Genomic DNA, 54,534 nt, shown 5'->3' with positions numbered 1-54,534 from the left:
CTTCATGCCGGTCTACATGCTGCACGAGGCCGGGCTGACCAAGGGCGAGGACTACCAGGCAATCTTCGCCGGCGGCCACGAAGGCAGCTTCGCGGCCCTCAAGCAGGGCCAGGTGGACGCCGCCTGCACCGCCATCATGCTCACCGAACTCGGAGCACCGATGTTCCCCTTCGCCGACGGCGAGTGGCGCGGCATCGGGCAGAGCCCCGCCATGGATGTCATGGGAAGCGTCCTGGCCCGGCAGTCGCTCGACGGGGAGACGCGGGCGCTCCTGAAGGAAGCACTGCCCAAGGTTTTCTCGGAGCCGAATGCGGAGGCCCTCGGTGCCCTCGGCAAGGGCTTCATCGGCCTCGAGGAGATCATGGACCCCCAGCCGGAGATCTATAAGTCCTTCGCCGACATCGCCTCGGTGGCCGACGTGAAGCTTGAGGACCTGGGCTGATGACCGCCCCAGTTTCCACTGATGCCGTGCCGACCACGGGCCAGTTGCGGCAGGCGCTTCCGCTGGTCTCCGTGCGGAACCTGGAGGTCGCCTACACCGGCGAGCCAGTGCTGGCCGGTGTGGACCTGGACGTCCGGCCGGGCGAGATGGTGGCCCTTCTTGGCGCCTCAGGCTCGGGCAAGTCGACCCTGATGAGGAGCCTCACAGGCTTCGCACCCATCACCGCGGGCACCGCCCGTGTAGCGGGCTACGACGTCACCAACCTCAGGCGGGGAGACCTCCGGAAGCTGCGCTCCGACGTCGGGCAGGTCTTCCAGCAGTTCAACCTCATCCCCCGCCTCAGCGTGCTCACCAACGTCCTCACGGGCGCCCTGCATGAGGCCGGCCCGATCAACCTCACCGGCGGCTTCGGCAGCCGGCACCGCCGCCAGGCCATGGAGTACCTGGACCGGGTGGGCATCGCGCACAAGGCCAAAGACCCTGCCCGTTCCCTCAGCGGGGGCCAGCAGCAGCGCGTCGCCATCGCCCGGGCACTGATGCAGCAGCCCCGCGTCATCTTCGCCGATGAGCCGGTTGCTTCCCTGGACCCGAAACTCGCCGGCTCGGTGCTCGAGCTGCTCCGGGAAATCGCCCGGGAGGACGGCATCCCCGTCCTGGTGAGCCTGCACGTCCTGCCGCTCGCGCTCCGGCACTGCGACCGCATCGTTGGGCTGCGGCACGGCCGGGTCCTCGTCTCCGCACCTGCCGCCCAGCTCGATGCCCAACAGCTCTCCGTGCTCTATGACGAGGAAGGACAGCCCGGTGACCACCACTGAACACACCCCGGCCACAGGATCCGCCGGGACGGCAGCGCCAGGCACGCCGGGGCAGCTAGACCCAGCCGAGCGGCTCCGCCTGGAACGGGCCTTCTCGGTTCCCCGGGCCCGGTTCCTCGCCGGCATCCCGGTTGCGCTCATCCTGCTGGCCTGGTCCTTCCAGGGAGCAGAGTTCAACTTTGCCAAGCTCGGGGAAGGAACAGCGAACATGGGCGAATTCCTCGCCCGGCTCTTCCCGCCTGACTTCTCGAAATTCGGCACCATCGTGGCGCTGCTGGTTGAAACGCTGCAGATGGCCATCGTTGGAACCGTGCTCGGCGCGGTCCTGTCCCTGCTGGTCGCGTTCACGGCCGCATCCAACATCGCCCCGCGCTGGCTCTACTACCCGGCGCGCTGGCTCATGAACATCATCCGTTCGGTGCCGGACCTGGTCTTCGCCCTCATGTTCGTTTCGGCTGTGGGGCTGGGCCCGTTCGCGGGCATCCTTGCCATGACCCTCGGATCCCTTGGATCAATCGGGAAGATCTTCGCCGAAGCCATGGAATCCGTTGACCGCGGTCCCGTCACCGCCATGGAAGCGGTCGGGGCCTCCAAACGGCAGGTCATCCAGTACGGCATTGTCCCGCAGGCCGCGCCGCTGCTTGTTTCGTACACGCTGCTCCTCTTCGAGGGCAACGTGCGCGGCGCAACCATCCTGGGCCTGGTGGGCGCGGGCGGTATCGGCCTGGAACTCACCACCGCCATGCGCATGTACGACTACGGCCACCTCAGCGCCATCATCATCTGCATCATCGTGCTGGTCACGGTGATCGACCAGGGCAGCGCCCTCATCAGAAGGAGAATCACATGACAGCAACAATTACCGATATCGAGCTCAGCGCTCCGGTCAACCTCCGGGACCTCGGCGGCATCCCGGTCGAAGGGGGCCTCCTGCGAAACGGCCTCGCCCTGCGCGCCGATGACCTCTCCGTCATCACGGACGAGGACGCCCGGATCCTGGTTGAGGGCGGGCTGGCGGCGGTCATCGACCTGCGCACCAAGGACGAGGCAGCCCTCACGGGCCGCGGGCCGCTGGCCGGCTACCCGGTTGCGTACCACCACCTCCCCCTCATGGAAAGCATCAGCGCCGGAATGCCCGACGGCGACGCACCGGTCATCGAGCACGTGGCCATGGGCATGATGTACGCACGCATGGTGGAGGCTGCTGCACCCCAGCTCGCCAGTGCCCTGGGCATCATTGCGCTCGCCCCCGGGACCACGGCCTTCCACTGCGCAGCGGGCAGGGACCGGACCGGCGTCCTTGCCGCAATGCTGCTGCTGGCGCTCGGCGCAACGGATGACGACATCGTGGCCGACTACGCCCGGACGCACGGCAACATGGCGGCGGTCATGCAGCGCATGAAACCCACCATGGGCGCGCTGATGGCCCGCCTCGGCTTCGACCTGGACGCCATGGCCGTGACCTTCCCGGATGAGCCGATGGACATCTCCATGCACACCATGCTCGCCCGGCTGCGGGAACGCCACGGCGATGCACTGGCACCGCTGCGCGCCGCCGGGCTGGGTGCGGACACCATCGCCCGCCTGCGCCACCGTGCCCTGGCATGACCACTCTTGCCCCTGAGACGGCAGCCCCGGCGCGCACCCCGCGCCGGGGCCCCGGCCGTCCCCGGAACGAGGACATCGACGCGCAGGTCCTCGCCGCCGTCCTGGAACTCATCGACGACAAGGAAGAAGTCACCGCCGCCCGCATCGTGTCCCGCAGCGGGGTGAGCCGCGCGGCACTGTACCGGCGGTGGCCGTCACTGACCACCTTGGTGGCGGCAGCACTCGACGTCGGCCGCTACGTTCCGCCGCCCATTCCCACGGACGGGAACCTTCGGGATGCCATTATGGAGGCGATCCTGGGAACCCCGCTGGAGGGCGACAACGCAGGTTACCCCGAGGAAAGGTTCCGCCAAAGGATCCGGCTGGCCATGGCCGACCGCACCCTGCAAAAGGCCTACTGGGCTTCGCATGTCTCACGCCGCCGGGCGCCCATCGTGGACGCCCTCCGCGCCGGCATCGAACGTGGTGGCTTCCGTGCCGGCCTGGACCCGGAAGCCTGTTTCGACCTCATCGCCGGTGTCTTCTACTACCAGTTGGTGGTGCGCGGCGAGCGGATGGACGAGCCCCAGACGATGGAACGCTGCCGGGCCGCCGTCGACGTAGCCTGGCGGGGCATGGCCGCCGAGCAATAACGCGCCCGTAACGCAGCACTTCCTAGCATCGGGACGTCAGGATCAACGGAGCGTGCGCAAGGGCAGGAACAACCATGGAATCGGCCGCTGAAGAACTCGTCCACCGCCTCGGGAACACCTTCGCCTGCGCCACCGAGGGACGCGGGCACGCGACCCCCGGCGGGCGTCCGCCCAGCGAAATAGTGGTTGATGCAACGGAGGGCTTCGTTCCCTTGTGGCATCCGGGCACCATCCTGAAGTGGCGGTTCCAGGAGCGGTCCTTCGCACTCGCCCCCAACGCGGAACAAAGCAAGAGCGTGGTCAGAGAACTGATGGGCGAATGCCTGCTCCGCTGGGGCACCGCCGCTCCGATCCGGTTCACCCGGGACGACGATCTGTGGGACTTCGAGATCGTGCTGCGGAACGCCCCGGACTGCACGCCCGCAGGCTGCGTCCTGGCCAGTGCGTTCTTTCCCGACGGCGGCCGGCACCAGCTGACCATCTACCCCACCATGTTCCAGCAGTCCCGCGAGGAACAGGTTGAGACGATGATCCACGAGTTCGGCCACGTCTTCGGCCTGCGGCACTTCTTCGCCAATATCCGGGAAACCGCCTGGCCCTCGGAGGTCTTTGGAACGCACGAACCGTTCACCATCATGAACTACGGGGCCAACAGCAAGCTCACTGACGCGGACCTGGGTGATCTGAAGGAGCTGTACCGGCTGGCGTGGAGCGGCCATCTGGCCAGCATCAACGGCACGCCGATCCGCCTGGTTCACCCCTACAGCTTCACGGGGTCAGTTTGATTGGCCATTGCCAGGGAGACGGGCGCCTAGGGTTTTTTCCACCATTTCCGGGACCAGTCCCGCTCCATGGCCCAGAGCGCCAAGAGCAGCGCATCCACGGTCATGAGTCCGGCGATAAGGTACGCCCAACCGGCCATCCAACCCACTGCAATCTCCTGACTGTCTCCCCCAGCCACTCGATTGCTCCTAAGTGTGACACCTAAACCGCTGCGGCGGAACGCCCCAAATCCACAGACCTGAAAAGTGCCTCCAGCCTGTTGTGCGCCTCGGTCTCCAGCTTCAGCCGGCGCGTCAGCTTCTCCACCTGGTCGGACATCGCGGCGCCCACCGGCAGCCTGTCGCCGGGCCAGCTCGAGACTTCCCGCGACTCCGCAAGGGCTGCCGCGAGCGCCTTCGCCGCGGCTCGAACTTTCCGCGAGTGGACGTAGACACGGAGCAGCGCCCTGGCTTTATCGAGGCCCGTCCGGACCAGTCCCGGCGGGACCTCCACGTCAGCTGCCGGCCCGGGCGCGGCAACGGCAGGCACAGCAACAGCAGGCCCGGCGGGCGCCGGCGCCCGGTAGGTGATCTTCATTTTCCCCATGGCTGCTCCCGCCTTCCCGCAAGCCGTCCAGCTTCCGGTGGGCCGCCGTCGACCGTTCTCCTGCCCGGAAGATCTGTCACTTCGAGTGTCCCGAACCATGCTCAACATCCGGGCAAGCGGATCCCAAGATTGCCGCAAGATCCTCCAAGGGCTCCAGTAAAGGCCGCAAACGGCATGCGGGCGGGGTGCGGCAAGCCTGAAAAGCACTGTGAAGTCCTACGACATGCCCCGTCGCGGTTAATACGGTAGAAGTAGAGCTATGGTCTCAACCTCCGAAATCCGTCGCGCCGTTGTCATCGAGGACGACCCGGACATCCGGGGGCTGCTGGTCCGGGTGCTGCAGAAGCAGGGGTTTGAGGTATCGCAGGCAGCCGCAGGGCTGCCGGGCGTTGCGGAAGTCCGCCGCGTCCAGCCGGACCTGGTCACGCTGGACCTGAACCTTCCGGACCTGGACGGCCTGGAAGTCTGCAAGCTGCTGCGCGAGTTTTCGGACGCGTTCATTGTCATGCTCACCGCCCGGGCGGACGAACTGGACAAGCTGACCGGGCTGGACAACGGGGCCGACGAATACATCAGCAAACCCTTCAGCCCGCGCGAGCTGCAGTCCCGCATCAACGCCCTGTTCCGCCGCAGGCCCTCGGCCGCCGCGGACTCGGCCGCCCGCAGCGAACTGGAACGGGCCACAGAGGTCCAGCAGAGCCTCCTGCCCAAGGAGGACATCCGGGTGGAGGGGTACGACGTGGCCGGCGTCTTCCGCCCCTCACGCAGCGTGGGCGGCGACTTCTACGACTGGTACCAGACCGCCGACGGGCTGCACCTCACCTTCGCCGACGCCATGGGCAAGGGCATGGGCGCTGCCCTGATCGCCGCAACGGTCCGTGCCGTCATGCGCTCCACCGGCCACCGGCCGGACCTGGACGGCGCCTTCGCCTCCGCCAGCAAGGCCATCGCCACGGACCTGGACTCCTCCAACTCTTTCGTCACCCTGTTCCATGCGCGGCTGGAGGCGGCCTCGGGGAAGGTCAGCTATGTCGACGCCGGCCACGGGCTGGCGCTGCACGTCCAGCCGGGCGGGACTGCTGAGCGGCTGCCCTCCGGCGGCCCGCCCGTGGGCGCCTGGACGGGAACGGACTGGCCACAGTCGGCCTTTGAGCTGGCCCCCGGCGATTCCCTGGTGGTGGTCAGCGACGGTGTCCTGGACGTTTTCGAGTCAGTGGAGGACTTCACCGACGCCGTCCGGACCGCCACGCTGGGCCATGGCTCCGCCCATGCCGCCAGCAGCGCCATTATGGCCCTGGCCCCCGCGGAGACGGCGGAGGATGACGTGACGGTGGTCGTGGTCCGCCGGCTGCCTGAGAAAGCCACGGCATGACCCGCTTCCTGACCCGCCTGGTAGTGGTGCTCACCGTCATCACCGGCGTCAACTACATCACCTGGCGCTGGCTGGCATCGCTGAACTGGGACGCCTGGTGGATCGCCCTGCCGCTGGTCATCGCCGAAACCTACAGCCTGATCGACGTCATGCTCTTCGGCATGACCGTCTGGCGGCTGAAGATCCGCAAGGGCGCGCCGCCGCCCCCGCCGGATGCCACCGTGGACGTCTTCATCACCACCTACAACGAAGACCTGGACATGGTGATGACCACCGCCCTGGCGGCGCAGAAAATCCGGCACCCGCACAGCACCTGGATCCTGGACGACGGCGCCCGCCCCGAACTCAAGGCACTCGCCGAACAACATGGGCTGGGCTACGTGACGCGCAGCGAGGACTGGACCTCGGACCTTCCCCGCCACGCGAAGGCCGGCAACCTGAACAACGCCCTGATGCAGACCCACGGCGAGTTCCTCCTGATCCTGGACACGGACCAGATCCCCGAACCGGACATCCTAGAAAAGACGCTCGGCTACTTCAACAACCGCCGCGTGGCCCTGGTCCAGACACCGCAGTACTTCAGCAACGTTCCCGCCGATGACCCGCTCGGCAGCCAGGCGCCCCTGTTTTACGGCCCCATCCAGCAGGGCAAGGACGGCTGGAATGCCGCCTTCTTCTGCGGCTCCAACGCCATCCTGCGCCGCGAGGCGCTGATGCAGCTGGGCCTGGTGGGCTACGTCAAGGAAACCGAAAAGAGCATCCGCCGCGCGCTGGCAGCATCCCAGACCGCGATCAAGAAGGCGCGGAAATCCGCCGACATGGAATCACCGCTGGTGGCCGAGGTGCTGGACGAGGTGGAGGCGGCCACCCGGGAAGCGCAGAAGGAACTCGACGCCGGGAAGTCGCTCAGCGAGATCACCTACCGTGTCCGCCGCCGCGTCGATGCCGCCGTGCAGACCCTGGTCCTTGCCGACGTCGAGGCCCTGCAGTCCGACCTCGAAGAGATCGCCGCCATGGAACTCGCCCATGTGGGCGAGGCCGGGGTCCCGGTAGTGGCCGACGACGCCGTCCAGCGCATGTCCCGCCGCGACTGGTCCCCGCTGGGCGCCCTCGAATCCGTGCAGGCGGTCCTGGACGCACTGTCCGTGGAACGCAATGACGAGGCCCAGCCCGTCATGCCCCTGGCCACCATCTCCGTCACCGAGGACATGGCCACCGCCATGCGCATGCACGCCATGGGCTGGGAGAGCGTCTACCACCACGAAGTCCTTGCCTACGGGCTGGCGCCGGAGGACCTGAAGACCATGCTCACGCAGCGGCTGCGCTGGGCCCAGGGCACCATCCAGGTGCTGCTGCGCGAGAACCCGCTGGTGCAGAAGGGCCTGAAGCTCGGCCAGCGGCTGATGTACTTCGCCACCATGTGGACCTACCTCAGCGGCTATGCGGCCGTCATCTACTTCGCCGCACCGATCATCTACCTGCTGCTGGGCATCCTCCCGGTCACCAGCCTGAGCTGGGATTTCTTCATCCGGTTCATCCCCTTCATGGTGGTCAACCAGATCCTGTTCGCCGTGGCCGGCCGGGGCATCCCCACCTGGCGCGGGCAGCAGTACAGCCTGGCCCTGTTCCCCACCTGGATCAAGGCGTGCTCGACGGCGGCCCGGAACGTCTGGTTCGGCCGTCCCCTCGGGTTTGCCGTCACCCCCAAGGCCCGCCAGAGCGGCGGACCCAGCTGGAGCCTGATCCAGCCCCAGATCGTGGTGTCGGCGCTGCTGGCCGTGGCCGCCGTCGTCGGGATCATCCGGCTGGCCACCGGACTGGCGGAACCGCTGGGCACCCTGGTGAACGTCGCCTGGGTCATTTTCGACCTGGTGGTCATGAGCATCCTGGTCCGCGCCGTGCTCTACAAGGGGTATGAACCGGCCGCAGAACCCGCAGTTACAGAGAAGGAGTCCTGATGGAATTCAGTTACGAAGTGCGAGATTCGTACGCGGAGGTCAAGGCGGACGGGCGGCTCAACATGGTGTCCGCCCCCAAGCTGCGCGAGTTCGTGACGGATGTGATTGCCGGCGGGTCCAACCGGATCGTGGTCAATCTGGAAAAGACCGCCTTTATGGACTCCTCGGGCCTCGGTGCGCTGATCGGGTGCCTGAAGGCGGCCCGGCAGGCAGGCGGCGACCTCCGGATCGCTGCCGTCCAGCCGCAGGTGAAGATGGTCCTGCAGCTGACCAGCATGGACAAGGTCCTCACCGCGTACCCGTCGGCCGACGAGGCGTTCAGCAATGACTGACGTCCTCGCCTCCCGCAGCTTCCGGGGACCTGCTGCGGAGGACGCCGTCGAATCCGTCCACAACGACCTGGACAGCTTGTGGCTGGACGTCCCCTTCGTCCAGGACATGGACCAGATGACGTTCACGACGGCGGTCATCGAGTCCGTCTCCAACATCATCCAGCATGCCGAGCCGGCCGGGGACGAACCGGTGGAGCTGGGCGTGGACATCACGGTCCAGCCCGCGCTGCTCCAGGCCCGCGTCAGCGCCTTCCACGCCCAGCCGCCGTTCGGCCCGATGGAACCGGCAGTCCCCGGCGAAGATTCGGAGTCCGGCCGGGGCCTGGCCCTGATCGAGGCGCTGGTCACCACTGTCACCTTCGAGCGGCAGGAAAGCACGAACACCTGGGTGCTGTCCCGGACGTCCTCCCAAGGGTAATTCCCGTCCGGTGGTTGAGCCTGTCGAAACCGGTGCTCAACCACCGGAAAACGAGTCCTGGCCTAGGGTTCAGCGGGGAACAGCACCGAGACGGTGGTGCCGCCGCCGGGAGTCTCGCTGATGGACAGTTCGCCGCCGTGCGCCTGCGCGATGCGGCGGCACGTGGCCAGGCCCAGTCCCGTGCCGGGGCCGTCCCCCGGACGGTTTAGCCGGACCAGCGGCTCCACCGCCCGCTGCCGGTCGGCAGGCTGGATGCCCTTGCCGTTGTCCGCCACGTGGATGGTCATACCCAGGGGGCAGGGTTCGGCGGTGACGGTGACCTCAAGCTGCCGCCGCGGGTCCGGGTAGTTCAGCGAGTTGGCCAGCAGGTTCTGCACCAGCGTGCGCAGCTGCCCCCGGTCCGCGAAGAGTTCCGCGTCTTCGCACAAAATCCCGCTGCCCAGCCCCAGGTCCACACCAACGTCCTGCGCGGCTTCTGCCGTGACGGCGAGCAGGGAGACCCGCTCGGGCTTCAGGGCTCCGTCGGCACGGGAGTAGTCCAGAACGTCGTCGAGCGTGGCGAGCATGCGCTCGCCGCCGTTCCTGATGAGCGACAGGTACTCCCCAAACCGGTTCCCCGGCGGGATCTGCGGATCGTCCTCGGCGAGCTCCACGTAGCCCAGGATGGTGGTCAGCGGGGACCGCAGGTCGTGGCTGACCCGGCCGGCAAACTCGGCCAGCATGGCGTTGCTGCGCTGCAGTTCCGCCAGTGCAGCATCGAGCTGGAGCGTGCGGTGCTGCAGCTCCAGCAGCTCCACCACCTGCCGGGCAAGGACCTCCAGCAGGCCGATCTGCTCCGGGGTGGGAAGCTCCGCCTGGTCCGAGAACACGCAAAGCGAGCCAAGCACCAGCCCGCCGCCAGTCACCAGCGGCACTGACGCGTAGAAGCGGACGTGGGCGATCTCCCCCGTGACGAAGGGGTTGGCGGAAAACCGCGGATCATGGGAGGCGTCCCGCACAACGGTGGTGCCGGGATTAAGGAAGACGGTGGCGCACATGGAGTCCTCGCGCGAGCAGATCCCCGGGTCGATGCCCGAGGCCGCAATCTGCAGCTGCTGGTCCGCGGTGATGATGTTGACCACGCTGTACGGCACTCCGCAGAGCGAGGCAGCCACGCGGACCAGGCTGTCCAGCGTGCCCTGGGCCCGTTCATCCGCCAGTGCCGGTATTTCCCCCGGCGCCGCGGGCAGGAGCCCGTATTCCTTCAGGCCAAGCTCGCGCCCGGCGTCCCGATCGGTCAGCATTTGCATAGCCGCACCGTCCATATTCTTTTCTTCCCCAGCATTTCAGCCCGGGCCCCAGCGGCCCTTCCGTGATGATACCGGTCATGCACAGGCGGTGTTGTAGTCTCTTGACACCGGGCAGCAGCTGCCCTTGAATATTACGTATGCTGAAATAACAGTTCCATGATGCGGAAGCTTGTCGTGCACCCTGCCGGCAGGTCCGGGAAGTCCGGTCTCCGCATAGCCGTCACCATGGATGCCAGCATTCGTACCGAGGACCAGCCAGCATGAAGCTTGCCGAATTCAACACCGCGGACCCCGCCGCGGCCGCGGACACCCTCCGGCCCTGCATCGATGTCAGCAGGTGGGTTGACGCCGTCGCCGCCGCCCGCCCCTTCTCCACCAAGGAGGACCTCCTGGCCTTCGCGGCGGAGGCTGCCAACCCCTTCACTCCCGCCGAGGTGGAGGCGGCCATGGCCCACCACCCCAGGATCGGGGAACGTCCGACGGCGGCCACCGCCGAAGCGTCCATGTCCCGTTCCGAGCAGTCGGGCGTCGACCCGGCGGACGCGGCAGCCGCCGAGGCCCTGGCGAAGGGCAACCGGGACTACGAGGAAAAGTTCGGCCGGGTCTTCCTGATCCGCGCCGCCGGCCGCACCGCCCCGGAAATCCTGCAGTCCCTCAATGAACGCCTCGCCAACTCCCCCCGCCCAGGAAGACACCATCGTGGCGCAGCAGCTGCGCGAAATAGCCGTCCTGCGGCTGGAAGGACTGATCACCGAATGAGCGTCTCCCACGTCACCACCCACATCCTGGACACCGGCGCCGGACGCCCGGCGGCGGGGGTCGCCGTCGTGCTGTTGAAGAACGACGGCGGCACCTGGCTGGAGCTGGCGAAGTCCATCACCGATGCGGACGGCAGGGCCAAGGACCTGGGTCCCGAGCAGCTGGAACCGGGCCACTACAAGCTCAACTTCGCCACCGGCAGCTACTACGCCGGACTGCAGACGGCCACCTTCTTCCCGGAAGTGGACCTCGTGTTTGAAGTGGCAGGCCCCGAGCACTACCACGTACCGCTGCTGCTGAGCCCGTTCGCGTACTCCACCTACCGCGGCAGCTAATCCCGCCGACAGGAGTTGTTGTCCAGATACGGCGGGCTCCCGGCACCGGAAGTCGCCATATCTGGACAAAAACTCCCAACCTGGGGCGGTATGCGGCTTCCGGAATATCCGTCCGGCCGCCGTTCCCGACATAGGATCGGCAGTATGGGCCCTGAAAACGAACTTGAATCCGACGCCGAGGCCGAGGGCGGCCAGCAGGGCGGTGTCCAGTCGGTGGAACGCGCTCTGACCGTCCTGGAGATCCTTGCCCGCGAGGGCCATGCCGGCGTGAGCGAGATCGCCGAGGAGATGGGTATCCATAAGTCCACGGTCTCGCGGCTGATGGGTTCCCTGGTGAGCCGTGACATGGTGCACCAGAACAGCGACCGCGGCAAATACCAGCTGGGGTTCGGCATCCTGCGCCTGGCCAGCTCCATCCCCGGCCGGCTGAGCCTGGTCCGAGAGGCGAGGCCGGTGCTGGAAAGCCTGGCCCTGGAATACAAGGAAACCGTCAACCTGGCAGTCCTGCGCTCCAACTATGCCGTGAACGTGGACCAGGCGATGGGCCCCTCCACGCTCGCCACCTACGACTGGGTGGGCAGCCTGACGCCGCTGCACGCCACGTCCAGCGGGAAGATCCTGCTGGCCGCCCTGAGCGCCGACGAGCGGGACCGCATCCTGAAGGAGACGGGCCTGACCGCCCGCACCTCCCGCACGGTCACCAGCCGGAAGGAGCTGGACAAGCAGCTTCATGAGGCCGCCGCCAACGGATATGCGGTGGTACGCGAGGAGTTTGAGATCGGCCTGAACGCGGTGGCGGTTCCCGTCTTCAACCACCAGGGCGTGGTGATTGGGGCCATCAGCATCTCCGGGCCGGCTTTCCGGTTCGATCCCGAGAAGACCCCGGGCCTGCTGGAGTCGCTCAAACAGGCTGGCCTGAAGGTCAGCACCAACATGGGATACACCCGGCACTGAACGAAATGCCCCTGGACCGGAGTCCAGGGGCATTTTCTTTTTGTCCGGCCGCGCGCGTGGATCTGGACATCCCGGCAGGCAACAAAGCAGGAAACCCTTGACATTGGGCGTGGCCTGCATCACGGTGTTGCATATAGCGATGCGTGTTGCTCAAGACGAATTGAAGCACCACGCACTGCTCGTAACGCCGCCCTGCCAGCCCACGCCCCAGGAGAACCACAGACCATGAGCGCATCACCGCGCGTCGTCATCATCGGAGCCGGCATTGTCGGCACCAACCTTGCCGACGAACTCGCCAGCCGCGGCTGGACCAACATCACCGTCGTCGAGCAGGGGCCGCTGGAACTGGCCGGCGGGTCCACGTCGCATGCGCCAGGCCTGGTGTTCCAGACCAACCCGTCCAAGACCATGACGGAGTTCGCTACTTACACTGTGGACAAGCTGCTCTCCCTGACCGCGGACGGCGTCTCCTGCTTCAACCAGGTGGGCGGGCTCGAACTGGCCACCACCGAGGCCCGGCTCGAGGACCTCAAGCGCAAGCTCGGCTACGCCACCTCCTGGGGCGTGGACGGCAGGCTGGTCGACGCGGACGAGTGCGAAAAGCTCTGGCCGCTGCTCAACAACGGACCCCTCGCCGACGGCCGCGGTATCCTGGGCGGCCTGTTCGTCCCCTCGGACGGCCTCGCCTCCGCCGCCCGCGCCGTCCAGCTCCTGATCGGCAAGGCCCGGGCGGCGGGCGTCACCTTCCGCGGCTCCACGCCCGTGACGGGCATCGAGCAGGCCGGCGGCAAGGTCACCGGCGTCCAGACGCCCGACGGCGTGATCCCGGCAGACATCGTGGTGTCCTGCGCCGGGTTCTGGGGCCGCGAGCTCGGCAAAATGGTGGGCCTCCAGGTCCCGCTGCTGCCGCTGGCCCACCAGTACGTCAAGACCACCCCGGTGAAGGCGCTGCGCGGCGCCAACGAACTGCCCAACGGGGCCAGCAAGCCCATCCTGCGCTACCAGGACCGCGACCTGTACTTCCGCGAGCACGGCGACCGGATCGGCGTCGGCAGCTACGCCCACAAGCCCATGCCGGTGGACATGGCGCGCCTTCCGCGCGTCGGCGCGGACGAGATGTCGGACCACAACATGCCCTCCCGCCTGGACTTCACCCTGGAGGACTTTGCCCCGGCCTGGGAGGACTGCCAGGACCTGCTGCCGGCCCTGCACACCGCCCAGATCCACGACGGGTTCAACGGCATCTTCTCCTTCACCCCGGACGGCGGCCCGCTGATGGGCGAGGCCCCGGACCTGGACGGGTTCTTCGTTGCCGAGGCCGTGTGGGTCACCCATTCCGCCGGCGTGGCAAAGGCCATGGCCGAACTGCTGGTGGAGGGACAGTCCCGCACCGACCTGCACGGCTGCGAACTGACCCGCTTCGAGAAGGTGCAGACCTCCGATGCGTACGTCAGTGACACCTCGCAGCAGAACTTCGTGGAGATCTACGACGTCCTGCACCCGCTCCAGCCGCGGGAATCCCCGCGAGATGTCCGGGTGAGCCCGTTCAACGTGCGGCAGAAGGAACTTGGCGCGTTCTTCCTCGAATCGGCAGCCTGGGAACGTCCGCACTGGTTCGAGGCCAACCGCGGCCTCCTGGAGCACCTGCCTGCCGAGTGGCAGGTCCCGGAGCGGGATGAGTGGGCCGGCATGTTTCACTCCCCCATTTCCGCCGCCGAGGCGTGGAAGACGCGGACCGCCGTCGCGCTGTACGACATGACGCCGCTCAAGCGGCTGTCCGTCACCGGGCCGGGTGCGCTGGACCTCCTGCAGCGGCTCAGCACGGGCAACATCGCCAAGAAGCCCGGCGCCGTCACCTACTGCCTGCTGCTGGCGGACGACGGCGGCATCCGCAGCGACGTCACGGTGGCCCGGCTTGGGGAGCAGGACTTCCAGCTGGGCGTGAACAGCAACGTGGACTTCGACTACCTGCGCGTGGAGGCACGGCAGCAGTCGGCGGCCGATCCCGCCCGCTGGGTGCACGTCACGGACATCACCGGCAGCACCTGCTGCATCGGCCTGTGGGGCCCGCTGGCGCGCGAGGTGATGGGCAAAGTCAGCACCGACGACCTGAGCAATGACGGCCTGCGCTACTTCCGCACCAAGGAAATCAATGTGGGCGGCATTCCCGTCACGGCCATGCGCCTGTCCTACGTGGGCGAACTCGGCTGGGAGCTGTACACCACGGCCGAGTACGGGCTGAAGCTCTGGGACCTGCTCTTCGAAGCGGGCCGGGAGCACGGCATCATCGCCGCGGGCCGCGGCGCCTTCAACAGCATGCGGCTGGAAAAGGGCTACCGGCTCTGGGGCACGGACATGACCACGGAGCACCACCCCTACCAGTCCGGCCTCGGTTTCTCGGTGGCGAAGGACAAGACCGGGTTCGTGGGCGCTGATGCCCTCGCGGCCCGCAAGGAGCAGCCGGCCGCCAAGACGCTGCGCTGCCTGACGGTCGACGACGGCACGTCGGTGGTGCTGGGCAAGGAACCTGTCTACGTGAACGGCGAGGCCGCCGGCTACGTCACCAGCGCCGCGTACGGCTTCTCCATCGGCAGGCCGATCGCCTACGCCTGGCTGCCGACCGCCGTCGGGGTGGGCGACGCCGTCGAGATCGAATACTTCGGCCGGCGCGTGGCTGCCACCGTGACGGCCGAGCCGCTGTTCGACCCCGGCATGGAGCGCCTCCGCGGCTGACCCCACCAACTGAAAGTGCCCCGCCTCCTGTCCGGAGGCGGGGCACTTTTTGCGCTGGTACCGTTAGGCGCCGGCCGTCTGGAAGGCCGGTTCTTCGGCCGCTGCGGCGTCGCCGGTGTGGGGTTCGAAGCGGACGAACATGGCTTTGAAGCCGGGGGTGTTGGATTCGCGGGCGACGTTTTCCTTGTGGACCAGGGCGTTGGCTTCGGGGAAGTATGCGGCGGCGCAGCCCTTGGCTGTGGGGTAAGCCACGAGCCGGAATTTGTCCGCACGGCGGTCGACGCCGCCGAAGGTGCTGACGACGTCCACCAAATCGCGGTCGTTGAAGCCGAGTTCGGTGAGGTCCTCGGGGTGGATCAGGATGACGCGGCGGCCGTCGGAGATGCCGCGGTAGCGGTCGTCCAGGCCGTAGTAGGTGGTGTTGTACTGGTCGTGGCTGCGGATGGTCTGCAGGACCAGGTGGCCCTTGGGCGGGGTGAGGTATTCCAGCGGGCTGACGGTGAACCGGCCGCGGCCGATGTCAGTGGCGAAGGACCGGGTGTCGCGGGGCGGGTTGGGCAGCACGAACCCGTTCTTGGTCCTTACCCGGGCGTTGAAATCCTCGAAACCGGGCAGGACGCGGGCTATGTGGTCCCGGATGACGTCGTAGTCCTCGGCCATCGCTTTCCAGTCCACGGGGTGGTCCGGGCCGAACGTGGCTTCGGCCATCCGTGCCACGATGACGGGTTCGGCGAGCAGGTGCCCGGGGACGGGGGTGAGGCGGCCCTGGGTGGAGTGGACCACGGACATGGAGTCCTCCACGGACAGGAACTGGGCGCCCTTGGGGTGCTTGTCGTCCTTGTCCGTCCGGCCCAGGGTGGGCAGGATCAGCGAGGTGCGGCCGTGCACGATGTGGGACCGGTTGGGCTTGGTGCTGATGTGCACGGTCAGCCCGATCCGCTGCATGCCGGCTTCCAGTACCTCGGTGTCGGAGCAGGCGAGGGAGAAGTTTCCGCCCATGGAGACGAACACGTCCACCTCGTCACGTTCGAACGCCTCCATGGATTCCACGGCGTCGTAGCCGTGGTGCCGCGGGGAGGTGATGCCGAACTCGGTGTCCAGGGCCGTGAGGAGCCATTCCTTGGGCTTTTCCCAGATGCCCATGGTCCGGTCGCCCTGGACGTTGGAGTGTCCGCGGACCGGGCAGGCCCCGGCGCCGGGCTTGCCGAAGTTACCCTGCAGCAGCAGGACGTTGACCATTTCCTTGATGGTGTCCACCGAGTGCGGCTGCTGCGTCACACCCAGCGCCCAGCAGAAAATGGACGCCTTGGACTTGATCAGCATCCCGGCCACGGTTTCGATCTGTTCCCGGGTCAGACCGGTGGCGTGCTCGGTCTCGTCCCAGTCAAGGGTGGCGCGGGCTTCGCGGTAGGCGTCGAAGCCGTCCGTCTGCGCGGCGATGAAGGAATGGTCTACGACGGTACCCGGGTTGGCTTCTTCGGCTTCCAGGAGCAGGTGGCCGAGTGCCTGGAACAGGGCCAGGTCCCCGCCGACCTTGATCTGCAGGTACTCATCGGCCAGCGGGGTGCCGCCGCCCACCACGCCGGAGACGGTCTGCGGGTCCCTGAAGTTGAACAGGCCGGCCTCGGGCAGCGGGTTCACGGCCACCACCTTGCCGCCCTTGTCCTTGCATTCCTTCAGCGCGGAGAGCATGCGGGGGTGGTTGGTGCCCGGGTTCTGGCCCACCACGAAGATCAGCTCGGCGTCGTGGATGTCGTCCAGGGACACGGTGCCCTTGCCGATGCCGATGGTCGGGTTCAGCGCAGAACCGGAGGACTCGTGGCACATGTTCGAACAATCCGGCAGGTTGTTGGTGCCCAGCGACCGGGCGAACAGCTGGTACATGAACGCGGTCTCGTTCGCCGTGCGGCCCGAGGTGTAGAAGACGCACCGGTCCGGAGTGGATGCCCGGATGTGCTCGCCGATCAGCTCGAACGCGTCCGCCCAGGAGATGGGCGAGTAGTGCGTCTCGCCTTCGCGGATGACCACCGGTTCGCTCAGCCGGCCCTGGTTCCCCAGCCAGTACTCCGTCTTGGTCGACAGCTCAGCGATGGAGTGCTTGGCCCAGAACTCCGCCCCCACGGTCCGCAGGGTGTTCTCCTCGGCCACCGCCTTGGCCCCGTTCTCGCAGAACTCGGCAGCCTTGCGCTTCTTGTCCGACTCCGGCCACGCGCAGCCCGGACAGTCGAACCCGCCGCGCTGGTTGAGCCGCAACAGCGAGTGCGCCGTCCTGGCCACGCCGGCCTGGGCCACAGCACGCTCAAGGGCGACCATCACGGCCTTGACCCCGGCCGCCTCGGTCTTGGGCTTGTGGACAACAAGGTTGTCCTCGTTGATGTCCGCGACGGGGGCGGGCTGCTTACCGAACTTCATTGTTCCAACTTCCTAACCGGCAACGTGCACGGTGCTTTTCGATCCGGACGCCAGCAAAGGCGCGCCACGGTTCCTGGCGCGCCTTTGCTGGCAGTGCTTGCTGTGCTGGCTACTGGGCCACCTTGGCCAGGGTTTCCCGTTCCGCCGCGATGGTGGTGTTGTCGCCGTGTCCGGTGCGGACCACGGTTTCGGCCGGGAGCGTCAGCAGCTTCTCCCGGATCGAGGTGAGGATGGTGGGGTAGTCGCTGTACGATCGGCCGGTGGCACCCGGGCCGCCGTTGAACAGCGTGTCCCCGGTGAAGACCGTTCCTTCGCTTTCCAGGTAGAAGCAGGTGGACCCCGGCGAGTGGCCCGGAGTGTGGATGGCCCGCAGCGTCGCCCCGGCTACTTCGAACACGTCGCCGTCGGCCAGTTCCCGGTCCGGCTTGGAATCCGGGTACACCTGTTCCCAGAGCACCAGGTCCTCGGGGTTCAGGTAGATCGGTGCGCCCACGGCGTCGGCCACTTCACGGGCGGCGCCGATGTGGTCGTTGTGCGCGTGGGTCTGCAGGATGGCCAGGACCTTGCGCCCCTTGACCTGGTTGATGATCGCGGCGGCGTCGTGCGGGGAGTCGATGATCACGCACTCCTCGTCGTTGCCAACGATCCAGACGTTGTTGTCCACGTCCCAGGTGCCGCCGTCGAGCGAAAACGTGCCCGACGTGACCAGGTTCTCGATCCGGACCGCCATTACAGCTCCCCCACCGAACCGAGTTCAACAACAGAACGCAGGACCTTGCCCTCGTGCATCTTCTGGAACGCTTCCTCCACCTGGTCGATGCTGATCCGCTCGGACACGAACGCGTCCAGGTCCAGGTTGCCCTGCTTGTAGTGGGAGACGAGCATGGGGAAGTCGCGGGACGGCAGGCAGTCGCCATACCAGGAGGACTTCAGCGACCCGCCGCGGCCGAAGACATCCAGCAGCGGCAGTTCCAGCTGCATCTCCGGCGTCGGGACGCCCACCAGGACTACGCGGCCGGCGAGGTCGCGGGCATAGAAGGCCTGCTTGTAGGTCTCGGGACGGCCGACGGCGTCAATCACCACGTCCGCTCCGTTGCCGCCCGTGAGGGCACGGATGGCTTCCACCGCATCCTCCTGCCGGGAGTTCACGCCGTGGGTGGCGCCCAGGGACCTGGCCATCTCAATCTTGTTGTCGTCGATGTCCACGGCGATGATCGTCGTCGCACCGGCCAGCCTGGCCCCGGCGATCGCAGCGATGCCCACACCGCCGCAGCCGATCACGGCCACGGACTCACCGCGCCTGACCTCGCCGGTGTTGATGGCGGCACCGATGCCCGCCATCACACCGCAGCCCAGCAGGCCCACCGCCGCAGCGTCGGCCTCAGGGTCTACCTTGGTGCACTGCCCGGCAGCCACCAGGGTCTTCTCCGCGAACGCGCCGATTCCCAGCGCGGGGGAAAGTTCGGTGCCATCCTCCAGGGTCATCTTCTGGGTGGCGTTGTGCGTGTTGAAGCAATACTGCGGCTGGCCCTTGGCACACGCCCGGCACTGGCCGCAGACCGCGCGCCAGTTCAGGATCACCCGGTCACCCGGCGCCACAGACGTGACATCCGGGCCCACCGCGCTGACCACGCCGGTGGCCTCGTGGCCCAGCAGGTACGGGAAGTCGTTGCCGATGCCGCCCTGCTTGTAGTGCAGGTCCGTGTGGCAGACGCCGCAGGTGAGGATGTCCACCAGAGCCTCCCCCGGACCGGGATCCGGCACCAGGATGGTCTCCAGCGTTACCGGTGCGTCCTTCTCCCGGGCAATGACAGCTTGAACTTTATGGACCATTGTTCTCGTGTTCCTTTCCTGGATCCGGCCGGATCCGGTGAGTCGGCACCACGTGCCAATCTAGCTGACGCAGTGTGCCTGCCGAAGCTGCGCTCCCGGTCCGCCAGCCGCGCGGAGAATTGCGCATTACGCAACCAAACGCATAAAGCGCTACAGGAAAATATGACAGTGGCCACAGCCGCTGTCAATAGATATATCAGTGATGGGCGCGTTTGCGGGCGCCGCAGTAGGCTGGATGGCATGTCTTCGAAAGAACCCCCCGCGGAACGGCGCCAGGTTACGGTGCGCCGCGCCCCCAAGTACGTGCCCTTCCTGATCCTGGGCGCACTGGTGGGCATCGCGGCCGCGGCAGTAGTGGCCTACGGGCTTCCGGGCAGCGACAGCTTCGACTCCGGCGCGGTCTTCGGATTCTTCATGGTGATGTTTGCCGGGGGCGGAGCCATCCTGGGCGCGGTGGTGGCCCTGATCCTTGACCGGCGGAGCGTCAAGCGCCAGCAGCGCGCCGTGGTGGAATCTGTCCCCGACTCCGAGCCGGACACCGATCCCCAGTCATAAAGGCAGCGCCGGAAAAGTCATACCGCATATCGTGAGATAATCGACCAGTGGCACGCGGCGATGGAAAACTTTCCCATGATCTTCTCCCTGGCGAAAAAGGCCCGCAGGACGCTTGTGGCGTCTTCGGGGTCTGGGCACCAGGTGAAGAAGTAGCAAAACTTACCTACTACGGACTGTATGCACTGCAGCACCGTGGCCAGGAGTCGGCTGGCATTGCGACCAGCGACGGCAAGCGGATCAACGTCTACAAGGACATGGGCCTCGTCTCCCAGGTCTTCGACGAGACCACGCTGAACACCCTGACCGGGCACCTCGCGGTGGGGCACTGCCGCTACTCCACCACCGGCGCAAGCCACTGGGCCAACGCCCAGCCCACCCTCGGCGCCACCAGCACCGGCACCGTGGCACTGGCGCACAACGGCAACCTGACCAACACCGCCGAACTGAACGCCATGATCCAGGAGCGCAACGGCGGCCAGCTCACCGGCGAGATGAAGCAGGGCAATACCTCGGACACCGCCCTGGTGACCGCCCTGCTGGAGGGCGAGCCCGGCAAGACCCTGGAAGAAACCGCTACGGACCTCCTCCCCAAGATCAAGGGCGGCTTCTGCTTCGTCTTCATGGACGAAGGCACGCTCTATGCAGCGCGGGACACCTACGGCATCCGCCCGCTGGTCCTTGGCCGGCTGGAGCGCGGCTGGGTTGTGGCTTCCGAACAGTCCGCCCTCGCCACCGTGGGCGCCAGCTTCATCCGCGAAATCGAGCCCGGCGAATTCATCGCCATCGACGAACAGGGCGTGCGCTCCAAGCGCTTTGCCGAGCCGACGCCGGCCGGCTGCGTTTTCGAGTACGTCTACCTCGCGCGTCCGGACGCCGCCATTGCCGGCCGGTCCGTCTACGAGTCCCGGGTGGAGATGGGCCGCCAGCTGGCCCGCGAAAACACGCACGCCGCTGACATCGTCATCCCCGTCCCGGAATCCGGGACCCCGGCCGCCGTCGGCTATGCCGAGGAATCCGGCATCCCCTTCGCGCACGGCTTCGTCAAGAACTCCTACGTGGGCCGTACCTTCATCCAGCCCTCGCAGACCCTGCGCCAGCTGGGCATCCGGCTCAAGCTCAACGCCCTCGAATCCGTCATACGCGGCAAGCGCGTTGTGGTGGTGGACGACTCGATCGTCCGCGGCAACACCCAGCGGGCCATTGTGCGGATGCTCCGTGAAGCTGGCGCCGCGGAAGTGCACGTCAAGATTTCGTCGCCGCCCGTACAGTGGCCCTGCTTCTACGGCATCGATTTCGCCTCCCGCGCGGAACTGATCGCCAACGGCGCCACCATCGAGGAGATCTCCCAGGCCATCGGCGCCGACTCGCTGGCCTACATTTCCGAGGACGGCATGATCGGCGCCACCCGCCAGCCCCGGGAACGCCTCTGCACCGCGTGCTTCACCGGCAAGTACCCCATCAAGCTGCCGGACGCTGACAAGCTGGGCAAGAACCTGCTCGAGCGCACGGACCTTGGCGGCCTGACGCCGTCGCCGTCGGCCCTTCCCGGCGAAACGGCAGCACTCGCCGTGGACTCCGAGGAAGATCCCGCCGAGAAGGCCGGTGCCACCGGCTGCGATCCGGGGCCCGACTCCGAGTTTGAAAACCTGCTGACCGACGCCGACCTCGTGCCAGATGTACACGCCGCCGCAGGCGCCGACAAGAAAGAGTCCTGATGACTTCCGCCAACACCGCCGCCGGCTCCGCCTCTGAGAAGGCAGGCATCACCTACGCCTCCGCGGGCGTCGACGTCGAAGCCGGGGACCTCGCCGTCGAACTCATGAAGGATGCCGTCAAGGCAACCCACAACTCCTCCGTCATCGGCGGGGTGGGCGGTTTCGCCGGCCTCTACGACGTGTCCCGGCTGCTGACGTACAAGAAGCCGCTGCTGGCAACCTCCACCGACGGCGTGGGCACCAAGGTGGCCATCGCCCAGGCCATGGACATCCACGACACCATCGGTTTTGACCTGGTGGGCATGGTGGTGGACGACATCGTGGTGGTGGGCGCCGAGCCGCTCTACATGACTGACTACATCGCCTGCGGCAAAGTGGTGCCCGAGCGCATCGCCGGCATCGTCCGCGGCATCGCGGCCGCCTGCTCCGTGGCCGGCACCGCCCTGGTGGGCGGCGAAACCGCCGAGCACCCCGGCCTGCTGGGCGAGCACGAGTACGACGTCGCCGGTGCCGCCACCGGCGTGGTGGAAGCCGATGCCCTGCTGGGCCCGGACCGCGTCCGCGCGGGCGACGTCGTGATCGGCATGGCCTCCTCCGGCCTGCACTCCAACGGTTACTCCCTGGTCCGCCGCGTCATCAACCACGCTGGCTGGGCCCTGGACCGCCAGGTCTCCGAGCTGGGCCGCACCCTGGGCGAAGAACTCCTGGAACCCACCCGCGTCTACGCCGCCGACTGCCTGGACCTTGCCCGCGCTTTCCCGGTCACGGGCACGGCGGCAGTGCACGGCTTCAGCCACGTCACCGGCGGCGGGCTGGCAGCCAACCTGGCCCGCGTCCTGCCGCAGGGCCTGGTGGCCACCGTGGACCGCGCCACCTGGGAACTGCCCGCCATCTTCAAGCTGGTGTCCGAGCTGGGCAATGTCCCGCTGGCCGATCTGGAGCGCACCCTCAACCTGGGCGTCGGCATGGTTGCCATCGTGTCGCCGGAGGCAGCGGACGCCGCCGTCGCCCGCCTGAACGAACGGGGCCTGCCGTCCTGGATCATGGGCACGGTCACCGAGGATTCGGACTCCATCCTCAAGTCCGGGCCGGACTACGTCCAGGGCGCCAAGGGCGTGGACGGCGGCGCGGTCCGCCTGGTCAACGCCTACGCTTAGATTTTTTTCGAGTGCTCCGTATCAGCCGTTTTGACGCTTCAGAACGGCTGATACGGAGCACTCGAATGCGCTTAACAGGGAACCCATGAGGCTCATCGCCCTTGACTACTAAGCATACTTAGCTTTAGGGTTTAAGTTGGAAGTGCATAACAGAATAGTCAATCGGGCTCTCCAAGGCTTGATGCCCCGCCGGAATCCACCGGCGCTTGGGCGCCCACCCGGTTGAACCGCCTTCCCACCGCCGATCCGGCGGACGCCAGAAGAAGCAACCACCGAGACGCCCGGTTCCTGCGCCGTGCAGCAGCACGGCTACAGCAGTCCAGACCTAGTAGCGGACTGTCTGCCAGGGGAACCAAGGGTTGAAATCAAGGGAGCGAAACTATGTCAGTTCTGAAAAAAAGTCACCGCCGCAGCCGCTGGAAGCCTGTTCCTGACGGGCGCCGTTGCGGGCCCGTCGCAGGCAGCGGACAACACCACGCTGAATGACGGCCTTGTTAGTGTCACGGTCGGTGACATCACCGTCGAGGATGCCGTTGACGTTAATGTGGCCGCCAGCGTGGCAGCAACCCTCTGCGACGTCGCTGACATCGGATCGGTGGCAGTTCTCGGCGAAGCAGTAGATGCCACCGGCACCGAGCAAACTGTCTGCGACACCGCCACGGGGCCGGTCCGCATCGTCAACAACTAGCACAAGAGCATAGTTTCACGCGGAGCCCCAGCCATCGGCTGGGCTCTTCCGCGTGCGGCTTCCCTGGCCTAAGGAGCAACCTGGACGAGGCTCAGGACCCCGCCCTGCGGATCGCGGATGGTGGCCGGCCCCTCCGCGGAATCGTCCGCGGGCTCCACCAGGACCTGGCCGCCTGCGGCCAGTGCAGCCTTGACGGCTGCCCGCAGGTCCGCCACCCCAAAGTAGATGTGCCATTCCGCCGTCGCACCCAGGTCGGAGGGGAGGACGCCGGCCACCTCCCTGCCCCCGGCCATCAGGGCGCTGTAGCTCGCGCCGTCGTCCTGCGGGTACTCGGTGACCTCATGCCCAAACAGTTCCTGGAAGAAGCCGACGGCGGCCTGGGGTTCGGGCGTGGACAGTTCCGCCCAGGACAGGGCGCCGGGCTCGTTGGACAGGCTGCTCCCACGATGGGTTCCCGCCTGCCAGATACCTGTGGTTCCTCCGCCGGGTGGTGCCAGGAAGGCGAGGACCCCGGTGTCGCCCACGTCCTCGGGCCCGAACTCCGCTGTCCCGCCGGCGTGCACCGCATCCTGCATCAGCGAGACGGCGTCCGTGGCCGCGAAGTACACGTTCCAACGGGCCGGATCGCCGGCCGCCTGCTGCGAGGGGTTCTGCGGAGCAATAACGGAGACAAGCTCTCCGTCCGTGAAAGCCTGCGAGTAGCTGCGGCCGTCCGGCGTGGGAAAGTCCCTGTACGTCCAGCCAAACACCCCGGAATAGAAGTTCTTGGCTGCTTCAACGTCGGCGGTCTGGAGGTCAGCCCAGCAGGGCTCGCCGTGCTGGTATGCGTCAACTTTTGGCATGCCCCAACGCTACACGGGGGCTGAGAAATTCAGGCTCGGGGAACCAGGGGGCTGGGGAACCAGGAAAAGCCCGCTGCCTGCACTCAATGAGTGCAAACAACGGGCTTCCTAACTGATGTCAGGACCTGCATCCGCCGGGATGCGGGTACCGAAAAAGAAGCGCTGCACCGGCGGGCACGGCAGGGTAAGGTGCTGTTTCCGTTAGTGCGGCGGCGTCACAGGGCTGCCCTCTTGTAGGCCTGGCAGCTTGCGACGACTAGCCGATGCGACGGGTGTCTACCTCGTCGTCGTCTTCTTCCAAATCATCCGCGTACTTATCCACATACGCCGAATAGTCCGGCTCAACCGGCTCATTCGCGTAATGGCTCGTGGCACGACTGCTTGGGCCCGTCAGCTCACGCTGAAGTGCCGAATAGTCAGTGTTCGGGGAGTAGTACTTTATATCCCGAGCCTGCTTGGTAGCTTTTGCCTTTTGACGGCCGCGCCCCATGGCGTGACCCCCTTTTGTACTTGGACCGGAGGTGGTCACCTTTGGCGATGGTGAGGCCCCGGAATGTTTGGTCAATTTGTCGTACACCTAGATTACATGCTTTCGGCGGCCCCTGCTTGCCAGTCAGGGCCCCCTACAGTGCCCTGCGCTACCATTCCCCCGCTGCGCCCCCGAGTTTCCAGCTTTTTTTCTTCGGTAGAGTCGCTTAAACAACTGCCGAAACTGGATGGCTGACCCGCTGCCCACCCGGACAGACTGCAGGAGGATGCACCCACGTGAACCACCAGGACGTCCCGCCGAAGCCCGCCTCGCCGCCCACAGCCGGGCTCCCCAAGGTGCCCGCCAAAAACCCTGCCGCCCAGAACCCTGCCGCCGGACCAAACCCGGCACCGGCCCCGCCGCCGGCGTCCGTCACGTGGTCCCGGCCACTGCCCGAACCTGAGCAGCCACCGTCCCGCAGGGTGCGGCCGGGAACGCAGCGGACGCTGTGGAAGGTGCTGTTCGGCGTCGTCCTCGTGGCGGTGGTTGGTGGCCTGGTGTGGCTCGCAATGTGGCTGAACTCGGGGGCGGGGTCGGAAGAGGCCCGGGGCAATCCCGGCGTCCTGGAGACAAGCGTCACGCCGCGGGCAACACCGCTCCCCCTGCCGCGTGAAGGCGTGCAGCCTGGCGAATATGCGTTGGGCGACTGCTTTGCAGACTTCGACCCCGAGGCCCTGGCTTCCAGGATGGTGCCCTGCGATACGGCCCATTCCGCGCAGCTGGTGGCCGTTTTCCGCTACCCGGACTCCGAGGCTTACCCCGGCGCCGAAGCGCTCAAGGCCAAGGCGCTGGAAGCGTGCCAGGCGGCGAAGCTGGGCCCGGCCGCCAACGAATACCAGCTCAACTTCCAGCGCAGCTTTCCGAGCAGCACCAGCTGGGATTCCGGGGACCGCAGGGTGGACTGCTACGTCTCGGCCCCCGGCGGCAACGTCATTAACGCAAGCGTGCTGCCCTAGCGGAAAACCGCCAGGGCAGCACGCCTGCTGATATTCGGCCGGCCCGTCAGGGCCAGCGGGGCGTTAGCCCTTCCGCCGCACGGACAGGCCCGAGCTCAGGGCACCGGTCAGGGCGTCGACGTCGTCGCTGGAAAGCTCCCCGGCGTCCGCCGTATCCACCAGCACGGTGTCGCCGTCGCTGATATCCCCGGCCAGGATGGACTTGGCCAGCCGGTCGCCGATTTCGCGCTGCACCAGCCGGCGGAGCGGACGGGCGCCGTACGCGGGATCGAAGCCGGAGATGGCCAGCCATTCCTTGGCGGCGTCGGTGACGTCCAGGGTCAGCCTGCGTTCGTGCAGGCGGCGCCCCAGTTCGGCAACATGCAGGTCCACGATCCGCGAGAGTTCCTCCACACTGAGCGCGTCGAACAGCACCACCTCGTCCAGCCGGTTCAGGAACTCCGGCTTGAAGGACGCGTTGACGGTGGCCATGACGGCGTTCCGCTTGGCTTCGGCATCCAGGGACTGATCCACCAGGAACTGGCTGCCCAGGTTGGAGGTCAGCACCAGGATGACGTTGCGGAAGTCCACGGTGCGGCCCTGCCCGTCGGTGAGCCGGCCGTCGTCGAGCACCTGCAGGAGGATGTCGAAGACTTCGGGGTGGGCCTTCTCCACCTCATCCAGCAGCACCACGGAGTACGGCCTGCGGCGCACGGCCTCGGTCAGCTGGCCGCCCTCCTCGTAGCCGATGTAGCCCGGAGGCGCGCCCACAAGCCGTGCCACGGAGTGCTTCTCGCCGTACTCGGACATGTCGATGCGCACCATGGCGCGTTCGTCGTCGAACAGGAAGTCAGCCAGGGCCTTGGCCAGTTCGGTCTTGCCGACGCCGGTGGGACCCAGGAAGAGGAACGAGCCGGTGGGCCGGTTGGGTCGCTGATGCCGGCCCGGGCACGCCGGACGGCATCAGACACCGCCGCAACGGCCTTGGCCTGGCCGATCAGCCGCCTGCCCAGCTCCTCCTCCATGTGCAGCAGCTTCTGGCTTTCGCCCTGCAGCATGCGGCCAGCGGGGATGCCGGTCCAGGCGGAGATCACCTCGGCGATGTCCTCGGCCGTCACTTCCTCGGCCACCATTTGTGAGGATTTGTCGGTGACGGCGGCTTCGGCTTCCGCAGCCATGTTCAGCTCGCGTTCCAGCGCAGGGATCTCGCCGTAGAGGATCCGGGAAGCAGTTTCCAGGTCGCCTTCGCGCTGGGCCTTGTCCGCGGCGGACCGCAGCTCGTCCAGCTTGGCCTTCAGGTCGCCCACCCGGTTGAGGCCCGCCTTCTCTGCCTCCCAGCGGGCTTTCAGCCCGTTGAGCTCCTCTTCCTTGTCCGCCTTGTCCGCGCGAAGGGCTGCCAGCCGCTCCACCGACGCCTCGTCCTTCTCGTCCTGCAGGGCCAGCTCCTCCATAGTGAGCCGGTCCACCAGGCGCTGGAGCTGGTCGATTTCCTCCGGAGCGGAGTCGATCTCCATCCGCAGCCGGGACGCGGCCTCGTCCACCAGGTCGATGGCCTTGTCCGGCAGCTGCCGGCCCGAGATGTAGCGGTTGGACAACGTCGCGGCGGCCACCAGGGCAGAGTCCGCGATGGACACCTTGTGGTGCGCCTCGTAGCGTTCCTTCAGGCCGCGGAGGATGCCGATGGTGTCCTCCACGCTGGGCTCGCCAACATAGACCTGCTGGAACCGGCGTTCGAGCGCCGCGTCCTTCTCGATGTTTTCGCGGTACTCATCCAGGGTGGTGGCACCGATCAGCCGCAGCTCGCCGCGGGCCAGCATGGGCTTAAGCATGTTGCCCGCGTCCATCGAGGAATCGCCGGTGGCACCGGCGCCCACAACGGTATGGATCTCGTCGATAAAGGTGACAATCTGCCCTTCGGAGCCCTTGATCTCCTCAAGGACGGCCTTCAGCCGCTCTTCGAATTCGCCGCGGTACTTTGCGCCGGCAACCATGGAACCAAGGTCCAGCGAGATCAGCGTCTTGCCGCGCAGGCTTTCCGGGACGTCGCCCGCCACCATCCGCTGCGCCAGCCCTTCCACCACGGCCGTCTTGCCCACACCCGGTTCACCGATGAGTACCGGGTTGTTCTTGGTGCGGCGGCTCAGGACCTGGACCACGCGCCGGATTTCGGAGTCACGGCCGATTACCGGGTCCAGTTTGCCGGCACGGGCCATGGCAGTGAGGTCCGCGCCGTACTTCTCAAGGGCCTGGAAGGTATTCTCCGGGTCCGGGCTGTCCACCTTGCGGTCACCGCGGACACCCGGCAGGGCGGCGAGCAGTGCTTCGCGGGAGGCGCCGGCGTCGCGCAGCACCCGCGCCGCTGCATCGTTTCCGCCCGCAAGGCCCAGGAGGAGGACCTCGGTGGAGACGAAGGTGTCGCCCAGCCGGTCGGCTTCCTCCTTGGCGTTCTGGATGGCCTGCAGCGCGGGACGGGAGAGCTGCGCCTGCTGGCTGGAACCGCCGGACGTGGCGGGCAGTGCCTTGATGGCGCTGCTGGCCTGGACGCTGACCGCGTCCGGCTCGGCGCCGGTGGCGCGCAGCAGCGCAACGGCAACGCCTTCACGCTGGTCCATCAGCGCCTTGAGCAGGTGCGCGGGCTCCACCTGCGGGTTGCCGGCCGTGGAGGCGTTCATGGCCGCAGCCGAAAGAGCCTCCTGGCTCTTGGTGGTGAATTTGACGTCCAAAGAGAGCTCCTTTCAGGGCAGTTTTCCTAAGTTGAGTCTACTACGCTCAACTTTGTGACGACTGATTCACTAGCCATGTTTGCCCACGGCGAAACCCCTGTCCAGAGCCGGAAGTCCCCCCGGTCATGCCTCGTAGACGGACACCTCGGCGGACTTGACCACGAAATGCACCGTCATGCCGGGAACCAGCCCCAGGTCGGCCGAGGCCGCCGGGGTGATGTCCGCCGCCATCCCGCCCGCCCGGACCCGGATCTGGTCGCCGTGGGGCTCCAGGTCCGTGATGGCGACGGCGAAGGAGTTGCGGGGGCTGCCGTGCGCGTCGGTCACGAACACCGACACGGCCGACGGCGGAAACACCGCCACGCCGGGCCGGCCCGCCGCCCGCACCTGGCCGGCATCCTCCAGGTGCCCGGTAAACCTCCCGCCCCTGGCTGGTCCTGACCCCGTTGGCCGTCAGCGTGCCCGGCACGAAGTTCAGCCCGGCCAGGCCGGCGGCGAAGGAACTCCGGGGCCGTTCGAGCACCTGCCGGGTGGGGCCTACCTCCACGATGCGGCCACCCTCCAGGATGGCCACCCGGTCCGCGAGCATCAGCGCGTCCAGCACATCGTGCGTGACGATGATGGCCTGCCGGCCGGCGAGCACGCGTTTGAGCAGGCGGCGCAGCATCGGGGCTGAGTGGATGTCCAGCGCCGCCAGCGGTTCGTCCAGCAGGAGGAGGGCGGGATCGGCGGCGAGCGCGCGTGCCACCGCCACCCGCTGCGCCTGCCCGCCGGAGAGCTCGGCCGGACGCCGCCCGGCCAGGTCCGCTGCCTCCACTTCCGCCAGCCAGCGCCGGGCCTCGCCCTCGGCTGTCCGCCGGGAGGCCCCCCCTGCTCCGCGGCCCGAAGGCCACGTTCTCCAGGGCAGTGAGGTGCGGAAACAGCAGGGCTTCCTGTGCCAGGAGGGCGGCACCCCGGCTGTGCGGCGGGGCCCACCGGCGGGTGGTGCCGTCCAGGTGGAAGAGCGCGCGGCCATCGAGGTGCGCGCGGCCGGTGTCCGGCTTGAGCAGGCCGGCGATGGTGGACAGCAGGGTGGACTTGCCCGCCCCGTTCGGGCCCATGACCGCGAGCGTTTCGCCCGGTGCCACGTCCAGGGCCACGTCGAAGCCCCGCTCAGCCACGGCTGCGTGGTAGGAGAACGTCACGGCAGAACCCCTCCCGCCGGGGCGGCCGCCGTCGTCCGTTCACCCGAAGCCTGCCGGGCGCTGCTGCGGGGGCGCCGGTAGGCGAGTGCCACCACGGCCACAGCCACCGCCACCAGGACCAGTGACAGCGCGAGGGCGGCATCCGGGTCCGTCTCCCGCTGCAGGTAGATTTCCAGCGGCAAGGTCCGGGTGACCCCCTGCAGGCTGCCGGCAAACGTGAGGGTGGCCCCGAACTCGCCCAGGCTGCGGGCAAAGGACAGCACCGCGCCGGACGCCAGGCCGGGCAGCATCAGCGGCAGCGTGACGCGGCGGAAAACAACGCCGGGCGGCGCGCCGAGCGTGGCCGCCACGGCCTCGTACTTCTGCCCCCCAGTCCGCAGCGCCCCTTCCAGGCTGACCACCAGGAACGGCAGCGCCACGAACGTCTGGGCCAGGACCACCGCCGTGGTGGAGAAGGCGACCTGGAGTCCGAGCACGTCCAGTGTCCCGCCCAGCAGGCCCTGCCGGCCGAACGTGTACAGCAGTGCGATGCCTCCGACGACGGGCGGCAGCACCAGCGGCAGCAGCACCAGCGAGCGCAGCAGGCCCAGCAAGGGAAAACGTCCGCGCGCCAGGACAAGGGCCAGCGGAACGCCGAGCACGATGCACAGCACAGTGCTCGCTGCCGAGGTGCGAAGGCTGAGTCCCAGCGCTGTGACGGCGGATTCCGAGGTGACCAGCGGCAGGAAATTGCCCCAGTTGACCCGGCTGACGATGGCGAGCAGGGGAAGGACAATGACCAGGGCTGCCAGGACTGCCAGGACGTAGAGCCAGCGGGGCACGCCTGTATAGGCCGTCCGCGTCACGGGTGCCGGCCCCGAAACCGGCCCGTTCCAGCACATGCCGGCCTTCGGGGCCGGCCACCAGGTCCACGAACGCGCGCGCGGCTGTGGTGTTCCCGCCGGCCATTGCGGCGACCGGATAGCTGTTCACCATCCCCGCCGCTTCGGGGAACGGGACGCTTTCCACCTTGTCACCGGCGGAACGGATGTCCGTCGTATAGACCAGGCCGGCATCAGCCTCTCCGGACACCACCTTGCCCAGCACGTCGGTGACGGAGTTTTCCTCGCTGACCGGCTGCAGGTCCGCCCCCTGCTGTTCCGCCACCGCGGCTGCCACTGCACCGCACGGCACCTGAACGGCGCAGGTGACGAGCCGTGTGCCTGTCCTGGAAAGGTCGGCAAAGGAGCGGATGCGGGCAGGGTTGCCGGGCGGGACAGCGATGGCGAGGGTGTTGGTGGCGAAGACCTGCGGGTCGCCGTCGAGCAGCCCGGCGTTCCGCAGCTTGTCCATGTTCCTGGTGTCCGCCGAGGCGAAGACGTCCGCGGGTGCGCCCTGGCTGATCTGCGTGGCCAGGTCCGACGAGCCGGCGAAACTCAGGGTGACGTCGGTACCGGGGTTCTGCGCCTCGAACATCCCGGCCAGTTCGGTGAAGCTGGATTTCAGCGAGGCGGCAGCGAAGACGGTCAGGGTCCCGCCGGCTCCTCCGGTGGAGTGGCCGGGAGCGGCGCTGCCCCCGGAGCAGCCGGCGAGCCCGGCTGCCAGGACCCCGGCTGCCAGGACAAGGGCGGCAAGCACGACGCCGGCCTGCCGCCTCACAGCGCGCCCTTCCCCTGCGGGGTTTCGATAATCACGTTAGTGGCCTTCACCACGGCGGTGGCAATGGACCCGGCTCCAGCCCCAGCTCCCGGACGGCCTCGCTGCTCATCAGGGACACCACCCGGAACGGGCCGCACTGCAGCTCCACCTGGGCCATGACCTTGTCCGCCTTGATGTCCGTCACCAGGCCGATGAACCTGTTCCGGGCCGAGCTGCCTGTCCGGTGCGGATCGTCCGGCAGCTGCGCCAGCTTCCGGGCATGGCGGGCAAGCTCAAGCCCGTCGACGGCGAGCCGGCCCGCGTCGTCCCGCAGCGGGGTGAGGGAACCGTTGTCGGTCCAGCGGCGCACGGTGTCGTCACTGACACCGAGGAAGCGCGCGGCCTCGGAGACGCGGATGATGGTCACTCGCCCACTATAGGGCGCATTTGCGGAACTATTCATTCCTTTCCTCCGCTTTTTCGACTTATGACTGCCCGCCTCGGTCCGCCGCTGGGCACCCCGCCCGGCACTACTAGACTTCCTGCATGGCCATTTACATCGACCCGCCGCTATGGCCTGCACACGGCACGCACTTCTCCCATCTGGTCTCGGACACCTCCCTGGCCGAACTCCACACTTTCGCCGCGGCGGCGGGGATCCCTGAACGGGCCTTCGACGGCGACCACTACGACGTTCCCGAACGCCGTTTCGATGAACTGGTGGCGGCCGGTGCAATGCCCGTCGAGGCCAGGATGCTGGTCCGCAAGCTGATCTCCAGCGGCCTGCGGATCCCCGCCCGGCAGCGGAACAAGTCGCTCAAGATGCCGCTGCAGCTCCGCTGGGATGCCATCATGCCCGGCCACGACGCCCTGTTCCTTGACCTGCTGGACCGCTGGAGCGAACCGCACCGCCACTACCACGGCTGCACGCACCTGCTCTCGGTGCTCGAATCCCTGGACCTGCTCACCGAGCCGGCCGACCCGCCCCGCACCGTCCTCCTGGCCGCCTGGTTCCACGACGCCGTGTACCAGGGATTCCCCTGCAGGATGAAGAGGAATCCGCCCGGCTCGCCGAGGACCGCCTCAGCGACGCGGGCCTGCCGGACGCCGACGTGGCAGAGGTGGCGCGGCTGGTCCGGCTGACCGGCGACCATCGCCCCGAGGCAGGGGACAGCGACGGCGCCCTCCTGTGTGACGCCGACCTGTCAGTCCTTGGCGGTGACCCGGACGAGTACGCCCGCTACCTCGCAGCTGTGAGGAAGGACTACGCCCACGTGGGCGACGCCGACTTCGCAGCCGGGCGTGCCTCCGTCGTACGCCGCCTGCTGGAACTGGACCCGCTCTTCCACACCGGCCGGGCGAAGGAGCTGTGGCTGGATGCCGCGCAGCGGAACCTGGAAGGTGAACTGGTATGAACGCCCCCTCTTCGAAGACCCTGCACGTGCATTCCGCGAATGCCGCGCACCGGCAGCTCCCCTACACGGTACGGATGGAGTGGGGGCTCGACGGCGCCAGGACCGTGGCGCACGGGGCGGACCTTGCCGTGGTGGTGGATGTCCTGTCCTTCGGCACGTGCGTCAGCGTTGCCCTCGACCGGGGCGCGGAGGTGTTTCCGTACCCCTGGAAGGACACCGGCGCGGAGGACTTCGCAGCCCGCCACCAGGCCCGGCTGGCGGGACCCCGCGACGGCGGCGGGCTCAGCCTGTCCCCTGCCACTTTCCGGGCGGCGGAACGCTTGGGGCGCGTGGTCCTGCCCTCCCCCAATGGCTCAGCCCTGTGCCATGCGCTGGCCCGGGAAGTTCCGCTGGTGGCCGCGGTATGCCTGCGGAATGCGGCGGCCACCGCCGACTGGGTGGCGGCGAACCTTCCGGAGGACGCCGTGATTGCCGTGGTGGCCGCGGGTGAACGCTGGCCGGACGGAAGCCTCCGCCCCGCCGTCGAGGACCAGATCGGGGCCGGCGCCTTCATCGCCGGCCTGGCAGCCTCCGGCAAGGGCGGTTACGAGGCGGCGGAGGGCCGGGACGGCAGGCACGGCTACGCGCCGGAAGCGGAACTGGCCATGGCCGTCTTCGAAGCCGCCGAGCCGGACCTCCGCGAAATGCTGAACGGCTGTTCCAGCGGACGGGAACTTGCCGGCGCCGGCTATGGCGGGGACGTGGACATCGCCGCCGAACTGGACGACAGCGATGCCGTCGCCATCCTCGTGGACGGCGCGTTCCGGTCTACCGCTGGACCCGCCAGCCCGCGCCCCTGACCGCGGCCTGGGGTTTACCGGTAGGCCTTCACGAACGGCGTGCTGGTGGGCACGATCTGCTTGCCCAGCGGCATCAGGGAGACAGGAATGAGCTTCAGGTTGGCGATGGCCAGCGGGATGCCGATGATGGTCACTGCCATGGCGAAGGCCGTGACCACGTGGCCGATGGCGATCCAGATGCCCGCAACCAGCAGCCAGATGACGTTGCCCAACATCGGGAAGATGCCCGCGCCGCCCCGGCTTGTCCACCACGGTTCGGCCGAAAGGCCACAGTGTGTAGGCGGCAATCCGGAAGGAGGCGATGCCCCACGGGATGGTGATGATCAGCAGGCAGCAGACCACGCCGGCCACGAAGTATCCCAGGGCCAGCCAGAGGCCGCCGAAAACCAGCCAGATGATGTTGAGCAGCGTCTTCATTCATCCATTGTCCCCCGGCAGGTGCCACGCCATGGTGGGGGAAGCCCCTGACCGGACCCTGAAATCACCGGCCCCTGGAATCACCGGCCCCGGAAGCGTCTCGGGTCCGGCGTCAGACCGTGGCGTCCGACTTCGCGGCGTGCACGAAGGCGCGGATCTTGGCCAGGTCCTTCACCCCGCGGGATGCCTCCACGCCGGAGGACACGTCAACGCCCCACGCCTGGGCGGACGCAGCTGCCTGGCCCACGTTCTCCGGGTCAAGTCCGCCGGCCAGCAGCCACTTGCGTCCCTGCAGCTCGGGCACCTCGGCCATCGCGGCGTAGTCCCAGGTTTCGCCGGAGCCCGGCACGGCGGCATCGATCAGGAGCAGGTCCTCGCCCCAGTCTTCAATCTCGTGCCGCGTGGCATCCATGGTGACGGCCCTGATGACCTTCATGCCGGCGTCGTGCACCGTGGCAATGTCCTCCCGGGTGCGGGCGCCGTGCAACTGGACCCATTCCAGCCCGGCGGCGCGGGCGATGGCGACGGCGTCGGCGACCGGCTCATGCCGGAACACGCCGATGGGGGTGACCCGGCCCGGGACCTCCGCCAGGAGCGAGGACACCTGGTGGGGCGAGACAACCCGCGGACTGGCGGTAAGCACGAAACCCACGGCGTCCGCTCCGGAATCAACCGCTTCGCGGACCGATTCCGGGGTACTGAGACCACACACTTTGACGAACATTCCCGGCTCCTTCAGGCTGTTTTCGTGATGACCCCCCGGAGGAGAGTAGCAGGGAAGGCTGTGACGCGCGACGGCGGGAGGCACAGCCGGGGAACTAGGCTGGGCTGATGCAGATCATCCGCTTCGCAGACCTTAAGGCCGAACCGTGGCGCAACGGCGGCGGCGTGACGCGCCAGCTGGCCAGCAGGCACTCGGCGGCCGGCGGGAGGACGGCCAGGGCGGAGCCTGGGACTGGCGCGTGAGCATCGCCGACGTCACCAGGGCCGGCGACTTCTCACCCTTCCCGGGGATGGAGCGGCTACTAACCGTGATCGAGGGGGACCTGCTGCTGCTGACCGTTGGAGGCGCCGAGCATCCGGTGGAAAAGTACCGGCCCTTCCGGTTCGACGGCGGGGCGGCCACCGCGGGTGCCCTGCCCACCGGCGATATCCGGAACCTCAACGTCATCACGCGGGCCGGGGCGTACAAGGCGTACACGTCCATCATCGAGCTCTCCAAAAAGCGGTCCAAGCCCCTGTGGGACGGGCAGCTGGGCGTCCTGCTCCAGGGCCAGGCCACGGTGGCCGACGCATCCGACGAACCGGTGGCGCTGGACCGGTACGACGCCGTGATGGGCTCGGACAGCAGCACTCCGGAGATCCTGGGCCGGGGGTTCCTGGCCGTGGTGTCCATCGACCCGGTCGAAGACTGATCCGGGCTGATCTTGGGTTGATCCGCGCTGCTGGATAGGCCAGCCTCGCCTTGGGAAGACGAGCCTTTCCACACTGGTTACCGGTGGCCGCCGTCCCTAGACTCAGGCTATGACCAGAACAACGTTCAACGCGCTCCTGTCCACCCAGATCGCCAATGAGTTCACCGCATCGCAGCAGTACATTGCCGTGGCCACCTGGTTCGCCAACCAGGACCTTCCGCAGCTGGCCAAGTACTTCTACCGCCAGTCGGTGGAGGAACGGAACCACGCCATGATGATGGTGCAGTACATGCTGGACCGCGACATCCCCTTCACCATCCCGGGTGTCCCGGCCGTCCGCAACGACTTCTCCAAAGTCACCGAGCCGCTGGCCCTTGCCCTGAACCAGGAAAAGGAAGTCACCCGCAACATCGAGGACCTGTTCCGGGCTGCCCGCAGCGAGAACGACGCCCTGGGCGAGCAGTTCATGCTGTGGTTCCTCAAAGAGCAGGTGGAGGAGGTGGCGTCCATGACCACGCTGCTGAACATCGCGGAGCGGGCGGACAACCTCTTCGATATCGAGAACTTCATTGCCCGCGAGACCATCGGCGACGGCGGCCGCGACACCGCTGCCCCCGAAGCCGCAGGCGGCGCGCTCTAACCCCCCATCCCAACTAGGTACCGGCACGCGGCTGGTGAGGTTGGCCACCAACGTGGCCAGCCGCCGTCGTGCGTTGCTACGCTGGAAACCAAGGCTCCGCACCCGAGCCTCCGGACGACGGTTCAGTACCCGGCACGCGACAAGACTGGCCAAAGGATCTGTCATGTCGTGGCTAATTCTCCTTCTCTCCGGGGCCCTTGAAGCCGTCTGGGCCGCAGCCCTGCACCGCGCGTTCCAGGCAACAGGCCGCCGCCGGATCGCACCGTCCCTCCTGTTCGTGGTCTCCGTCGCGGCCAGCACCGCCGGCCTGGCCATTGCCATGCAGACCATCCCCACCGGCACCGCCTACGCCGTCTGGGTGGGGGTCGGCGTGGTCCTGACGTCGGCGTACGCCATCGCCACCAAGGTGGAACGCCCGACGGCGGCGCGCCTGCTCCTGCTGTCCGGCATCGCCGCGTGCGTGGTTGGCCTGAAGGTGGTGGCGTGATGCTGAAGCGTTCCGTTCCTTGGCTGGTGCTCCTGGCCTCTGCAGTCCTCGAAGCTGTCTGGGCAACCGCCCTGGGCCTCTCCGACGGGTTCACGAGGCCCCTGCCCACCCTGGTATTCATCGTCACCGCCGCCCTGAGCATGCTGGGCCTGGGCATGGCGATCCGCAGCATCCCGCTGGGCACCGCCTACGCCATCTGGGTGGGTATTGGTGCCGCACTGACTGTGGGCTGGGCGATGGCGACCGGCGTGGAACCCTTCAGCGCGCCCAAGGTGCTGTTCATCGCCGGCATCGTGGCCTGTGCCGCCGGTTTGAAGCTGCTCCCGGCCCGGAAGCAGGCGCCCGCCGCCGAGCAGGCCCCGGAACCTGCCGGGCCCGCCCGCCGCTGATGCAGGCCGGGGCGGTCTAGAGGCCCGGGCAGTCTAGGCTTTTGCCATGGACTCCCCCGAGATCAGCCAGGCTATGGATGCCCTGCGGCGCCGCCTGTTCCCGGCGCGCGCACCATCCTGGGCATCACCGGCGCGCCGGGCTCGGGCAAATCCACATTTGCCGAGTGGATCCAGCAGCAGTTCGGCCCGGCGACGGCGGTGGTGGTTCCCATGGACGGCTTCCACCTGGGCAACGCCATTATCGACGGGACGCCGCTGCGGCAGCGGAAGGGCGCCATCGACACGTTCGACGCGGGCGGGTACCTTTCGCTGCTCCGGCGCCTGGCGCGCCGGGACGAGCCGGTGGTGTACGCCCCGGAATTCCGGCGCACCCTGGACGAACCGGTAGCCGCTTCCATCGCCGTCCCCGCCGAGATACCCTGGTTATCACGGAGGGGAACTACCTGCTAGCCGAGCAGGAGCCGTGGAAGGAGGTCCGGGCACAGCTGGATGAGGTCTGGTTCGTGGACACCCCGCAGGAACTGCGGCTTCGCCGCCTGGCGGCTCGGCATGCCTCATTCGGAATGGACCAGGCCGCCGCGGAGGCGTGGGCGGCGGGACCGGACGAAAACAACGCCCGGCTGGTCCAGGCCACCCGGCCTGCCGCGGACCGCATCATCCCCTGGAGCTGAAATGCTCCCACCCAGCAAGGAGGCCACGAATGGCACCAGCAGTACAACTCGGCGACGGACTGTCCGTCAGTCCCCTTGGCTTCGGCGGCATGGCCCTGACCCCCGTCTACGGTGAGGTGGACCCTGCGGATGCGCTGCGGACCCTGCACCATGCCGTGGACGCCGGTGTCAGCTTCATCGACACCGCCGACGTCTACGGCGGGGGCAGCAACGAGGAATTAATTGGCCGCCTGCTCCGGGAGCGGCGCGGCGAGGTCCAACTGGCCACCAAGTTCGGGCTGGTGGGGAGTCCTGCCGGCGGTTATACGGACGTCCGGAACGATGCCGCCTACATCCGCGAGGCCGTGGACCGGAGCCTGCGGCGGCTGGGCACCGACGTCATCGACCTCTACTACATGCACCGCCGTAACCTCCACGTTCCGATTGTGGAAACCGTGGAGGCCATGGCGGAGCTTGTGCAGCAGGGAAAGGTCCGGCACCTGGGCCTGTCTGAAGTGACAGCGCAGGAATTGGAGGAAGCCTCTGCTGTCCACCCCATTGCGGCGGTCCAGAGTGAATGGTCCATCTGGAGCCGCGACGTGGAACGCAACGTTGTTCCTGCCGCCGCCGCCCTGGGGGTGGGGTTCGTGCCGTACTCGCCGCTGGGCCGGGGATTCCTCACCGGCACGGTGGACGCCGCGAGCCTGGGGAGAACGATTTCCGCCGCAACATCCCCCGGTTTGCCCCGGACGCCGCAGCGGCGAACCAGGCAGTGGTGGCCGCCGTCCGGGCGGTGGCCGATGAGCTGGGTGCAACGCCGGCGCAGGTTGCCCTGGCCTGGCTGCTGGCGCAGGGCAGGCGGCTGGGCCTTCCCGTGGTCCCCATCCCGGGCACCCGCAAGCGGGACCGGATCGACGAGAACCTGGGCGCCCTCGCCTTGGACCTCAGCCCCGCCCAACTGGACGCGCTGGGCCAGGCCTCGGACGCCGTCGTCGGCTCCCGCTCAGCCGATCCCACCTGGGTGTCCCAGGGCCGGGAGTAGCCCATCCCGCGGGCTGCGGTCCCTAGACTGAAGCCCATGGACTCACTTCTTCACGACCTGCCGGCCCTGACCATCCGCCGCGTCTCCGTCAGCGACATGGACAACAACGTGTACCTGCTGACCGCCAAGGCCAGCGGTGAACAGGTGCTGATCGACGCGGCCGACGATGCGCCCGCCATCCGGCAGCTGCTGGCGGACGGGGCTTCGGACACCTCCGCCGCGCCCAGCCTTGCGCTGATCGCCACCACCCACCAGCACTGGGACCATGTGCGGGCGCTCAAGGAACTGGTTGAGGCGACCGGCGCGCCCACCGCCGCAGGGGCTGACGACGCCGAGGCGCTGCCCGTTCCGGTGGACCGCCGCCTTGGGCACGGCGACAGGGTTGGCGTGGACGGGTTCGAGCTCACGGCTGTCCATCTTCGCGGACACACGCCGGGCTCGATCGCCTTTGTGTACCAGGACCCGGAAGGCCCGGTCCACATCTTCTCCGGCGACTCGCTTTTTCCCGGCGGCGTGGGCAACACGCAGAAGGATCCCGAGCGGTTCAACCAGCTGCTGTCCGACGTGACGGAGCGGCTGTTCGGCACCTACCCGGATGCCGCCGTCGTGCATCCCGGCCACGGAAAGCCGACGACGCTCGGCGCCGAGCGGCCACACCTGGAGGAGTGGCGCGCCCGGGGCTGGTGAAGGGTTTCCACAGGCTCAACCACCGGTGGTTGAGCCTGTCGAAACCTACTTACTGCTAGCGGCCGCGGCGTTCGTTCGACGCCGGAGCCGAAGCACGGCGGGGACCGCTGCGGGCGGGACGGCCTGAACCGCCGCCGTTGCCGGCGTAGGAGCCGCCGGACGTTCCGCCGGTGTTCGAGGACCAGACAGCCTTGCTGCCGCCCGCGTTGGACGCACCCGCGCCGGAGCGCTGTCCGCCTGAGCGGCCGGCACCTGCAGCCGCGCGCTGGCCGGTGGCCGGACGTCCGGAGCGCTGCCCGCCGGAAGCGGGGCGTCCCGTGCCGCCGCGGGGGGCGTCGCTGCGGGTGATGCGTGAGTCCGTGCGGCCTTCGGCGCTGCGTCCGTCGGAACCCCGGCCGGCTGCTGCGCGGCCGCCTGCGGCGGGAACGTCGTTGCGGTGCGTGCTGCCGGTGGTGCCGCGGCCGCGGGCGTTACGCCGTGCAGCCGCAGCGGCAATGGCGCGGTCCTCGTTCTGCTCGCGGACGAAGTCGGCAGCGGCGCGTGCCTCGGTGCGGCCTTCGAAGGTGGCGGCGCGGCGCTCGGCGCGGGGAACGTCGGTGCGGGCGGGCTCGGCCGAGACCTTGCCGCGGCCGCCACGTCCGCCGCGGCCTCCCGCGGTGGGGGCTGCCTGGCGGCGGGCGCGCTTGCGTTCGGCGTTGGCTCCGGTGGAGGTGCCGCCGCCCTGCTTCTGGGCCTTGGCTGCCAGCAGTGCGGCGCGGGTGCGGGGATCAACCTTGTCCGCCATCTCGCCCACCAGCTCGGCGACGATGGGCGAGCTGGCCGTGACGCGTTCGAAGCTCACGTCCACGCCTGCGGCCTTCATCAGCTTCTTGACATCGGTCTGCTGTTCCGGGAGGGTCAGCGTGACCACGGTGCCGTCGGAACCGGCTCGGGCGGTACGGCCCGAGCGGTGCAGGTAGGCCTTGTGTTCGGTGGGCGGATCAACGTGGATCACCAGTTCGACGTCGTCCACGTGCACGCCGCGGGCAGCGACGTCGGTGGCCACCAGCACGCGCACCTCGCCGGAGGAGAACTCGGCCAGGTTGCGGTCACGGGCGTTCTGCGACAGGTTGCCGTGCAGGTCCACGGCGGGGATCCCGGCGTCGGTCAGGGTCTTGGCGAGCTTGCGGGCGTGGTGCTTGGTCCGCATGAAGAGGACCCGGCGGCCGGCACCGGACGCGAGCTCCACGATCAGCTGCTTCTTGACGGTCTGGTCGTTCACCACCAGGACGTGGTGCTCCATGGTGGTCACCGCTGCCTGCGGATCGTCCACGGAGTGGGTCAGCGGGTTGGACAGGTAGCGCTGGACGATCTTGTCCACGCCGTTGTCCAGGGTGGCGGAGAAGAGCAGGCGCTGGCCCTGGCTGGGGGTCATGTCCATCAGCTTCTTGACCACGGGCAGGAAGCCGAGGTCGGCCATGTGGTCGGCCTCGTCCAGGACGGTGATCTCCACGGCTTCGAGCGTGAGGATGCGCTGGCGGATCAGGTCCTCCAGGCGGCCGGGGCAGGCGATGACGATATCGACGCCGGCGCGCAGCGCCTTCTCCTGGCGGGCCTGGGAGATGCCGCCGTAGATCACCGTGGTGTTCAGGCCTGCGGCCTTGGCCAGCGGTTCGATGGTGGCGTTGATCTGGGTCGCCAGTTCACGCGTGGGCGCCAGGACCAGGCCCATGGGGCGGCCGGGCTTGCGGAAGTACGGCGCTTCGCGTTCGGCCAGGCGGGCCACCAGCGGAATGGCGAAGGCGATGGTCTTGCCGGAGCCGGTGCGGCCGCGGCCCAGGACGTCGCGTCCGGCCAGCGTGTCAGGCAGGGTCTTCACCTGGATGGGGAACGGGGATTCGATTCCCTGCGCGGCAAGGGTATCGGCAAGGGCTTTGGGCGTGCCGAGGGCAGCAAAAGTAGTCAAAGTCAAAGGTCTTTCAGGCGGTATCCGTACGGATATCGGCCCCCGGCGCCGGTTGGCCCAGGGGTTTCGCCGAAGAAAATTCAGGTGGTCACACCAGCCTGCTGCCGCTTATGCAAAGCGACGGCCGGGACCAAATGGAACGCGTTCATCGACGCAGGATGTGCCTCTCACATGAAAAAAAGCCCAGTCCCTAAATGGAGGGAACCCGGGCATCACTGCACATCAAGTTTCACCAGTCTAGCATCCCGCGCGGGTTAGCCCTGCCCCGCCGGCCCGGGGGGCGTTGCCTCAGCAGGCGGGGCAGGGCAGTGTTGAGGCATGAGCGAACAGGCTGCACAGCACCACGACAGGCATCACGGCGATCCCTTCCCGGGCGGCGGTCCCGGCGGCATCGGCAGCGGGATCCGCGGCGATGACGCCGCCTCGGTCTGGGACGAGCGCTACCGCACCAAGCCGCAGATGTGGAGCGGCAAACCCAACCCCCAGCTGGTGCGGGAAGCCGGCGGACTGAAGCCGGGCAAGGCGCTGGACCTGGGCTGCGGCGAGGGTGCAGACGCCATCTGGCTCGCGCAGCAGGGGTGGACGGTGACCGCCGTCGACGTGTCCGCCGTCGCACTGGAACGCGCGCAGTCGCATGAAAAGGCTGCGCTGGCAAGGGAAAGCGTCCACGCGGCCGACGGTGCCATTGCCAGCCGTATCACCTGGCAGCAGGCCGACCTGGAACAGTGGCAGCCGGAGGGGGCCTTCGACCTGGTGACCTCGCAGTTCCTGCACTCCCAGGAACTCGCCTGGCAGGGGCCGTTGCGGACGGCGGCGGCTGCGGTGAAACCGGGCGGGACGCTGCTGGTGGTGGGGCACCATCCGGACCGGCTTCCACCGTGGGGTGCCAGCCACCACAACCACCGGGACATGTTCTACACCGGGGATGAACTGGTCAGGGAACTGGGGCTGGACGGTCCCGGGTGGCAGCTTGAGGTCCTCACCAGCCGGGAACGCCCGGTGACCGGGCCGGACGGCGAGCACGCCACCATCGCGGACGTCGTCCTGCGGGCCACCCGTCTGACCTGACCCTACGGCCGCCTGGTGGTGACCCGCGGCGCCACCAGTGCCGCGGCTGCGGCGATCACGGCGGCAAGGGCGAAGACTCCGGAGAAGGAGGCCGCCGGCGTCGTAAATGCCGCGAAGACGATGCCCGTCGTGGCCAGCGCCAATGCCCCGCCGAGCGAGTCTGCGATGGACATGGCGGAGCTGTTGAAACCCTCGTTGTCCTTGGTGGACAGGGCCAGGGTCATGACACTCAGCCGCGGATAAAGCAGGCCCATCCCGCCGCCAGCAAAGATCCAGCCACCGATAACGACGGCGGCAGGCCAGGACAGCGCGGAGGTGGCCAGGGCGAGCAGCACCGCCGTCAGGACCATCAGCGCCCCGATCGTCACCGCGGCGCGGTGCGGAAGCCGGGTTCCCAGCCGGCCCTGCACTGCCGATGCCCCTGCCCAGGCAAGCGCGCCGCAGGTCAGGGTGAGGCCGGCAAAGGTGGGCGAAAATTCGTACTGCTCGATCAGCAGGTACGGCAGGTAGACCTCGGCGCCGAAGAACCCGGCCGAGGCGAGTCCGCGGGCCAGGATGACGCTGGGCAGCCCGCGCCGGGACAGGAGCGTGCCGCGGGGAACCAGCGGGCGGACGGCCAGCAGGGCCAGGACGACGGCGGCAACGGCCAGGAGCGCCGTGGCTGCGGGAAGGCCCGGGATACGAACCTCCGCGGACAGGTTCAGCGCCAGCACGGCCACCGCGGCGAGCGCCGCCCACGCGAGCCGGCCCACCGCCCAGGGACCTTTGGGGCTTTTGCCGACTGCGGCGCCATTCCCCGCAGGACGGGCGCGATCATCAGCAGCGCCGGAATGACCAGGCCCACCACGCCGAGGAACACCCAGTGCCAGCTGAAGACCTGCGCCACGATCCCGGCGGCAAACGGGCCCACGAGGGACGGGATCACCCAGGCCGCGGAGAACGCCGCGAAGATCTTCGGATGCAGCACACCGGGATAGATGCGGGCCACCAGCACATACAGGGCAACGGTGAGGGCGCCTCCGCCCAGGCCCTGGACCAGCCTGCCGGAAACGAGCATCGGCATGCTGGCGGACGTCCCCGCGATCAGCAGGCCCAGGACGAACAGCCCCACGGAGGAGTACAGGGGTGCGGTGGGGCCGCGCCTGTCGGACCAGTTGCCGGCCGCCACCATGCCGATGACACCCGTGGCCAGCGGGCCCGCGAACGCCAGGGCGTAGAGCCCGGCGCCGTCCAGCTCGCGGCTGACGAGGGGCATGATGGTGGTCACCGCGAGGGATTCGAACGCGGCGAGGAACACCAGGGCACACGTGCCGATAGTGACCCAGAGGTAGGGCCGCTGCAGGATCCCGGCGCCGGGATGTGTGGCTGGAAGGGTGGGATCGGGCACGGTCACGGCCTAGCCAACGAACCTGTCGCGGCCGGCGCGGTAGCCGAAGACCGCCGCCAGCAGCCCGACCCCCAGGAACAGGAATCCGGCCGCCGCGAAAGACCCGGTGGCCTGGTGCAGCTGCCCCACCATCAGCGTCCCGGTGGAGCCCAGGCCGTATCCCACGCCCTGCATCATCCCGGACAAGTGCGCGGCGGTGTGCCCGTCCCGGGTCCGCAGCATGATCATCGTCAGCGCCACGGCCGTGAGGCTGCCCTGCCCCAGCCCCAGCAGGCCCGCCCATACCCACACCAGGTCCAGCGGCCCGAAGATGCAGAGGGCGAATCCGGCGCCGGTCATCAGGGCAACCGCCGTATTGACGGCCCGCTGGTCCCGGAACCTCGCGGCCAGCGCCGGCGCGAACAGTGAGCCGAGCATCTGCAGGACGATGCTGGCGGACACCATCAGGCCCGCGGTCCCGCCGTCCACCCCGCGCTCTCGGAGGATAGGCGCCAGCCAGGCGAACACGCTGAAGGACATCATGGCCTGCAGCACCATGAAGAGCGTCACCTGCCACGCCACTGCGGACCGCCACACGTTGACGCCGTCCCTGACGGCCGTGTGCCGGACCGGCCGCTGCCGGACGGCCACCGGGAGGAACAGCAGCAGCACGACGGCGGCGGGCAGCGCCCAGAACCACAGGGCCATTGTCCACTCCCCCGTCGCTGTGTAGACCGGGTAGGTAAAGCCCGCCCCCAGCGCGGCGGATGCGCAGATGGCAGTGGTGTACAGCCCGCCCATGAGGCCCAGCCGGTGCGGGAAGTCGCGTTTCACCAGGCCCGGAAGCAGGACGTTGCAGAGGGCTATCGCGGCGCCGCAGGCCGCGGTGCCGGCGAGGAGGGCGGGCAGATGGCCTGCGGCCGGAAGTTCCACCGGGCGCAGCAGGAGCCCCGCCGTCAGGACGGCCATGGCACCCAGCAGGACGCGTTCCGCGCCAAACCTCCGCGCCAGGACCGGGGCAAGCGGAGCGAACACCCCAAGAAGCGTCACTGGAACGGTTGTCAGGACCACCACCGCCCATCCGGGCAGGACGGCCTGCGAGGAAGCCTCGGGCAGCACCGCGGAAAAGCTGGAAAACACGGTCCGCAGGTTGAGCCCGATGAGCACCAGGCACAGGCCGAGGTAGGCAAGCTGGCGCCGGCTTCCTACCCGGGTGGGCTGCGGCGCGGGCAACTCATCGATCTCGGCGTCCACCAGGGTGCCGGGCTCGGCCCGGGCATGCAGCGCCTTCCCGGCAGGGCTTCCCGGCCGCTGCTTCCTTGCCTCGGCGTTCGTCGCTTCCGTCACCCGCCCATTGTTGCAGGCGCCCACCGCGGGCAGGAGTTGTCCACATACGGCATCCGCGCCCTTTTGGCAGCCAGGCAGCCTCCCTAGGTTTGAAGGGCACCTGCCGGGCCAGTCACTCACAACCAGGGAGAACCATGGACACGCCACCACAGTCCGGGCACATCAACACCGGGACGGGGAACGTCGGGGCGGCGAACATCGCCCCGCCCATCCAGGCCGTTCCGGCACCGGCAAGCAGCGACCATAACAGCAAAGCCGTTGCCGGCCTTGTGCTGGCGGTCGTTGCCCCCGCGAGCCTCCTGCTCACGGCCCCGTTCGCCCGTTTTGCCATGCTCCTGACCTTCCCTTACAGCGGCCCTTCACAGAATCCGTGGCTGGCTTCCCTGGTGTTCTGGAGCCTGCCCCTGATCTTCGGCACCATCTCTGCCTCGCTGGGCGGCTACGCCCTTCGCAAGTCCGGGCTTCGGACCAAGGGGTCCGGACTGGCGCTGGCGGCCTTGTGCATCAACGGCGTGATCTTCATCGTGGGGCTGATCATGACCCTGCGGTTCGTGTCCATGATGCGTTGACGCCCCGTGCCGCGGCTGTCCCCATCGGCCGCGGCTGTCCCCGCCGGCCGGGGCGGGACCCTCCGGCGGTTCCCGCCCCGGTATCCTTGAAGGGATGAGTGAATCCCCGGAAAACCCCCAGCAGCCGCATGTCCCGAGGCCGGTCACGCCCGGAACACAGGCCTCCTTCGGCACCTACGGCGGCCGGCCGGTCAGCTTCGTCCGCCGCGGCACCCGCCTGCAGGGCCGCCGCCAGGCCGCCTGGGAAGAACATGCGGACCGGTGGGCAGTGGACGTCCCCCGGCACGTCGCGAACACTTCCGTCCACCCGGACTACACGTTCGACGCCGAGGCGGAGTTCGGCCGCAAGGCGCCCCTGATCGTGGAAATCGGCTCCGGCCTGGGTGACGCCATCTGCCATGCCGCGGAGCAGAACCCGGACACTGACTTCCTTGCCGTGGAGGTCTACACCCCCGGCCTGGCCAACACCATCATCAAGATCAACAGCCGCGGGCTCACCAACGTCCGCGTCGTGGAAGCCAACGCTCCCGAGGTCCTCGCCACCATGCTGCCGGCCGGGTCCGTGGACGAACTGTGGGTCTTCTTCCCCGACCCATGGCACAAGTCCCGGCACCACAAGCGCCGCCTGATCCAGCCCGAATTCGCCGCGCTGGCAGCCCGCGCCCTGAAGCCCGGCGGGCTCTGGCGGATCGCCACCGACTGGTCCAACTACGCCATCCACGTCCGCGACGTCCTGGCGGATTCCCAGGACTTCGAAAACCTGCACACCGGCGAGCGCCGGGGACCCGAAAGCCCGCTCACGCAGGTCTGGCAGTCCGGCGTCGAAACCGTCGTGGGAGGCGCCCCCGTCCGTGAAGGCCGCGCACCGGTAAGCACGGAACACACCGGCCCCAACGAAGGCATCGACGAAACCGGCGGCTGGGCTCCCCGGTTCGAAGGCAGGATCCGCACCAGTTTCGAGGCCAAGGCCCACGAGGCCGGGCGGCTGATCTTCGATCTCTGCTACCGCCGCCGATAGCGGAGACGCCCAACAGCACAACCGGGTCAGCCGACGCTGATGCCGGCCACGATCTCCTTCAGCATGCCGAGCCGGGGTTCCACTTCGGGGCTGGCGTACGGCCAGAGCACCACGATGCCGATGAACCGTTCGTTTTCCCAGACACCCACGGTGGCAGCCACCTTGCCTGAGCCGGCGTCGCCGTAGCCCGCCACCACGGCGTAGGCGGCCTTGCCGGGCAGGTCCAGTTCGCCCTCGGCCAGCAGGGTCCCGCCGCGCTCCTCAAGGTAGAAGCCGGCCATGAGATGCGCCCATCCAGTGGCCTGCGGGGCATCCCGGACGGAGGTCTCGTCCTTGATAACGGTCACCAGGACACCGCCCGGCAGGCCGTACTGCTCACTGCCTGGTCCGGCAGTGGAGGACTCCAGGACCTGGGTGTGCTCGGGAAAGTCTGCCGTGAATCCCAGCGGGGATTCGATGTGGACGGACATGGTCACAGCCTCTCGAGCTTGGTGTCGTTGGGGACCTTATAGTACGTGGACACGTTGGTGGTGGACTGGTTCTCGGTACTGACTTCCACCTCACCCACCTTCACGTCCAGCCCTGCCTCGCTGGAAGCAGTGACAACGTTGTTGACCTGGACTGTGGCGGACCCTGCCTCGTAGAGCCGGGCGGCGTCCCGGGCTGCTGCAATGTCATTGCCAAGGGCCACGTTGCGGAGGTAGCTGTCGATGACGGGGCGGTTCTCCGGTGAGTAGTCGACGTCGATCTTCACGGTGCCCTGCGTCCCCACGGACACGGAGGACTCCACCTTTACCGCCTTCACGTCGGTGCCGGCCACCACGCCCTGCGCCACGGTGCCGTCCATGGTGACGGAAACGGAGGAGATGTTGCTGTCCTTGTCCATGGCGACTTGCAGGCCTCCCTTGCCGGAGGCTTCGAACACCCGGCCGTCGAGGTTCAGCTTGCCCTGCGCGGATACCTCGCCGCTGGCCGTGGCAGTGCCGTCCGTGAGGTTCCGTTCGTAGGCCAGGTCCAGTTTCGCCGAGCCGGCTGCCGCGCCGCTCTCCCCTTCGGCCTCCAGTGAGAGGGTGCCCTTGGCCTTGTCTGTCTGGCCGGTGGATCCGTTGTCGCCGGCGGCGTTGTTGATGGTGTCCAGGATGTAGTCCGGCGGGTTGCCGGCCACATCCTTGATCTCGCCCACACTGTCCGGCGGCAGGTCCCGGTACATCTGCTCGCGGGCGGCCATGGCCTCCTCCACGCTGCCGAAGGTGTACTCGCGGGATACCTGCCCGTTCAGGGTGACGCCGGCGGTTCCGGTGGTGTCATTGACTCCCAGCCCCATGTTTCCGTAGACCTTCATGGTGGCGGAGCCGTCCGCGTTCTCCACCACTTCGGTCCCCACCTCCGCGCCGCCGTGGACCCAGGCCACCCGCGCCTCGATGGACGCCTTCCCGGTTTCGGAGTAAACCGGAATGTCCGCCTTGGCCAGTTCCTGCAGGTAGTCCTTGGCCTGTTCCTGGGCCGAGGCAGGGATGCCGCCGTCCATCCGCATGAGGTCCTCGGCGAAGGGGCCGTCCTCGCCAACGCCTTCGATCAGGTACTTCCGGTCGGCGGCGGACAGGCCTGCCCACCACTCCGCCTGCTCCCTGGGGCCGGCATCAAGCATGCGTTCCAGGCCGGCCTCCAACTCCTTCCGGTGTTCCGCGGCGGCGGCCGCTGCCGCGGCCTGCTCCTGGAGCCAGTCCCTCGCCTGCCCGGCCAGTATGGCCATCCGGTCCCACAGGCTGGTGCCGCCGGACCCGGAGGACGACGAGGCCTTCTCCTGCTCATCGGCGTGCTGCAGCAGGAGCTTCGAGTTTTCACGCAGGCCGGCCACCACCCGTTCCAGCCCGGGGCGGTGGGTGCCGGTCCATTCCCGCCGGAAGCGTTCCCCGTCCGCGCCCTTCCACGGCGCAGCCTGGATCTGGCCGTGCAGCACGCCGGCCCGGGTGCTCAGGAGGGATGCGGCCTGCTCGGCCGCCTTGGCCAGCGCCCTCAACTGGCTGACGTCGGCGCCGTAAAAAGTCATGTGGTCCCCCGGGAAAGTGTGCGCTGCGTGTTCAACCGCCGTGCCCATGGTTGCACGGAGCGCACTCAATGGGCGATGGGGATCCCTCCCCATCGGATCGCCGCCCTCCGGGATTCCGGCCGGAATTCGCGATGCCGGCACCCGGCAGTTGCCCTTGGCAATCCCTGAGCCACGCATACTGTTCCGGGCCCCGTCCGCGTGGGACGATTACGGTTGTGTGGGGCACGCACACCAGTGAACCACCGCGCGGGTGCCGCGCATGCACAAAGGAACAGCCATCAAAAGAGAACTGAAGCAGGCCGTAAGCGCCGCAGAGAACGTCACCAACTCGCGGACACTGGAGGTGCTGGCGAGGGCAGGATTTGCGGCGAGCGGCATCCTGCACCTGCTGGTGGGGGCAATCGCCATCCGGCTGGCCATGGGCGGCAGCGGCAATGCCGATTTCAGCGGCGCCGTGGCGGAACTTTCAACCCAGCCGGCCGGGCCCTTCCTGCTGTGGGCCAGCTTTGCGGCCTGCGCCGCGCTGGCGCTGTGGCAGACCAGCGACGCCATCTTTGACTACAACCGCCTCCCCACCAAGGAAAAGGCCGGGAAGAAGGCGAAGGCCGGGGCACAGGCATTGGTCTTTGCCGGGCTTGCGCTGACCCTGCTGTCCTTCGCCCGGGGCACGGGTTCGGGCGGTGACAACCAGCGGGCCGCCAGCGACATGACCGTCAACCTCATGAAGGCGCCCGGCGGCGTGGCCCTGCTGGTGGTGCTGGGCATCGCCATCGCCGTCACGGGCGTGGTGTATGCCATCCGCGGCCTGCGGAAGTCCTTCGAAAAGCACCTGGTGATGCCGGCCAACCAGAAGGCCAGGACGGCCGTCACCGTGCTGGGCGTGACCGGGTACGTGGCCAAGGGCATCGTGCTGTTCCTGACCGGCCTGCTCATCGCCATCGCCACGCTGCAGGCCCACCCGGAGGACGCCACCGGCCTGGACGGCGGCCTCCGCGCGCTCCGCGACCAGCCCCTGGGCGTCTACCTGCTGGCGGCCGTGGGCGCCGGGCTGATCTGCTACGGGGTGTTCATGATCGTGCGGGCGCGGCTTGCCAAGATGACCCAGTAACACCCGCACCGGGATCCTGTGGCGGCTCGTTAGGCTGGGACCATGCCCCAGGTACGCGCTGAACGCCTCATCCGCCTCGACCCGGAGACCGTTTTCGCCTTCTCCCAGACCACCGGCTCCTTCCGGCTCAAGTGGGATCCGTTCATCTCCTCCCAAGGGTTCCTGGACGGGGCCGGTTCGGCGGGCAAGGGTGTCCGCACCCGGACCCGCTCACGGCTGGGACTGACGATGGTCAGCGAATACGTCTCCTACGCCCCGCCCCGCAACGTTGGCATGACCATGGTCTCCGGGCCCTGGTTCTTCGGGAACTTCGGCGGCGGCTGGCGCTTCACCCCCGACGACGGCGGGACCCGGGCTGTCTGGAAGTACACCTTCTCGTGCCGGCCGGCTGTGTTGCGGCCGCTGATGGAACGGGTGGGCACCTGGCTGTTGGGACGTGAGATCGAGCGCCGGATCGAGGCGTTCGCCCGGGCCTGCGAGGACCCGGCGCTGGTGGCCGAGTTCAGGGCCGACCTCAGGGCACGGTGATGACGGCCACCGCGTTCTGCGTCCCGTCCCGCAGTTCCACGCTGGAAATGCTGCCCAGCTGAATCGGCGTGGCCCCCGTGACCCGCGCCCGGCCGCTGGGTGTTGCCGTCCAGGAGCAGGCCCGGTCCTCGCTGCCGGCGCGGTCGCGGACCCAGAGCGAGAGCGTCCCGTCCTGCGGCAGGCTGCTCCCGTTCACCGCCAGCTCCGTTCCCCAGGTCTTCCTGGCGAGATCGATGCTGAACTGCAGCCCGCCTCCGGACTGTACCGAATACGTGGCGTCGGGCGGCTCGGGCCGCGCCAGCAGCGGCCCGGCCAGGATCCCCGCGGCAAGGCAGGCGGCAGCGACCGCGCCCACCAGCGCCACCCACCGCCGTCGGACGGTCCGACGGCGGCGCGCGAGTTTCGCAAGCAGCGGCGGCGGGGCGGGGGCGTCGGGAGCGGCGGCAAGGGTTGACGCGACCGTCAGCGCCACCGCATCCGGAACGGGAAGTGCGTCCAGGGTTGCCGGCAGCGTCTCCAGTCCGGCCAGTTCTTCCCGGCAGGCGCCGCAGGCACGGAGATGGGCTTCGAAAGCTTCCCGGTCCGGCGCGTCAAGGCCGCCGAGCAGGTAGGCACCGAGCAGCTGATGGGGATCCGCGCCGTTCATCCCTCCACCCCCATTTCGTCCAGGATTGTCCGAAGTGCCCGCACCGCGTAATACGCGCGGGACTTCACCGTTCCGCTGGGAATGTTGAGCTGCACGGCGGCCTCGTTGACGGTGAACCGGCGGTAGTGCAGGGCCACCAGGACGTCCCGGTGTTCCCTGCTCAGGCGGAGGAGGGCCTCCTCCACCAGCACCCGGTTGAGCAGCCCGTCCACCTTTTCCAGGGCGTCGGCGGGATCTGTCAGGCTGCTTTCAAGGGATTCCGGCCGGCGCTGCGCCCGGCGGTAGTTGTCGATCATGATGTTCCTGGCCGTCCGGTACAGGTAGCTGCGCAGGCTGCCGCTGATCTCCGGAGCGTGCTGCCATACCCGCAGCACGGTCTCCTGGACCACGTCCTCCGCCAGCTGCGGATCCCGGGAGGCACTGAGGACGAAACGCCGGAGGGCAGCGCCGTGCTCGCGGTAGATGGCCTCCACCACGTCCTCGTCGAGCGGCATGACGTCCCTCCCGCATGTTCCGCGTTTCTGCCTACCACCTGAAGACGCTGCCACCCACAGAAAAGTTCAAACAAAAGTTCACGCCAGGGGGCAGCCGCTGTGAACCATTCTTCACCCGGATGCGTCATACGGTTAGCGTCCGGTGATCCGACGCCGGGCCCAGCCAAGGAGCACCCCATGAAACACCATCTGGGCGCAGGCCTCGCCATCCTGGCCCTTTCCGCGGCGCTGGCTGCCTGCGGCGGCAGCACCGGAACGACGCCGGCGGACACCAGCCCGGCTGTCACCACTGGCGCTCCCCCTGCTTCGGCAACCGCACCCGCCGCGTCTGTTTCGCCGCCGTCGGCGACGCCGACCACCACGGCCGGTGCCGCCGTCGACCTTATGACCGCCTCCTCGAGCGCCGGGGAGATCGTGGTGGATGCGGACGGAAGGAGCGTGTACTTCTTCACCAAGGACGTGAAGGATTCCGGAACCAGCGCCTGCACGGATGCCTGCCTGGCAGCGTGGCCGCCGGTACTCACCACGTCCGCCACGCCGTCGGCGGAGGGTGTGACGGGTGAGCTCGGCACCATCACGACGCCGGACGGCAAGCAGCAGGTCACCCTGAACGGCCTGCCGCTGTACTACTTCGCCCAGGACGCCAAGCCCGGCGACATCCTGGGACAGGGAGTCAACAACGTCTGGTACCTGGCCGACCCCGCCGGCGGCATGATCCAGATGGGCGGCGCCGCCTATTAGGGACCGCTGGTTCCCGCGCAGCCGTACCGGCTGACCAATCGGGCCGCAGGCGCCGCTACCGCAGCGGAACTGCGGGAAGCGTTTCAGGCAGGTGCAGATCCGACGGGCCTGGAACGGGCACCTGCGGCTGCTGGCCCACCCCGTTCGTCAGGTCTTCGGGGACGGCGGTGGGCAGGTCCTTGGCACCGGGGACCTCCAGCTGCCTGCCGGGAGCGTCGGATTCCCCGGTGCCCTTCGCCGGGGCGGCAGGAACGTCCGACGGCGCTGCCTCCGCGGGCTGGCCGGGTTCGGGTGCCGTTGCGGGCGCCGTGGGAACGGTGGCGGAGCAGCGGGGACGGACGGGGCCGGCGCGGCAGGCTCCTCCGCCTGGTTGCCGGCGGGAGCGGCAGGCGCGGTTCCGGTGACGAACGAGGTGACGGTCCGGTGCAGATTGTTGAAGGAGTCGCGGAAGCCTCGGTCCGAGGCGGCGGCGACAGCACCGCCTGCGGAGAGCGAGACGGCCACGGACAGTGCCGTCAGCGCAACGCGGCGCTTCGCGCGGCGCCTGGCGGCCAGTTCATCAACGGGCGCGGGCACGGCGGCAGATGGCACGGCGTCACAGGGCGCGGCATTGCATGGCGCGGCGGCCTGTACGGCCTGCGCACGCTGCAGCAGGGCGGCGACGTCGGCAGAGGGTTCCGGCGTCACGTCGCCCAGGGCCCGGAGCTGCAGGAGGGCGGGGCGGAGCTGGCCGTCGTCGTCCAGTTCCGCTTCCAGCAGCAGCTGGTCAACGACTGCGTCGCTGCGGGATCCTGCGGTGTCACTCATGATTCGCCTGGTTTCTTGAGAGTGTTTGTGCCTTGAGATTTTGAAGGGCCCGGCGCTGCAGCTGCTTGATGGCGCCGGCGCTTTTGCCCATGATGGCGGCCACCTGTTCGATGGACAGGTCCGCCACGACGCGCAGTGCCAGGACTTCCTGGTGTTCCTCGCTGAGTCCGGCCAGCATGTCGGCGGCTCCGCCGGTCAGCTCCACGGCGTGGTCCTCTGCGGAGGGCGTGGTGCGGGCATCATGCTGCGGGTCGTAGGGGGTCAGCTGGGGCCTGCGCTCCAGCCGGCGGTAGTGGTCAACCATCCGGGCGTGGGCAATGGAGAAAATCAGTGATTTGGCACCCTGCAAACCGCCGGTCAGCCCGTCGATTTTGGGATAGAACGCCATGAACACGTCCTGGGTGACGGCTTCGGGATCATCCACGCCGCGGGCCTTGAGATAGCCCTGGACGGGGCCGGCGAAGGACCGATAGGCAGCACCGAACAGCACAGCGGGATCTGTTCCGGCTGCATCGTCGAATATGTCGGTTTCTTCTTGGGCCAGAGTGTCCAGCACCAGCGGCTCCCATCCCGGAAGGCGGCTCCTGCCGCTCCGGTTATCCAGTGTGGATTGCCAGTCCCCATGGTCGGTTGTAGCTGCCCCGGTACGCGGCGGCAGCGCCGGACCGCAGGACCCCGACGGGGGGCGGGTCCTGCAGTCCGGGCGGTGGACCGAAGCGGTCAACAGCTGCGGTCCACCCTAGCTAACCGTGGTTAGCGGACGGAAACCGAGGGGGCTTCCACGACGTCGCCGGCTTCGGCGGGAACGGCAGGAACGGCCGGGACAGCAGGAACGGCGGGCTCGCCGTCAACATCCGGAACGGCCGGAACGGCGGGAACTGCGGGAACCTCGGGACGCTCAACCTCGACGGCGGCGGAACCGGTGGCGTCAGCGCCTGCTTCGGCGGCGGCGCCGGCCTCGGCAACAACATCGGCGCAGTAGCTTTCAACGTTGGCTTCGCCGTCAGCGGCAATTACCAGCGAGGAGAAAGCCTCGGAGTTGGCGTTCAGGCCACCGTTGGTGAAGGCGGTGCACAGGCCGAAGGCTGCTGCACCGGCAGCGTCGACGGCGGTGTTGGCGGCGGCCGAGCCCGAAGCCTGGGCTGCCACGCTGTCTTCGCTCACGGTGGCGTCAGCAGCAGCATCGGCTTCTGCGGAAGCGTCGGCGTCGGCTGCGGCTCCGGTGGCGGCCTCAGCGATGGCCTGTCCCTTGGCAGCTGCGTCGGCAGCCAGCTCCGGGGCGGGGGCGCCGAACAGTTCGTGGGCGGTCTGCTGGGCTTCGGCGGGGAGGGCGCCGGAAACGGCAGCGACGCCGGTTCCGCCAACGGCCAGGGTGCCGGCGGCCAGGACTGAGGCGGCGACTTTACTGCTGGCGAGAACGGTGAACAAAGACATCAAGCACTCCAAACCTAGACAACTATCGGATCGGGCCCGCCGGGCGGACCCATCACCTCCTACATCGCCCCTTGCCGCGGAAAGGTTACGGCGGCCGGAAACATTTTTCCGGCCGCCTTTGTTCCGTCATTGTTCCGCCGCGGAGCCCGCGTGCCTGCTAGGCCCCGACCAGATCCGCGCCGGCCTCTTCGAACTCCACAGCGGCGACGATCTCGAGCGTCTCCGGG

General features: G+C 68.2%; 50 protein-coding genes, 10 pseudogenes and 1 riboswitch (2 of these 61 only partly in view). Of the genes and pseudogenes, 35 read left to right on the top strand and 25 right to left on the bottom strand.

The window, feature by feature from the left end; genetic code table 11:
- From phnD to ACPEE0_RS01045, 6 genes are all read left to right on the top strand, one after another.
- Window positions 1-442: the final stretch of a phosphate/phosphite/phosphonate ABC transporter substrate-binding protein gene (phnD, locus tag ACPEE0_RS01070; protein ID WP_354175689.1), read on the top strand. It extends 464 nt beyond the left edge of the window; the window shows 442 of its 906 coding nt (coding positions 465-906); the start codon falls outside the window, past its left edge; its stop codon occupies window positions 440-442.
- A complete protein-coding gene (gene phnC, locus ACPEE0_RS01065; RefSeq protein WP_354175690.1) occupies window positions 442-1,257 on the top strand; it encodes a phosphonate ABC transporter ATP-binding protein in 816 nt (271 codons plus the stop codon). Before phnD ends, phnC begins: the two co-directional genes overlap by 1 nt.
- The gene (gene phnE / locus ACPEE0_RS01060) at window positions 1,244-2,107 is read left to right on the top strand and encodes a phosphonate ABC transporter, permease protein PhnE (protein ID WP_009358435.1); all 864 of its coding nucleotides are present in this window, start codon (window positions 1,244-1,246) and stop codon (window positions 2,105-2,107) included. Before phnC ends, phnE begins: the two co-directional genes overlap by 14 nt.
- On the top strand, window positions 2,104-2,865 hold the full coding sequence (locus ACPEE0_RS01055) for a tyrosine-protein phosphatase (protein WP_407710138.1): 762 nt from the start codon (window positions 2,104-2,106) through the stop codon (window positions 2,863-2,865). Before phnE ends, ACPEE0_RS01055 begins: the two co-directional genes overlap by 4 nt.
- Window positions 2,862-3,497 (top strand): TetR/AcrR family transcriptional regulator, encoded by a 636-nt coding sequence (locus ACPEE0_RS01050; RefSeq protein ID WP_009358433.1) that lies wholly within the window; start codon window positions 2,862-2,864, stop codon window positions 3,495-3,497. The genes ACPEE0_RS01055 and ACPEE0_RS01050 overlap by 4 nt, the downstream gene beginning before the upstream one ends.
- A gap of 74 nt (window positions 3,498-3,571) precedes the next feature.
- Window positions 3,572-4,282 (top strand): peptidase M10, encoded by a 711-nt coding sequence (locus ACPEE0_RS01045; protein WP_009358432.1) that lies wholly within the window; start codon window positions 3,572-3,574, stop codon window positions 4,280-4,282.
- Between the two features lie 199 nt (window positions 4,283-4,481).
- On the opposite strand, the gene ACPEE0_RS01040 is transcribed toward ACPEE0_RS01045, so the two are convergent.
- Window positions 4,482-4,865, bottom strand: a complete 384-nt coding sequence (locus tag ACPEE0_RS01040; RefSeq protein ID WP_009358430.1) for a hypothetical protein — start codon at window positions 4,863-4,865, stop codon at window positions 4,482-4,484.
- Window positions 4,866-5,124: 259 nt separating this feature from the next.
- On the opposite strand from ACPEE0_RS01040, the gene ACPEE0_RS01035 reads away from it, so the two are divergent.
- The 4 genes from ACPEE0_RS01035 to ACPEE0_RS01020 are packed head-to-tail and all read left to right on the top strand — an operon-like array spanning window position 5,125 to window position 8,945.
- Window positions 5,125-6,237 (top strand): PP2C family protein-serine/threonine phosphatase, encoded by a 1,113-nt coding sequence (locus ACPEE0_RS01035; protein WP_009358429.1) that lies wholly within the window; start codon window positions 5,125-5,127, stop codon window positions 6,235-6,237.
- The gene (locus ACPEE0_RS01030) at window positions 6,234-8,195 is read left to right on the top strand and encodes a glycosyltransferase family 2 protein (RefSeq protein WP_009358428.1); all 1,962 of its coding nucleotides are present in this window, start codon (window positions 6,234-6,236) and stop codon (window positions 8,193-8,195) included. Before ACPEE0_RS01035 ends, ACPEE0_RS01030 begins: the two co-directional genes overlap by 4 nt.
- Entirely contained in the window at window positions 8,195-8,527 is a 333-nt protein-coding gene (locus tag ACPEE0_RS01025; RefSeq protein WP_009358427.1) for an STAS domain-containing protein, read from the top strand. The genes ACPEE0_RS01030 and ACPEE0_RS01025 overlap by 1 nt, the downstream gene beginning before the upstream one ends.
- The gene (locus ACPEE0_RS01020) at window positions 8,520-8,945 is read left to right on the top strand and encodes an ATP-binding protein (RefSeq protein WP_009358426.1); all 426 of its coding nucleotides are present in this window, start codon (window positions 8,520-8,522) and stop codon (window positions 8,943-8,945) included. The genes ACPEE0_RS01025 and ACPEE0_RS01020 overlap by 8 nt, the downstream gene beginning before the upstream one ends.
- A gap of 62 nt (window positions 8,946-9,007) precedes the next feature.
- Here ACPEE0_RS01020 and ACPEE0_RS01015 read toward each other — a convergent pair whose 3' ends face one another.
- Window positions 9,008-10,249, bottom strand: a complete 1,242-nt coding sequence (locus ACPEE0_RS01015; RefSeq protein WP_035753045.1) for a GAF domain-containing sensor histidine kinase — start codon at window positions 10,247-10,249, stop codon at window positions 9,008-9,010.
- Between the two features lie 245 nt (window positions 10,250-10,494).
- On the opposite strand from ACPEE0_RS01015, the pseudogene uraD reads away from it, so the two are divergent.
- The 4 genes and pseudogenes from uraD to ACPEE0_RS00995 all read left to right on the top strand — a co-directional run bounded on the left by uraD (window position 10,495) and on the right by ACPEE0_RS00995 (window position 15,015).
- Window positions 10,495-10,993: pseudogene (gene uraD / locus ACPEE0_RS01010) on the top strand (2-oxo-4-hydroxy-4-carboxy-5-ureidoimidazoline decarboxylase).
- Window positions 10,990-11,328, top strand: coding sequence for a hydroxyisourate hydrolase (gene uraH / locus ACPEE0_RS01005; protein WP_133347763.1), 339 nt, complete (start codon window positions 10,990-10,992; stop codon window positions 11,326-11,328). Before uraD ends, uraH begins: the two are co-directional and overlap by 4 nt.
- A gap of 144 nt (window positions 11,329-11,472) precedes the next feature.
- Window positions 11,473-12,282 (top strand): IclR family transcriptional regulator, encoded by an 810-nt coding sequence (locus ACPEE0_RS01000; RefSeq protein WP_424573770.1) that lies wholly within the window; start codon window positions 11,473-11,475, stop codon window positions 12,280-12,282.
- Between the two features lie 225 nt (window positions 12,283-12,507).
- Window positions 12,508-15,015, top strand: coding sequence for a GcvT family protein (locus tag ACPEE0_RS00995; RefSeq protein ID WP_407710140.1), 2,508 nt, complete (start codon window positions 12,508-12,510; stop codon window positions 15,013-15,015).
- Between the two features lie 63 nt (window positions 15,016-15,078).
- Here the strand turns inward: ACPEE0_RS00995 and ACPEE0_RS00990 are convergent, their stop codons facing one another.
- From ACPEE0_RS00990 to ACPEE0_RS00980, 3 genes are all read right to left on the bottom strand, one after another.
- Window positions 15,079-17,427, bottom strand: coding sequence for an FdhF/YdeP family oxidoreductase (locus tag ACPEE0_RS00990; protein ID WP_407710141.1), 2,349 nt, complete (start codon window positions 17,425-17,427; stop codon window positions 15,079-15,081).
- Window positions 17,428-17,536: 109 nt separating this feature from the next.
- Window positions 17,537-18,157, bottom strand: a complete 621-nt coding sequence (locus ACPEE0_RS00985; protein ID WP_407710142.1) for an MBL fold metallo-hydrolase — start codon at window positions 18,155-18,157, stop codon at window positions 17,537-17,539.
- A complete protein-coding gene (locus tag ACPEE0_RS00980) occupies window positions 18,157-19,260 on the bottom strand; it encodes an S-(hydroxymethyl)mycothiol dehydrogenase (RefSeq protein WP_407710143.1) in 1,104 nt (367 codons plus the stop codon). The genes ACPEE0_RS00985 and ACPEE0_RS00980 overlap by 1 nt, the downstream gene beginning before the upstream one ends.
- A 240-nt stretch (window positions 19,261-19,500) precedes the next feature.
- Here ACPEE0_RS00980 and ACPEE0_RS00975 point away from each other — a divergent pair, with 240 nt between their 5' ends.
- The 4 genes from ACPEE0_RS00975 (at window position 19,501) to ACPEE0_RS00960 (ending at window position 23,375) form a co-directional block, all read left to right on the top strand.
- The gene (locus ACPEE0_RS00975; protein WP_009359482.1) at window positions 19,501-19,815 is read left to right on the top strand and encodes a hypothetical protein; all 315 of its coding nucleotides are present in this window, start codon (window positions 19,501-19,503) and stop codon (window positions 19,813-19,815) included.
- Window positions 19,816-19,862: 47 nt separating this feature from the next.
- Complete coding sequence (purF, locus tag ACPEE0_RS00970; RefSeq protein WP_009359483.1) at window positions 19,863-21,530, top strand: amidophosphoribosyltransferase; 1,668 nt, start codon at window positions 19,863-19,865, stop codon at window positions 21,528-21,530.
- Window positions 21,530-22,687 (top strand): phosphoribosylformylglycinamidine cyclo-ligase, encoded by a 1,158-nt coding sequence (purM, locus tag ACPEE0_RS00965; RefSeq protein ID WP_133347754.1) that lies wholly within the window; start codon window positions 21,530-21,532, stop codon window positions 22,685-22,687. The genes purF and purM overlap by 1 nt, the downstream gene beginning before the upstream one ends.
- Window positions 22,688-23,243: 556 nt before the next feature.
- Entirely contained in the window at window positions 23,244-23,375 is a 132-nt protein-coding gene (locus ACPEE0_RS00960; protein ID WP_424573769.1) for a hypothetical protein, read from the top strand.
- A gap of 68 nt (window positions 23,376-23,443) precedes the next feature.
- Here ACPEE0_RS00960 and ACPEE0_RS00955 read toward each other — a convergent pair whose 3' ends face one another.
- Window positions 23,444-24,217: a VOC family protein gene (locus tag ACPEE0_RS00955; protein ID WP_407710145.1), complete on the bottom strand. Its 774-nt coding sequence runs from the start codon at window positions 24,215-24,217 to the stop codon at window positions 23,444-23,446.
- Between the two features lie 256 nt (window positions 24,218-24,473).
- Window positions 24,474-24,707 carry a DUF3073 domain-containing protein gene (locus ACPEE0_RS00950; RefSeq protein WP_009359485.1) on the bottom strand — a complete coding sequence of 78 codons (234 nt, stop codon included), beginning with the start codon at window positions 24,705-24,707 and terminating at the stop codon, window positions 24,474-24,476.
- A 275-nt stretch (window positions 24,708-24,982) separates the two neighbouring features.
- On the opposite strand from ACPEE0_RS00950, the gene ACPEE0_RS00945 reads away from it, so the two are divergent.
- Window positions 24,983-25,702, top strand: coding sequence for a septum formation family protein (locus tag ACPEE0_RS00945; protein ID WP_407710146.1), 720 nt, complete (start codon window positions 24,983-24,985; stop codon window positions 25,700-25,702).
- A 63-nt stretch (window positions 25,703-25,765) separates the two neighbouring features.
- Here the strand turns inward: ACPEE0_RS00945 and clpB are convergent.
- The 5 genes and pseudogenes from clpB to ACPEE0_RS00920 all read right to left on the bottom strand — a co-directional run bounded on the left by clpB (window position 25,766) and on the right by ACPEE0_RS00920 (window position 31,632).
- Window positions 25,766-28,404 (bottom strand): annotated as a pseudogene (gene clpB / locus ACPEE0_RS00940) (ATP-dependent chaperone ClpB).
- Between the two features lie 123 nt (window positions 28,405-28,527).
- Window positions 28,528-29,588: pseudogene (locus tag ACPEE0_RS00935) on the bottom strand (sulfate/molybdate ABC transporter ATP-binding protein).
- Entirely contained in the window at window positions 29,585-30,469 is an 885-nt protein-coding gene (locus tag ACPEE0_RS00930) for an ABC transporter permease (protein WP_424573768.1), read from the bottom strand. The pseudogene ACPEE0_RS00935 and the gene ACPEE0_RS00930 overlap by 4 nt, the downstream one beginning before the upstream one ends.
- Window positions 30,438-31,226: pseudogene (gene modA / locus ACPEE0_RS00925) on the bottom strand (molybdate ABC transporter substrate-binding protein); the annotation flags it as partial. The gene ACPEE0_RS00930 and the pseudogene modA, both read right to left, overlap by 32 nt.
- A pseudogene (locus tag ACPEE0_RS00920) lies at window positions 31,223-31,632 on the bottom strand (TOBE domain-containing protein). The pseudogenes modA and ACPEE0_RS00920, both read right to left, overlap by 4 nt.
- Window positions 31,633-31,751: 119 nt before the next feature.
- Between ACPEE0_RS00920 and ACPEE0_RS00915 the strand changes: the two are divergent.
- Both ACPEE0_RS00915 and ACPEE0_RS00910 read left to right on the top strand, forming a co-directional pair.
- Window positions 31,752-32,620: pseudogene (locus tag ACPEE0_RS00915) on the top strand (DUF4031 domain-containing protein).
- On the top strand, window positions 32,617-33,459 hold the full coding sequence (locus ACPEE0_RS00910; protein ID WP_407710153.1) for a 2-phosphosulfolactate phosphatase: 843 nt from the start codon (window positions 32,617-32,619) through the stop codon (window positions 33,457-33,459). The pseudogene ACPEE0_RS00915 and the gene ACPEE0_RS00910 overlap by 4 nt, the downstream one beginning before the upstream one ends.
- A 14-nt stretch (window positions 33,460-33,473) precedes the next feature.
- Here ACPEE0_RS00910 and ACPEE0_RS00905 read toward each other — a convergent pair.
- Window positions 33,474-33,876: pseudogene (locus ACPEE0_RS00905) on the bottom strand (YccF domain-containing protein).
- 112 nt (window positions 33,877-33,988) lie between these two features.
- Window positions 33,989-34,600, bottom strand: a complete 612-nt coding sequence (locus tag ACPEE0_RS00900; protein ID WP_407710154.1) for a phosphoribosylanthranilate isomerase — start codon at window positions 34,598-34,600, stop codon at window positions 33,989-33,991.
- A 107-nt stretch (window positions 34,601-34,707) separates the two neighbouring features.
- On the opposite strand from ACPEE0_RS00900, the pseudogene ACPEE0_RS00895 reads away from it, so the two are divergent.
- The 8 genes and pseudogenes from ACPEE0_RS00895 to ACPEE0_RS00860 all read left to right on the top strand — a co-directional run bounded on the left by ACPEE0_RS00895 (window position 34,708) and on the right by ACPEE0_RS00860 (window position 39,186).
- Window positions 34,708-35,291 (top strand): annotated as a pseudogene (locus tag ACPEE0_RS00895) (HutD family protein).
- Window positions 35,292-35,400: 109 nt separating this feature from the next.
- Window positions 35,401-35,931: a ferritin gene (locus ACPEE0_RS00890; RefSeq protein WP_009359586.1), complete on the top strand. Its 531-nt coding sequence runs from the start codon at window positions 35,401-35,403 to the stop codon at window positions 35,929-35,931.
- Window positions 35,932-36,019: 88 nt separating this feature from the next.
- A riboswitch (guanidine-III (ykkC-III) riboswitch) is annotated at window positions 36,020-36,085 on the top strand.
- A 9-nt stretch (window positions 36,086-36,094) separates the two neighbouring features.
- Complete coding sequence (locus ACPEE0_RS00885) at window positions 36,095-36,418, top strand: DMT family transporter (protein ID WP_009359585.1); 324 nt, start codon at window positions 36,095-36,097, stop codon at window positions 36,416-36,418.
- Window positions 36,418-36,807, top strand: coding sequence for a DMT family transporter (locus ACPEE0_RS00880; RefSeq protein WP_407710471.1), 390 nt, complete (start codon window positions 36,418-36,420; stop codon window positions 36,805-36,807). The genes ACPEE0_RS00885 and ACPEE0_RS00880 overlap by 1 nt, the downstream gene beginning before the upstream one ends.
- A 210-nt stretch (window positions 36,808-37,017) precedes the next feature.
- The gene (locus ACPEE0_RS00875; RefSeq protein WP_424573767.1) at window positions 37,018-37,257 is read left to right on the top strand and encodes a hypothetical protein; all 240 of its coding nucleotides are present in this window, start codon (window positions 37,018-37,020) and stop codon (window positions 37,255-37,257) included.
- A gap of 53 nt (window positions 37,258-37,310) precedes the next feature.
- Window positions 37,311-37,478: a hypothetical protein gene (locus ACPEE0_RS00870; RefSeq protein ID WP_424573766.1), complete on the top strand. Its 168-nt coding sequence runs from the start codon at window positions 37,311-37,313 to the stop codon at window positions 37,476-37,478.
- 29 nt (window positions 37,479-37,507) lie between these two features.
- Window positions 37,508-38,499 (top strand): annotated as a pseudogene (locus tag ACPEE0_RS00865) (aldo/keto reductase).
- Between the two features lie 36 nt (window positions 38,500-38,535).
- On the top strand, window positions 38,536-39,186 hold the full coding sequence (locus ACPEE0_RS00860) for an MBL fold metallo-hydrolase (protein WP_407710158.1): 651 nt from the start codon (window positions 38,536-38,538) through the stop codon (window positions 39,184-39,186).
- A gap of 55 nt (window positions 39,187-39,241) precedes the next feature.
- On the opposite strand, the gene ACPEE0_RS00855 is transcribed toward ACPEE0_RS00860, so the two are convergent.
- Complete coding sequence (locus ACPEE0_RS00855) at window positions 39,242-41,131, bottom strand: DEAD/DEAH box helicase (protein ID WP_133347728.1); 1,890 nt, start codon at window positions 41,129-41,131, stop codon at window positions 39,242-39,244.
- Between the two features lie 318 nt (window positions 41,132-41,449).
- Here ACPEE0_RS00855 and ACPEE0_RS00850 point away from each other — a divergent pair, with 318 nt between their 5' ends.
- On the top strand, window positions 41,450-42,199 hold the full coding sequence (locus ACPEE0_RS00850; RefSeq protein ID WP_407710159.1) for a class I SAM-dependent methyltransferase: 750 nt from the start codon (window positions 41,450-41,452) through the stop codon (window positions 42,197-42,199).
- 2 nt (window positions 42,200-42,201) lie between these two features.
- On the opposite strand, the pseudogene ACPEE0_RS00845 reads toward ACPEE0_RS00850, so the two are convergent.
- Window positions 42,202-43,586: pseudogene (locus ACPEE0_RS00845) on the bottom strand (MFS transporter).
- Between the two features lie 9 nt (window positions 43,587-43,595).
- Window positions 43,596-44,912 (bottom strand): MFS transporter, encoded by a 1,317-nt coding sequence (locus ACPEE0_RS00840; protein ID WP_407710161.1) that lies wholly within the window; start codon window positions 44,910-44,912, stop codon window positions 43,596-43,598.
- A gap of 134 nt (window positions 44,913-45,046) precedes the next feature.
- On the opposite strand from ACPEE0_RS00840, the gene ACPEE0_RS00835 reads away from it, so the two are divergent.
- Both ACPEE0_RS00835 and trmB read left to right on the top strand, forming a co-directional pair.
- On the top strand, window positions 45,047-45,481 hold the full coding sequence (locus ACPEE0_RS00835) for a hypothetical protein (protein WP_424573765.1): 435 nt from the start codon (window positions 45,047-45,049) through the stop codon (window positions 45,479-45,481).
- Between the two features lie 94 nt (window positions 45,482-45,575).
- Window positions 45,576-46,499 (top strand): tRNA (guanosine(46)-N7)-methyltransferase TrmB, encoded by a 924-nt coding sequence (trmB, locus tag ACPEE0_RS00830; RefSeq protein WP_009359575.1) that lies wholly within the window; start codon window positions 45,576-45,578, stop codon window positions 46,497-46,499.
- 26 nt (window positions 46,500-46,525) lie between these two features.
- Here trmB and ACPEE0_RS00825 read toward each other — a convergent pair whose 3' ends face one another.
- Complete coding sequence (locus ACPEE0_RS00825) at window positions 46,526-46,969, bottom strand: hypothetical protein (protein WP_407710163.1); 444 nt, start codon at window positions 46,967-46,969, stop codon at window positions 46,526-46,528.
- Between the two features lie 2 nt (window positions 46,970-46,971).
- Window positions 46,972-48,549 (bottom strand): hypothetical protein, encoded by a 1,578-nt coding sequence (locus ACPEE0_RS00820; RefSeq protein WP_407710164.1) that lies wholly within the window; start codon window positions 48,547-48,549, stop codon window positions 46,972-46,974.
- Between the two features lie 259 nt (window positions 48,550-48,808).
- Between ACPEE0_RS00820 and ACPEE0_RS00815 the strand changes: the two genes are divergently transcribed.
- Together ACPEE0_RS00815 and ACPEE0_RS00810 are read left to right on the top strand one after the other, a co-directional pair.
- Complete coding sequence (locus tag ACPEE0_RS00815; protein ID WP_407710165.1) at window positions 48,809-49,657, top strand: DUF1206 domain-containing protein; 849 nt, start codon at window positions 48,809-48,811, stop codon at window positions 49,655-49,657.
- Window positions 49,658-49,699: 42 nt separating this feature from the next.
- On the top strand, window positions 49,700-50,185 hold the full coding sequence (locus ACPEE0_RS00810; RefSeq protein ID WP_407710166.1) for an SRPBCC family protein: 486 nt from the start codon (window positions 49,700-49,702) through the stop codon (window positions 50,183-50,185).
- Here the strand turns inward: ACPEE0_RS00810 and ACPEE0_RS00805 are convergent.
- Together ACPEE0_RS00805 and ACPEE0_RS00800 are read right to left on the bottom strand one after the other, a co-directional pair.
- The gene (locus ACPEE0_RS00805) at window positions 50,172-50,831 is read right to left on the bottom strand and encodes an anti-sigma factor family protein (RefSeq protein ID WP_407710167.1); all 660 of its coding nucleotides are present in this window, start codon (window positions 50,829-50,831) and stop codon (window positions 50,172-50,174) included. The two genes, ACPEE0_RS00810 and ACPEE0_RS00805, sit on opposite strands and share 14 nt — an antisense overlap.
- The gene (locus ACPEE0_RS00800) at window positions 50,828-51,325 is read right to left on the bottom strand and encodes a sigma-70 family RNA polymerase sigma factor (protein ID WP_407710168.1); all 498 of its coding nucleotides are present in this window, start codon (window positions 51,323-51,325) and stop codon (window positions 50,828-50,830) included. The genes ACPEE0_RS00805 and ACPEE0_RS00800 overlap by 4 nt, the downstream gene beginning before the upstream one ends.
- A 177-nt stretch (window positions 51,326-51,502) precedes the next feature.
- Here ACPEE0_RS00800 and ACPEE0_RS00795 point away from each other — a divergent pair, with 177 nt between their 5' ends.
- Window positions 51,503-52,066 carry a COG4315 family predicted lipoprotein gene (locus ACPEE0_RS00795; protein ID WP_407710169.1) on the top strand — a complete coding sequence of 188 codons (564 nt, stop codon included), beginning with the start codon at window positions 51,503-51,505 and terminating at the stop codon, window positions 52,064-52,066.
- A 147-nt stretch (window positions 52,067-52,213) separates the two neighbouring features.
- Here ACPEE0_RS00795 and ACPEE0_RS00790 read toward each other — a convergent pair whose 3' ends face one another.
- The 4 genes from ACPEE0_RS00790 to ACPEE0_RS00775 all read right to left on the bottom strand — a co-directional run.
- Window positions 52,214-52,873, bottom strand: a complete 660-nt coding sequence (locus ACPEE0_RS00790) for a hypothetical protein (protein ID WP_424573764.1) — start codon at window positions 52,871-52,873, stop codon at window positions 52,214-52,216.
- Complete coding sequence (locus ACPEE0_RS00785; RefSeq protein WP_009359422.1) at window positions 52,866-53,429, bottom strand: RNA polymerase sigma factor; 564 nt, start codon at window positions 53,427-53,429, stop codon at window positions 52,866-52,868. Before ACPEE0_RS00785 ends, ACPEE0_RS00790 begins: the two co-directional genes overlap by 8 nt.
- 197 nt (window positions 53,430-53,626) lie before the next feature.
- A complete protein-coding gene (locus tag ACPEE0_RS00780) occupies window positions 53,627-54,307 on the bottom strand; it encodes a protein tyrosine phosphatase (protein ID WP_354175718.1) in 681 nt (226 codons plus the stop codon).
- Between the two features lie 157 nt (window positions 54,308-54,464).
- Window positions 54,465-54,534, bottom strand: partial view of a DMP19 family protein gene (locus tag ACPEE0_RS00775; RefSeq protein ID WP_009359420.1) — the end only. The gene runs 782 nt beyond the window's last position; the window shows 70 of its 852 coding nt (coding positions 783-852); its start codon lies off the right edge, out of view; it ends in the stop codon at window positions 54,465-54,467.

This window comes from Arthrobacter sp. SD76, assembly GCF_049726125.1.
Classification (GTDB): Bacteria; Actinomycetota; Actinomycetes; order Actinomycetales; family Micrococcaceae; genus Arthrobacter; species Arthrobacter nitrophenolicus.
The sequence above is the reverse complement of the archived record's forward strand: the minus strand, read 5'-3'. Positions and strand labels throughout refer to the sequence as shown.

Coding starts and splice junctions, on each gene's coding strand:
- phnC (WP_354175690.1), top strand. CDS start 442: ATGACCGCCCCAGTTTCCACTGATGCCGTGCCGACCACGGGCCAGTTG.
- ACPEE0_RS01055 (WP_407710138.1), top strand. CDS start 2,104: ATGACAGCAACAATTACCGATATCGAGCTCAGCGCTCCGGTCAACCTC.
- ACPEE0_RS01050 (WP_009358433.1), top strand. CDS start 2,862: ATGACCACTCTTGCCCCTGAGACGGCAGCCCCGGCGCGCACCCCGCGC.
- ACPEE0_RS01045 (WP_009358432.1), top strand. CDS start 3,572: ATGGAATCGGCCGCTGAAGAACTCGTCCACCGCCTCGGGAACACCTTC.
- ACPEE0_RS01040 (WP_009358430.1), bottom strand. CDS start 4,865: ATGGGGAAAATGAAGATCACCTACCGGGCGCCGGCGCCCGCCGGGCCT.
- ACPEE0_RS01035 (WP_009358429.1), top strand. CDS start 5,125: ATGGTCTCAACCTCCGAAATCCGTCGCGCCGTTGTCATCGAGGACGAC.
- ACPEE0_RS01030 (WP_009358428.1), top strand. CDS start 6,234: ATGACCCGCTTCCTGACCCGCCTGGTAGTGGTGCTCACCGTCATCACC.
- ACPEE0_RS01025 (WP_009358427.1), top strand. CDS start 8,195: ATGGAATTCAGTTACGAAGTGCGAGATTCGTACGCGGAGGTCAAGGCG.
- ACPEE0_RS01020 (WP_009358426.1), top strand. CDS start 8,520: ATGACTGACGTCCTCGCCTCCCGCAGCTTCCGGGGACCTGCTGCGGAG.
- ACPEE0_RS01015 (WP_035753045.1), bottom strand. CDS start 10,249: ATGGACGGTGCGGCTATGCAAATGCTGACCGATCGGGACGCCGGGCGC.
- uraH (WP_133347763.1), top strand. CDS start 10,990: ATGAGCGTCTCCCACGTCACCACCCACATCCTGGACACCGGCGCCGGA.
- ACPEE0_RS01000 (WP_424573770.1), top strand. CDS start 11,473: ATGGGCCCTGAAAACGAACTTGAATCCGACGCCGAGGCCGAGGGCGGC.
- ACPEE0_RS00995 (WP_407710140.1), top strand. CDS start 12,508: ATGAGCGCATCACCGCGCGTCGTCATCATCGGAGCCGGCATTGTCGGC.
- ACPEE0_RS00990 (WP_407710141.1), bottom strand. CDS start 17,427: ATGAAGTTCGGTAAGCAGCCCGCCCCCGTCGCGGACATCAACGAGGAC.
- ACPEE0_RS00985 (WP_407710142.1), bottom strand. CDS start 18,157: ATGGCGGTCCGGATCGAGAACCTGGTCACGTCGGGCACGTTTTCGCTC.
- ACPEE0_RS00980 (WP_407710143.1), bottom strand. CDS start 19,260: ATGGTCCATAAAGTTCAAGCTGTCATTGCCCGGGAGAAGGACGCACCG.
- ACPEE0_RS00975 (WP_009359482.1), top strand. CDS start 19,501: ATGTCTTCGAAAGAACCCCCCGCGGAACGGCGCCAGGTTACGGTGCGC.
- purM (WP_133347754.1), top strand. CDS start 21,530: ATGACTTCCGCCAACACCGCCGCCGGCTCCGCCTCTGAGAAGGCAGGC.
- ACPEE0_RS00955 (WP_407710145.1), bottom strand. CDS start 24,217: ATGCCAAAAGTTGACGCATACCAGCACGGCGAGCCCTGCTGGGCTGAC.
- ACPEE0_RS00950 (WP_009359485.1), bottom strand. CDS start 24,707: ATGGGGCGCGGCCGTCAAAAGGCAAAAGCTACCAAGCAGGCTCGGGAT.
- ACPEE0_RS00930 (WP_424573768.1), bottom strand. CDS start 30,469: ATGTGCTGGAACGGGCCGGTTTCGGGGCCGGCACCCGTGACGCGGACG.
- ACPEE0_RS00910 (WP_407710153.1), top strand. CDS start 32,617: ATGAACGCCCCCTCTTCGAAGACCCTGCACGTGCATTCCGCGAATGCC.
- ACPEE0_RS00900 (WP_407710154.1), bottom strand. CDS start 34,600: ATGTTCGTCAAAGTGTGTGGTCTCAGTACCCCGGAATCGGTCCGCGAA.
- ACPEE0_RS00890 (WP_009359586.1), top strand. CDS start 35,401: ATGACCAGAACAACGTTCAACGCGCTCCTGTCCACCCAGATCGCCAAT.
- ACPEE0_RS00885 (WP_009359585.1), top strand. CDS start 36,095: ATGTCGTGGCTAATTCTCCTTCTCTCCGGGGCCCTTGAAGCCGTCTGG.
- ACPEE0_RS00880 (WP_407710471.1), top strand. CDS start 36,418: ATGCTGAAGCGTTCCGTTCCTTGGCTGGTGCTCCTGGCCTCTGCAGTC.
- ACPEE0_RS00875 (WP_424573767.1), top strand. CDS start 37,018: ATGGACGGCTTCCACCTGGGCAACGCCATTATCGACGGGACGCCGCTG.
- ACPEE0_RS00860 (WP_407710158.1), top strand. CDS start 38,536: ATGGACTCACTTCTTCACGACCTGCCGGCCCTGACCATCCGCCGCGTC.
- ACPEE0_RS00850 (WP_407710159.1), top strand. CDS start 41,450: ATGAGCGAACAGGCTGCACAGCACCACGACAGGCATCACGGCGATCCC.
- ACPEE0_RS00835 (WP_424573765.1), top strand. CDS start 45,047: ATGGACACGCCACCACAGTCCGGGCACATCAACACCGGGACGGGGAAC.
- trmB (WP_009359575.1), top strand. CDS start 45,576: ATGAGTGAATCCCCGGAAAACCCCCAGCAGCCGCATGTCCCGAGGCCG.
- ACPEE0_RS00825 (WP_407710163.1), bottom strand. CDS start 46,969: ATGTCCGTCCACATCGAATCCCCGCTGGGATTCACGGCAGACTTTCCC.
- ACPEE0_RS00820 (WP_407710164.1), bottom strand. CDS start 48,549: ATGACTTTTTACGGCGCCGACGTCAGCCAGTTGAGGGCGCTGGCCAAG.
- ACPEE0_RS00815 (WP_407710165.1), top strand. CDS start 48,809: ATGCACAAAGGAACAGCCATCAAAAGAGAACTGAAGCAGGCCGTAAGC.
- ACPEE0_RS00810 (WP_407710166.1), top strand. CDS start 49,700: ATGCCCCAGGTACGCGCTGAACGCCTCATCCGCCTCGACCCGGAGACC.
- ACPEE0_RS00805 (WP_407710167.1), bottom strand. CDS start 50,831: ATGAACGGCGCGGATCCCCATCAGCTGCTCGGTGCCTACCTGCTCGGC.
- ACPEE0_RS00800 (WP_407710168.1), bottom strand. CDS start 51,325: ATGCCGCTCGACGAGGACGTGGTGGAGGCCATCTACCGCGAGCACGGC.
- ACPEE0_RS00795 (WP_407710169.1), top strand. CDS start 51,503: ATGAAACACCATCTGGGCGCAGGCCTCGCCATCCTGGCCCTTTCCGCG.
- ACPEE0_RS00790 (WP_424573764.1), bottom strand. CDS start 52,873: ATGAGTGACACCGCAGGATCCCGCAGCGACGCAGTCGTTGACCAGCTG.
- ACPEE0_RS00780 (WP_354175718.1), bottom strand. CDS start 54,307: ATGTCTTTGTTCACCGTTCTCGCCAGCAGTAAAGTCGCCGCCTCAGTC.